Origin of the sequence: Blastococcus sp. TF02A-30 (assembly GCF_003319185.1) — a bacterium.
GTDB lineage: Bacteria > Actinomycetota > Actinomycetes > Mycobacteriales > Geodermatophilaceae > Blastococcus.
Map to the genome: position 1 here is coordinate 1 of NZ_QOHJ01000008.1, position 54,754 is coordinate 54,754.

Below are 54,754 nucleotides of genomic sequence, written 5' to 3' on the forward strand. Positions count from 1 at the left end.
GTTGAACTTCGGGAGCGCTGGTGCCAGGTTCCGGAGCAGGTTGGCGTGCATCTCTGCTGCCTGCGGGACGTTGAACTTCGGGAGCGCTGGTGCCAGGTTCCGGAGCAGGTTGGCGTGCATCTCTGCTGCCTGCGGGACGTTGAACTTCGGGAGCGCTGGTGCCAGGTTCCGGAGCAGGTTGGCGTGCATCTCTGCTACCTGCGGGACGTTGAACTTCAGGAGGGCAGGCGCCAGTGACGGCATGACGTCAAAGGCCGAGGGTGGCTTCGGAAGGGCGTTGAGCGCACGGTTGGCCGCCTTGACCTGGGACGAGGTGACGACGTGGCTCACGCCCCGCAGGTGAGCGGGTGGCTTCTCTTCAGACATGAAATCGCTCCGGTGTAGTAGGGCCGCTACCTACTAGCCGCGAGATCGAACCGAAACGACAAAAAATCTTCGAGCCGTCGTACGTGTCCCACGTCACCGGCTGATTGTCCCTCAGCGGTACGACAGTCCGGGGTCCCTGACGATGGGCGGCCTAGGTCGTGGGTACCGGTCACGGGGTTGCTGTGCTTGCCTGCCACAGTCGCCGTCAGGCTGCTCACGTCACGGAGCCTGAGGTGAGGGCGGGCGGCTCGGGGAGTAGCAGACGCTGGGGACTGCCCAGGGTTCGGTTGACTCCTCACCTGTGAGGCTGCGGCCTCGCTGGAAGGATCAGCATCGTGCCCAAGCCGTTCCCCAAGGAGTTCCGGCGGGACGTGATCGCAGTGGCCCGGCAGGGCGACCAGTCGATCGCGCAAGTAGCCCGGAGCTTCGGGGTCTCTGAGTCCTGCCTGCAACGCTGGCTGAAGATCGCCGACCGCGAGGACGGCCTTGCCACTGAGACGTCCTCGACGGCCGCTTCGAGCGCCGGCGTCGACTTGGAGGCGGAGAACCGCGAGCTGCGCAAGCGGGCCAAGCAGCTCGAGCAGGAGAACGAAATCCTGCGCCGGGCGACCGCGTACTTCGCCCGCGACGTGCTCCCAAAATGATGTACCCGCTGGTCCAAGACCTCGCCGCCGAGAAGATCCCCGTCGCGGTGACCTGCCGGGTGCTCGGGTTCTCCAAGCAAGCCTTCTTCAAGTGGCGGGCCAATCCGGTCAGCCAGCGCGACTGGGACGACGCGCACCTGATCAACGCCGCGATCGACATCCACCACGACGACCCGGAGTTCGGCTACCGGTTCATCGCCGACGAGCTCGCCGATCAGGGCCTGCGGGCCTCGCGCAACCGGGTCAACAGGCTGTGCTCGTCGCAGCGGCTGTGGTCGGTGCACTCGCGCAAGCGCGGCCTGAACCGCAAGCCCGGCCCGCCGGTGCACGACGACCTGGTCGAGCGCGACTTCACCGCCGAAGCGCCCAACGAGCTGTGGCTTACCGACATCACCGAGCACCCCACCGCCGAGGGCAAACTCTACCTCTGCGCGATCAAGGACGCCTGCTCCAAGCGGATCGTCGGCTACTCCATCGGCGCCCGGATGACCTCCGACCTGGCGGTCAACGCGCTGGCCAACGCCCTGGCGCTGCGCGGTGGCGTCGGCACGATCGTGCATTCCGACCGCGGCAGCCAGTTCCGCTCCCACGCCTACGTCCGGACCCTGCGCGACGCCCAGCTGCGCGGCTCCATGGGCCGGGTCGGTGCCTGCGCAGACAACGCCGCCATGGAGTCGTTCTTCAGCCTGCTGCAGAAGAACGTCCTCAACCGCCAGCGCTGGGCCACCCGCGAGCAGCTACGCCTAGCGATCGTCGTCTGGATCGAGAAGACCTACCACCGCCGCCGGCGCCAGGACGCCCTCGGCCGCATGACCCCCATCGAGTTCGAGACACTGACCCAGACCGCTCACGCGGCCTGACCGCCCCTACCGATCAGAGTCAACTGAAGTCTGGGCAGTCCCCTTCGTCGGGCAGCAGCGGGGTGCGGACGCGGTCGGCGAACTGTGCCATGTACTCGGGGGATCCCCAGTCCGCGTCGATGTCCGCCGTCTGGTGGTCGTTGCCCTGCTCGGTCATGGCGTCAGCATGCCGTCCAGGCCGGACCGGTGGGTCGGGTCGGCGTGGGGTCAGCGTTCGGCGTGGTGGCGAGCCTGTCCGGCCGTCAGAACAGGGTGTCCTGCGCTGACTGGACCTTGGGCTTGGTGCGGCGCGTGATCATCGGCGGCGGCGCCTTCGACGTGGCCCGCTTGGCGATGACCTTGTGGATGTCGCCGTCGCCGGAGCGGCGGATCAGTTTTCGGGACACGGTCCAGGTGCCGTTGCCGTCGTTGGCTGCCAACCCGGCTCGTTCCAGTAGTGCCATGGCGTCGCGGACGACGGAGAGGCGGCCGATGCCGTACTCGTTCTGGAGTTGGGTGGTGGTGGTCTTCTCGTCGATAGTGATGTCGGTGGTGCCGCCGCCGTACATGGTGCGCCAGGTCCTGGTCCACAGGTGGGTGGCGAGGTAGAGCGGCTGGATGGGGTCGTTGATGAAGCCGCGTGCGGACTTCGTGTCGGCGAAGAACCGGGCTTCGACTGGCAGTCCTTCGCGCAGTTTCGTGCCGATGTGCGGGTCGCGGTCGCCGCTGTACAGGTCGCCGTTGGACGGGTCGGGCAGCCGCTGGAACAGGTAGTAGGACTCGGTGCGGGCGAACTGCACGATGCACGGCGGCCGGGGTGGGCTGTACGGGTGGTCGGGGTTGGAGAGGCGGTCGGTGAGGATCCGCTGGACGGCCAGCAGGCCGATCTTCATCTGCACGAGCAGCATCACTTCGACGTGGTGCACGGGAGCGAGTCCGCCCTGCGCGTCGGGGACGTGGGCGAGGGTGGCGTAGCGGCCGATCTGGGTGCACAACTTGTCGACGCTGCCCTCGTGCTGGGCGAACTGAGCGATCTCGCCGACGATCGCGGTGCCGTCGGTGAACAACACAGTGAAGTCCGGCGTCCAGTAGTTCTTCTTCTGGCCGGGCACGGGGATGCGCGGGAACCGCTCGAAGTGGGCGACTGTGTCCTTCAGGCCCTTGACCGTGGTGAACAGCCACTCCAGCGCGGAGACGACATCGACGTGCTGGTCGTAGGTGGCGAACCCGTCGAGCAGGTGCTGTTCTTCGGCGGCGTTGCCGGATGCGGGTGGCGGCACGGGCTCAGAACGGGACGACCAGGTCGTCGAGGGACACCGACTCCGGCCGCTTCGCTTCGGTGATCTCCAGCGCCTCGAACCGCTCCCCGAGGTTCTGGGTCAGGCGGGTGAGCGCGCCCAGGCTGGAGCGGAATCCGGGGTGCACCTCGATGGCATCGGGGGTGGTCACGAACACGTCGAAGTTGGATCCGTCGGCGGAGTCGGTGACCACGACGTGTAGGTAGGGGTTGCGGTGCAGGACGGCGATCACGAGGCCGCGCTGGCGCTCCAGTTCGGCCAGCACCTCGCCGGTGGCCTCGGCGTCGATGAGGATCGGCGCGGGGAGACGGATGCTGATCGGCTCCGGCGGCGGAGCGTCCACGCGGCGCTCGCGCCCGGCCATGAGCGCCCGGCGGCGGAACGCGGCGGTCGCTAGCCGCCCGAGGACGACCCGGTCGAACAGGCGGAAGTCACCGTTGTAGAAGGTCGCGCCCGCGCGGCGACGCAGGTGCAGGCTGATCCGTTCGGCGATGTGCAGCGTGAGGGTGCGCACGGACGCGCCCTCGGCTTCGGCGTTGCCGATCGCCTCATGGTGCGAGGGGCGCAGCGAGCCGGATCGGGCGGCCCAGCCTCGGTTCAGCGAGGACAGGTCGGAGCGCTTGCGGGCGGTCAGGCGGCTGACCTCGACCTCGCCGAACTCGGACAGGGCGGTTCCGATGTCGGCGAAGTCGTCATGGTCGAGGAAGACCGGCACGATCTCGGGGGCGGCTTTGACCACCCACCGTTCGACCTTGCGCCAGCGCGGGTCGGTGGTGGGGACACTGCCCACGAGGTGGAAGACGCCATCGTGCGCGGTTGGCCAGGCGCCGAGGACGAACGGGCCGTGTTCGTCCTCCACCCGCAGCAGGGAGACCAGGCCGACGGTGCGCAAGTCACCGGCGACGAACTCGGCGATCACCGTTAGCGGGTTCGCGTCTCCGACGATGACCGTCTCCACGGCGATCTGCTCAGCGGGGGAACCGGAGGCGCGGCTCACGGCCTCAGCCAGTGAACCGAGGTCCTGCCCGAGGTCGGCGAACTGCCACAGCAGGGAGTCGAAGCGGGTCGTCTCCGCTTCGCGTCTCCGGCCAGCCATCGCTCCCCTCCCTGTTCGCCGTGTGACCTGCGAACTCACATCATTCACGTCGGCAGCCGGGCGGCGCACCTACAGGCCAGCGACAACCCGATCGGGTCAGCCCCGTTCGTCGCGGTGCGGCGGCCGGGGTGGGCTACTCGGACGTCGGTGGCGGCAGGGTGTCAGCAGGGTCAGACACGCAGCCTCGGCTCGGCGCACCTGAACGTCGCCCGCTCCCGCCCTGCCGGTGGCGGGGCGCGAGCGGGCGACGGGGCTCAGGCCGGGCGGCAGGCCGTCGGGGCGCAGCAGGCAGCGGCGGCCTGGCGGCTGCGGCTGAGGGCTGCGGTGAGGCGGCCGGTGGCGGCGGCGAGCCGGGTACCGAGGCTGACGCGGGCGATCAGATGGGCGCAGCAGTTGGCAAGCGCCTCGCGGCGGAGGTCGGCCATGCGGGCTTCAGCGAGTAGGGCGGCCTGGTAGGGGTGCATCGACAAGTTCCTCAGCAGCAGGCGGCGGCCTTGGCCGTCGTCTTGGTCTCGGCGGTGATGTCGGCGGGCACGTCGATGGGCATCTCGTCGGCGGCGGCGGTGGTGCAGCAAGTGCCGTCTCCGGCGACCTCGGACATTTCGAGCGCGGTCTTGCCCTCCAAGTCGGGGCGCGCGTCGCCCTTGACGGTGTAGACCTCCCACGGCTCGCCGCCCGGACCGGTCACCCAGACCTTGTCCTGCACCGCGTAGCAACAGGTCGTGTTGTCCTCGACGCGGGTGGCCAGGCCCGCGTCTGCCAGCCGGTTGACCGCAACCGCGACCTCATCGCTGGTGGGGACCTCGACGCCCAGGTGGTCCATCCGGGTGGCCTCGCCGGGCTCGCCCTCCAGGAGGACCAACTTCAGCGGCGGCTCAGCGATGGCGAAGTTGGCATAGCCGGGGCGGCGCTTGGCCGGGGTGGCGTTGAACAGCCGGGAGTAGAAGTCCACGGCGGCTTCGAGATCGGCGACGCGGAGAGCCAGTTGAACGCGGGACACGACGGTCACGTTCCTTCCAGACGGTCAGACACATCGACGGGCGTCGATGTCTGCTGCGTACTATCAACAGGAGTTCGATAGTTGTCAATACGATGACCGTCGTTACTATGGGCGTCGATTAACCGCACCGAGGGAGAACCCATGACTGACCCCGGCTTCGCCTGCTGCACCCCGCTCAGCGGCGCGTCGATGAGCACCGAGCAGGCCGAGCAGGTCGCCCCGCTGCTCAAGGCGCTGGCCGACCCGGTGCGGCTGCGGCTGGTCAGCCTGATCGCGTCCAGCCAGACCGGCGAGGCGTGCGTCTGCGACCTCAACGACGCCTTCGACCTGACCCAGGCCACGATCAGCCACCACCTGAAGGTGCTGCACTCGGCCGGGGTTCTGGACCGGGACAAGCGCGGCGTGTGGGTGTACTACGCGGTCAAGCCCGAGGCCCTCTCGGCGGTCGCGAACCTGTTCACCCCCGCTGCGCTGGCCGGGGCCACGGCGTGAGCGACGCGATCCGCGAGACCGCCGCGCCTGGCACCACGGGGGAGACGCCGGTCCTCCAGCGGCTGTCCACGCTGGACCGGTTCCTGCCGGTGTGGATCATCGCCGCAATGGCGGCCGGGCTGCTGCTCGGCCGGTTCGTGCCGGGCCTGGATGACGCTCTCTCGGCCGTGGAGATCGGCAACGTCAGCCTGCCGATCGCCATCGGCCTGCTGCTGATGATGTACCCGGTGCTGGCCAAGGTTCGGTACTCCGAACTGGACCGCGTCACTGGCGACCGGCGCCTGCTCGGCGCCTCCCTGGTGCTGAACTGGCTGGTCGGCCCGGCATTGATGTTCGCCCTGGCCTGGCTGCTGCTGCCCGACCTCCCCGAGTACCGGACCGGCCTAATCATCGTCGGGCTGGCCCGCTGTATCGCCATGGTGCTGATCTGGAACGACCTGTCCTGCGGCGATCGCGAGGCCGCCGCTGTGCTGGTCGCGATCAACTCGGTCTTCCAGATCGTGGCGTTCGCCGCGCTGGGCTGGTTCTACCTCCAGGTGCTGCCCGGCTGGCTGGGCCTGGCCACCACCTCGGCCGAGTTCAGCGTCTGGGCGATCCTCCTGTCCGTGCTGGTGTTCCTCGGCATCCCGCTGCTGGCGGGGTTTCTCACCCGCACGCTCGGCGAGCGCCGCAAGGGCCGTGATTGGTACGAGGGTCAGTTCCTGCCGCGCATCGGCCCGGTCGCGCTCTACGGGCTGCTGTTCACGATCGTGCTGCTGTTCGCCCTCCAGGGTGACGCGATCACCAGCCAGCCGTGGGACGTGGCCCGCATCGCCATCCCGCTGCTGGCCTACTTCGCGCTGATGTTCGGCGGCTCGTTCCTGCTCGGGATGCGGCTGCGCCTGGGCTACGCCAAGACCGCCACCCTGGCCTTCACCGCCGCAGGCAACAACTTCGAACTGGCCATCGCGGTGGCGATCGGCACCTTCGGCGTCACCTCCGGCCAGGCCCTCGCGGGCGTCGTCGGTCCGCTCATCGAGGTCCCCGCGCTCGTCGCGCTCGTCTACGCCGCGCTGTGGGCGCGGCGGCGGTTCTACCCATCCACCAGCGCCATGTAGGAGGCGTCATGGAGTCCCAGCAGTACCCGCCGATCGGACCCGATGACCTGCTGCACCGCATCGCCGAACGCCTCGCCGAGCGGTTCGTCGGTGTCTTCTCCCGCGAGACCGTCGACCAGTACGTCTGCGACTCCTACGCCCTCCTCGACCGCACCAGCCGGATCAAGGCGCACCTGCCCGCCCTGACCGAGAACTTCGCCCGAGAGCGGCTTACCGCCCTCGCCCACACCCAGGAGTTGATCGTGTCCGACAAGCCCACCGTGCTGTTCGTCTGCGTCCACAACGCGGGCCGCTCCCAGATGGCCGCCGCCCTGCTCGACCACCACGCCGCCGGGCGCGTTCAGGTGCTCTCCGCCGGATCCGCCCCCGCCGACTCGGTCAACCCGGCCGTCGTCGAGGCCATGGCCGAACTCGACCTGGACATCTCCAAGGAGTACCCCAAGCCGCTGACCACCGAGGCCGTCCAGGCATCCGACGTGGTCATCACCATGGGTTGCGGCGACGCCTGCCCGATCTTCCCCGGTAAGCGCTACCTCGACTGGCAGTTGGAAGACCCCGCAGGCAAGGGCGTCGAGGCCGTTCGCCCCATCCGCGACGACATCGACCGCCGCGTCCAGGGCCTGCTCGCCGAACTGCTGCCCGCCACCGCCTGATAACCCGTCAGCCTCGACCGCTATCATCGCCCTATGACGATGAAAGCGGTCGAGATCGCGGGCACTGCGCCGCCGGTCAGCGAGGCCACCGCGCTGTCCGCCGCTGCTTGCATGTTCCGCAGCCTCGGCGACCCCGCCCGCCTGGCGATCCTGCGCCACCTCGCCCTGGGCGAGCACAAGGTCGTCGACCTGACCAGCCACCTCGGGCTGGCCCAGTCCACCGTGTCGGCGCACCTGGCCTGCCTGCGCGACTGCGGCCTGGTCACCTCCAGGCCGCAGGGGCGGGCGTCGATGTGGTCGCTGAACCACGCCTCGGACCTCCTGAACCTGCTGGCCGCCGCCGAACGACTGCTGGCCGCCACCGGCGACGCCGTCGCGCTGTGCCCCACCTACGGCGAGGAGACCGCCCAATGAGCGCCCCCACGATCACCTCGCAGGCCCGCCGGGCGATCCGGCTGGAGCAGTTCACCATCGGCTACAACGTCATCGAGATGATCATCGCGGTGGCCGCCGGGCTGACCGCCGGACTCATCTCCCTGGTCGGATTCGGCATCGACTCCGGCATCGAGGTCGCCGCCGCCACCGTCGTGCTGATCCGGCTCTACGCCGAGGTCCGGGGCGGCGAGCCGGACGAGGTCAAGGAGCGGCGGGCGCTGAAGTTCATCGCCGTCACCTTCTTCGCGCTCGCCGCCTACGTCACCTACGAGGGCATCAGCCGCCTGTTCGGCGACGACAAGCCGGAGACCAGCCTGGTCGGCGTCCTCCTGGTCGCCGCCTCCGTGGTGATCATGCCGCTGCTGGCCCGTGCCAAGCGCCGCGCCGGGGAGGCGCTTGGCTCCCGGTTGGTCATCGCCGACGCCGCCGAGACCCGGCTGTGCGCCTGGCTGTCGGTCTCCACCCTGATCGGCCTGCTGGCCTTCACCGCGTTCGGCTGGACCTGGGTCGACGCCGTCGCCGGGTTCGTGATCGCCGGGTTCGCGATCATGGAGGGCAAGGAAGCCTGGGAAGGCGAGATCGCCTGCGACGACGATGACTGTGATGACGACTGAGCCCCGCGCCAGCCGGGGCCGCTCATGAGCGCCCTCGTCGTGTACGTCGTCGGCCGCGACGCCTCGGACCCGACCGAGGCAACCATCGGCTGATCGGATGCGCCCTGCGACGCCACGGATAGACCCAGGGCAGCCTCGTAGGCTCGGGGCGGCGTCATGCCCGACACACCCCCTGACTTGACGGGAGACCTCCTCCTTGCTCCGCCGGTGCGCCGCTCTCGCCCTTGCGGGCGGGCTGACGCTCACGCTGACCGCCTGTACGACCGAACCGTCGGACACCCACGCAGCCGACTCACACCCACGCCCGGCGGCGGATGTCGGGATGGAACACGTGCACGGGCTGGGCGTCGATCCGGCCGACGGGATGCTCTACGCCGCCAGCCACTACGGCCTGTTCCGCGTGCCCGAGGACGGCGACGCGGAACGGGTCGCGGACCGCTACCAGGACACCATGGGGTTCACCGTGGCCGGGCCGAACACCTTCGTCGGCTCGGGGCATCCGGATCTCCAGGAGCCGGACCTCCCGACTCACCTGGGCTTGATCCGCAGCACCGACGCCGGAGAGACCTGGGACATCGTCTCCCTCGGCGGTGAGGTGGACTTCCACGCCCTCCGGGTGGCGCACGGGCGCATCTACGGCTGGGACTCCACGACCGGCCGCCTGCTGGTCTCCGCCGATGAGGGCTGGACCTGGGACACCCGCAGCACCCTGGACCTGCGCGACCTGGCCGTGCACCCCGAGGACCCCGAGGTGCTTCTGGCGACCACCGAGCAGGGCCTGCTGCGCAGCGGCGACGGCGGCCGGACGTGGACGGCCGTTCCGACTGCTCCCGGCGTCACCGTGCTGGCCTGGCCCGCCACCTCGTCGCTGTACGGAGTCACGCCCGACGGCGCCGTTCACGAGTCCCCCGACGGCGGAACGACCTGGACCGAGCAGGGGTCGGTCCAGGCGGAGCCTGAAGCACTGCTCGTCGACAACCGAGACGGTGTCGAGAGCATCTACCTCGCGGTGTCTCCGGCGACCATCCTCGTCAGCACCGACGGCGGCGCTTCGTTCACCACCCGCTACGCGGGCTAACCGGCCTCGCACCTGGGTACTCGCCGTAGGCGACTGCCTGGACGGTGCGGCTCGACTGTTGGCTCCTCGCTTCGGGTCGGGGCCGTGTTCAGCCGTGCTGAGGGCCTAGCGGCCGATCCGATGACCCTCGCTGGAGAAGTCTTTGGCAAGGTGGAATACCCCCAGGGGGTACTAGCCTTGCAGGCGGCACAGCCCACCGACGAGAGGGAGCGGTCATGCCAACGCAGCAGCAGACCACCGTGCTGGAGGTCTCGGGCGTGCACTGGGCCTCGGAGAAGGCAGTCGCGGAGAGCGTGCTCGGAAGGCGCCCCGGCGTGCTCAGCGTCGAGGCGAACCCGGTCTCCCAGACGGCCACGGTCACCTACGACCCGTCGCGCACGTCGGTGGCGGAGTTGGCGGGCTGGGTCCGTGACTGCGGCTACCACTGCGCCGGACAGTCGGTTCCGCAGCACGTCTGCGACCCGGCCACCGAGCCGCGCGACCACGCGACGGCGCACGACGGTCACCGTCCCGCCGAGACCGCGAAGGCACCGCACGACCAAGCGGCGATGACGGCGCCCTCCGCCGAGTCCGAGGACGAGCACGCCGGGCATGGCGAGCACGCGGGGATGACGCCGCAGGACGCGATGGGACACGGCGGGCACCACGCCGGGATGTCGATGGACGACATGGCCCGCGACATGCGCGACCGCTTCCTGGTCGCGGCGCTGCTGTCGATTCCGATCCTGCTGTGGTCCCCGATCGGCCGGGAGGTCTTCGGCTTCCAGGCGGCGGCGCCGTTCGGGCTGCGCGACGACGTCTTCTCGCTGATCCTCTCGCTGCCGGTGATCTTCTACTCGGCCTGGATCTTCTTCGACGGCGCCTACCGCGCCCTGCGCGCCCGCACCCTGGACATGATGGTCCTGGTCGCGGTCGCAGTCGGCGCAGGCTGGCTGTACAGCCTGGTCATCACGCTCACCGGGGGCGGTGAGGTCTTCTACGAGGCCGCCACCGTGCTGACCGCGTTCGTGCTGCTCGGCCACTGGTTCGAGATGCGCGCCCGTGGCGGCGCGAACGACGCCATCCGTGCACTGCTGGAGTTGGCGCCACCCCGCGCGGTCGTGATCCGCGACGGCCAGCCCGTCGAGGTGCCCACCGCCGAGGTCGTCACCGGCGATCTGCTGCTGATCCGGCCCGGCTCGAAGATCCCCGTGGACGGCGTCGTGGAGGACGGCGAGTCCGAGGTCGACGAGTCCATGGTCACCGGCGAGAGCCTGCCGGTGCACAAGGCCACCGGCTCGGAGGTCATCGGCGCCTCGGTCAACAGCACCGGCACCCTGCGGGTGCGGGCCACGAAGGTGGGCGCCGACACCGCGCTGGCGCAGATCGTGGCGCTGGTGCAGCAGGCGCAGAACTCCAAGGCGCCGGGCCAGCGGCTGGCCGACCGCGCCGCCTTCTGGCTGGTGCTGGTGGCGCTGATCGGCGGCGGCCTGACCCTGGCCGTGTGGCTGCTGGCCGGGGCCTCGTTCGCCACGGCGATGCTGTTCGCGATCACCGTCGTGGTCATCACCTGCCCCGACGCGCTCGGACTCGCCACCCCTACCGCGATCATGGTCGGCACCGGCCTCGGTGCGCAGCGTGGCGTGCTGTTCAAGAACGCCACCGCGCTGGAGACCGCCGCCCGGATCGACACCGTGGTGATGGACAAGACCGGCACCCTGACCAAGGGCGAGCCGGAGGTCACCGACCTGGTGGTCGAGGGCATGGCGGAGGACGAGTTCCTCGCCCTCACCGCCGCCGTCGAGCGGGAGTCCGAGCACCCGCTGGCCGACGCCGTGGTGCGCGAGGCCGACGCCCGTGGCGTTCCGGTCCTGGCCGCCGAGCGGTTCCGCAACGTGCCCGGTCATGGCGCAAGCGCCGAGGTCCACGGACGTCGGGTGCTGGTCGGCAACGCCAAGTTGATGGCCGACGAGGGCGTCGACCTCGGCACGCTGGGCGCCCGGCGGGACGAGTTGGCGGGCAGCGGCCGGACGGCGGTGCTGGTCGCGGTCGATGGCCGTGCCGTCGGGGTGATCGCGCTGGCCGACGCGGTCCGGGAGACCTCGGTCGCGGCCGTGACCGCGCTGCACGAGGCCGGGGTGCAGGTCGTCATGCTCAGCGGCGACAACACCGCCACGGCCCGGCGGATCGCCGACCAGTTGGGCATCGACACCGTGATCGCCGAGGTCCTCCCCGGCGACAAGGCCGCCAAGATCACCGAGTTGCAGCAGGTGGGCAAGCGGGTGGCGATGGTCGGCGACGGCGTGAACGACGCCCCGGCGCTGGCGCAGGCCGACCTCGGCATCGCCATCGGTGCGGGCACCGACGTTGCGATCGAGACCGCCGACGTGGTCCTCATGCGCTCGGACCCGCTGGACGTGCCGATCGCGTTGCAGATCGGGCGGGGAACGCTGCGGAAGATGCGGCAGAACCTCGGGTGGGCGATCGGCTACAACGCGATCGCGCTGCCGATCGCCGCCGGGGTGTTCGAGCCCGCGTTCGGGCTGGTGCTGCGGCCGGAGATTGCGGCGCTGTCGATGTCCGGCTCGTCGTTCCTGGTCGCGGTCAACGCGCTGCTGCTCAAGCGGCTGCGGCTGCCGGAGGCCCCGGAGGCACCCGCTCCCGAACCGGCGGCGCCCCGAGCCCCGCAGCCGGTGTCGCGCTGACCCGACCTAGCCTGAGATCAACGACGCGAGGACGGAGGTGAGCAGCATGCGTGGGCGACGAGGGTGGGTCCTGCTGCTGCTGGCCGCCGTCTTCGCCATGCACGGTCTCCAGTGCGCCGCTGCGGACTCCGGGACCACCACCGCTGCGCATGGCACCGTCCACACCACCCCGGCCCAGCCCGACCCCGTGCTGCACGCGGTCGGGCCGGGCATGGTCATGGAGTCGGCCGCCGCCATGACCGCCGCAGCCCCTGCCGCCGTCGTCGCCGGGGCGGCGATCGGCGCGTCCCTTACGGAAGGCCACGACGGCGCGCCGCACCCGGCCGGACACCTGTGGGCGTTGTGCCTGGCCGTCCTTGCCGCCGGGCTCGCCGCGATTCTGCTGGTCCTGACCGGGCGCCTCGGCGAGTTCCGGCTGCCCCTCACGCGCCGCACCACCGGCGGCCCCTGGGCCTGGCTGCGCCCACCACGGCCACCGGACCTGTACTCCCTCTGCCTGATGCGGATCTAGGCCGAACGTCGCGTCCCCTCGTCCCCAGCCTCGACGGCTGCGGCGACGCCTTCGCACGTTCCCTCAGACCCGTATTCAGGAGATCGACATGACCCGCAAGACCACTCTGCTCGCCGGTGCCCTCCTCACTGGAGCACTCGCGCTCACCGGCTGCTCGGAGGACTCCGGCGCCTCGCACATGGACTCCATGGAGAGCGGCAGCGCCGACTCGACCAGCACGTCCGCCAGCGAGAACGCGGCGTTCAACGACGCCGACGTCACCTTCGCCCAGGGCATGATCCCGCATCACCAACAGGCCATCGAGATGGCGCAGATGGCGTCCGAGCGGGCGCAGGACCCGCGCGTGCTCGGCCTGGCCAGCCGCATCGAGGCCGCACAGCAGCCGGAGATTGAGACTCTGACCGGCTGGCTAAAGGAGTGGGGCGCCGAAGACGACGGCATGGGTGGCATGGAACACGGCGGCGGAATGATGTCCGAGGAGGACATGAACGCCCTGATGGCCGCCTCAGGTGCGGAGTTCGACCGGCTGTTCCTGGAGCAGATGATCGAGCACCACACCGGCGCGGTGGAGATGGCCACTACCGAGGCCGGTGAGGGCCAGAACACCGAGGCGCTCGCGATGGCCAACAACATCCGCGACACGCAGAACGCCGAGATCGCCGAGATGCGGCAGTTGCTGACCGAACTGGGCGGCTGAGTCTCCCGGCGGCGGCGCCGGAGTGCATCCCGCCGCCGCCGGGCAGTAGCCGGTGGTCAGCCGAGGCTGGCGATCAGGTCGCGGCACGCCTGCTCGCAGCGGCGGCACGACTCAGCACACACCCGGCAGTGCTCGTGCATCGAGGCGTGCTGCTCGCACTCGTCGCCACACGCCTTGCAGGCTGCGGCGCACGCTTCGAGGACCGCGCGGGTGAGGTTGGCGTCGTAGCCGGTGTGCCGGGACAGCACCCGCCCGGTGGCGTCGCAGATGTCAGCGCAGTCGAGGTTGGTGCGGATGCACTTGACCAGGTCCGCGACCATGTCCTCGCTGAGGCAGGCGTCGGCGCACGCGGTACACGCCTGGGCGCACTCGACGCACGCCTCGATACAGGCCCGCAACTTGTCCTTGTCGACCACGCCGAGGTCCTTCGGGTAGGTGTCGAGCATCTGCGCGGCGACAGTCATAAGCCCTCCTCAGGGCCAGCGCGCGACGGCCCGTATGCCGTCGGCGAGATCCACTGGCACTCCGAGCCCCTACCCGTGACGTTCGCGGGTAGGCAACTTGTCCCCGGTGGGGACTACGGTCCTGGCCGGTCGGAGCCGGATGACAGACGGCTCCGCCGCGATCCCAGGGTGGATGGCCGCGCCCTGGGCTCACGGGCCCTCTGGACCGCGTAGCGGTCGGCCCAGAAGGTTGTCCGAGTCAGATGACCGCGACTCGGGCACCCCGCTCCGGCCCCAGAGAACTGGGGTCGGAGCGGGGCCATCCGGCATGACGGTGACGTGGCCACGGTGACCGCTAGTCGGTACGCGGACCCCGCACTTCTCACGGACTGGAACAGGGCACGCTGTCAACGCCGCGCTGTACACGCCGGACAACTTGGTGCGGGCCATCAAAGTCGCGACGGTGTGGCCGCGCTGGCTGCCCGAGACGTGGACCGAGGAGAATCGTCGCGACGCGACGGGCGACGACTGAACTCGATGCTCGGCCGTCCACCGAGGTCCAAACCGGCAGGTCAGGACGCTGACGCGTCCCTTCTCTACTGCCCGCTCAGGCTCACCGCCGGGCGCATCCGCAGGTATGAATCCCTGCACTCCAGTGGAGAATCACACCTGGCGGCGGTGGAGGGTCGAGATGGCTACTCCTTGTGACCTCCGGTGACCTGGCCTTTTGCTCTTTCGCGTACCGCCCGCTCCTCCCGTCGCGCGGGGTGATCCCGGGTCCACCGGGGCCTCGCCGGCCCGGGAGACCCCGGTGGACCCGAGGTGGACGGCGAGCTCATCGGTGCGCCGGGTCGGCCACCCCGGCGTCGACGTCGTCGGGCACCCACTCGAGCAGGTCACCGGGCTGGCAGCCGAGCACCCGGCACATCGCCTCCAGGGTGCTGAACCGCACCGCCTTGGCCCGGCCGTTCTTCAGCACCGCCACGTTCGCCGGCGTGAGGCCCACTCGCTCGGCGAACTCGCCCACGCTCATCTTCCGCCTGGCCAGCTCGACGTCGATCCGCACGACGATGGGCATCAGATGACCGCCTCCATGTCGCTGCGCAGGTTCGTCGCCTGCCGGAGCAGCGCGCGCATGACGACCATGAGCAGCCCGAGGACGGCGCCGGCGAGCAACAGCAGGAACAGCAGCAGCGGGCCGCCCGGGTCGTCGGCGGCGAACCCGGCGACCAGGAAGACGCCGAGGAAGACCAGCCACGCCGCGGCGATGGCCCACACGATCGCGTCCACCCAGCGCAGCGCGCCCTCGGTGAAGATGCGGTCGGCCGCCACCAGGGACAGCAGCTGCCAGGTGGCGACGACGACGACCTGCACGCACAGCACGAGGAAGCCCGCGACCAGCGTCGCCGGCCAGCGCAACCAGGCGTCGTCCGGCTGCTCCTCGGCCATGTGCGCGAACTGGCCGGGAAGCGAGAAGAACTGCAGCAGCAGGAGCACCCCGAACAGCAGGACCAGGAAGATGCGCAGCAGCTGCACCGCGCGACGCTCGGCGATCATGCATCGACCATCGGTCAGCATCTATCGAAAGTCAATAGGCCATGCCGGACGGGTGTGCCGACGGTGTGCACCGGTGGCGCACGCCGGGCCGTGGAGTGCGTCGTGGCCGCACAGCGATGGCCACGACACGCGAGCGGAACCGGCCGGTCGGCGCGACCGACCGGTCGATGACCGTGTTTGCGCAGGTCAACGCGCCGCATGTCGACAAGGCGGTGCAACCGGGGACGGGTCACCGACCGCCCGGAGGGGGTGCTGCAACGGTTCGGGAACGGGCGGTCGGAGGCGGGTCGCGACCCGCCGATGACGAGCGCGGACCGCCCTAGCGTTCTGCCTGTCCGCGGTACTTCCCGCCGCGGCGAGGGTGCTGAGGAGTGTCCCCGCGTGACCATGGGCGCGACGATCGTGTGGCCGGCAGTGGCGGTGCTGGGCTTCCTGCTCTTCACCGGTCTGGTGGTGGCGCTGGGGGCCAGCTCGACGGCCCGGTACGAGTTCGAGCGCAACGGCGCCCGGGAACCGCAGCACGCCCCGGCGACGCGGGGCGCGCACCCCGCCGGCCGCCGCGCGCCGAGCGGCCCCGCCGGAGCGGGGGAGGCGCCCGAAACCCAGGCCGGCACGCAGGCGGTCGGGCTCGCCACCCGCTTCGCCCCCGCCCCGGTCACCGGCGGCCCCGCGTGGTGGCTGGTGGCCGAGACGGCGCTGGTGGTGGCCGGCCCGTTCGAGGACCAGGTGGACGCCGAGTGGGCGGCGCTGGGCGGCGGCATCGACGCGGTCACCGTCTACGGCGCCCGCCGCGCCGACGGCACGGTGGCGCCGCGCCCCTCGCCGCAGGAGCGGTCCTGGCTGGCCGAGCTCGGCGAGCAGCTCGACCGGCTGCCCGAGGACTGGGACGCGCTGCTCTCGGACACCGACCCGCTCACGACGCTCGTCGTCGAGATCGCCGCGGCGCTCGTCGAGGCCGGCCTGCCGCTGCACGACACAGCGGAGGGCCGCGCGTCCGGCGGGGTGTGCCTGGTGCCCGAGCCGGTCGCCGAGGGCGTCGTCGTCGGCTGGCGCGCGCACGACCGGATCGCCGTGCAGCAGGTGCGCGGCCCGGCGGCCGGAGATGCGGTGGCGCAGCTGATGAACGCCGCCGTCGCCGACCTGCTCGTGACGATGGGCTTCGTGGTCGAGCCCTTCGGCGAGTCCGGCTCCTGCCTGGTGACCGCGCTGCGCTGAGCCGGCGGGGGGAGGCCCCGCTCAGACCGGCTCGGCGGTCAACCGCGCCAGGTGCTGCACGACCAGCTCCCCGCCGTCCTCGGCGAAGTCGTCCCGGAGCGCCCGCAGGACGTCCAGACCGGAGGCGTCGGCGGCCCGGACGCCGCCGAGGTCGAGGACGACGCGGCTGTGCCCGCTGCCCCGCAGCGAGTCGGCCGTGCCGCGCAGCAGGTCCGCGCCCTGGGCGGTCAGGTGCCCCCGTGCCCGGATGACGCCGAACCGCAGGTCCACGGTCTCCGACAGCATCACGCCGCTCCCTTGCCCCGCGCGGACTCCAGGGTGAGCACCCGCCACAGCCCGGTGCGGTGCAGCAGGTCGAGGGTCCGGCGGTTCGCGCCGCGCAGGACGACCGTCCCGCCCCGGGCGCGGCAGATGCGGTGGGCCCACAGGAAGCTGGCCACCGCGCTGCTGGAGAGGTGCTGCACCCGGGTGAGGTCGACGACCAGCCGCCGGGCGCCGGCCAGCAGCGCGTCGTGCAGCAGCCAGCGGACGTCGGCCAGGCCGTCGGCCAGCAGGTCGTCGCTGAGCTGGATGGTCACCTCGTCGTCGACCTCGTCGAGCCGGCTGCGGGCAGCGGCCCGCACGAGCGCGGATGTCGGCATGCGCTTCTCCTCGGGGTCGGCAGCACCGGACCTGGCCCAGACTGGCCGCGGGACATTGCGATCCGCCGGGACGCAGCTTTGCGATTGCATGACGGCTCCCCCTCGTCCCGGAGATCCGCTGCGAGGCGGTGGCAGCATGGCGGCCGTGGTGCCGCGCCTGCTGGTCGTCGAGGACGACGACTCGATCCGCACCGCGCTGCGCTGGGCGCTGGAGGACGAGGGCTACGACGTGGCCGAGGCGGTCTCCGGCGAGGAGGCGGTCCGCGCGGTGGCGGTCGCGGCACCCGACGTCATGGTGGTCGACCTGATGCTGGGCTCGATGGACGGGTTCGCCGTCATCCGCGAGGTCCGCCGCGAGCACGACCTGCCGATCATCGTGGTGAGCGCGCGGGCCGACACCCACGACATCGTCGCGGCGCTCGAGGCCGGCGCCGACGACTACGTGACCAAGCCGTTCGAGGTCAAGGAGATCACCGCCCGGCTGCGTGCGCTGCGCCGTCGGGCGGGCAGCGGCGCGCCGGACCTGCCACCCGACGAGGTGGTGCTCGACAAGGACCCCGCCGCGCCGCTGGTGCTGCGGGAGGCCCGCGGCACGGTGCACCGGGGCGATCAGCAGCTGCCGCTCACGCTCACCGAGTTCCGGCTGCTGTGCGAGCTGGCCGGCTCGCCGGGGCGGGTGTTCAGCCGCCAGGCGCTGCTGGAGCGGGTGTGGGAGCACGGCTTCTTCGGTGACGAGCGGATCGTCGACGTGCACGTGCGGCGGCTGCGCACCAAGGTCGAGACCGATCCGAGCGCGCCCCGGCTGGTCGTGACGGTGCGGGGCCTGGGCTACCGGCTGGATCCGCAGTGAGGTTGGCGCTCGGGCCGCGCGGGCTCCGGGCGCGGATCGTGCTGGGGTTCGCCGCGGTCACCCTGCTGGTGTCGGTCGTGCTGGTGAGCACCACGTTCCTCGCCGCCCGCAGCTACCTGCTCGACCAGCGCGAGTCCTCGCTCACCCGCCAGGCGTTCGCCGACGCCAACGTGCTCAACAGCCGGCTGGCCACCGCCGGCGCCGACGTCGGCGACCTGCTGGCCGAGCTGGTGCCCTCCGGCGGCGCCGACGTGGTGCTCCGGAGCGGCGGTTCCTGGTACTCCTCGAGCCTCGACGTCGGCGCGCGGGACGTCCCGGAGGAGCTGCGCGGCATCGTCACCGACGGATCGGCCGGCACCGCGCGGATCGACACCGCCCACGGCCCCGCGCTGATGGTCGGCGTTCCGCTGCGCGCCGCCGGCGTCGAGTACTACGAGGTCGCGCCGCTGGTCGAGCTGCGCCAGGTGCTCGCCACCCTCTCGGCGGTGCTGGCAGCGGCTGCGCTCGCGGCCACGGCCGCGGGTGCCGGCTTCGGCGTGTGGGCCGGCCGGCGGGCCGTCCAGCCGCTCGAGCAGGTGGCCGGCGCCGCGACCCGGATCGCCGGCGGCGAGCTCACCACCCGGCTCCCGCCGACCGACGACCCCGACCTGGTCGCCATCGTCGGCGGGTTCAACAGCATGGTCGACGCGCTGGCCGCCCGGATCGAGCGTGACGCCCGTTTCGTCGGCGACGTGAGCCACGAGCTGCGCAGCCCGCTGACCACGCTGGTGACCAGCGTCGAGGTGCTCGGCGCCCGCCGCGACGAGCTGTCGCCCCGCGCCCAGCAGGCTCTGGCCCTCGTGGAGACCGAACTCGGCCGGTTCCGCCGCACGCTGGACGACCTGCTGCAGCTCGCCCGGCTGGACGACGCCGCGGCGCTGGACGAGGCCCGTCCCCTGCCCCTGGCCGCGCTGGTCCGCGAGCTGCTGGCCGCCACGGGCCGGCCTGCCGACCTGCTGACCGCCGATCCCGACGAGCGGACCACGGTGCGGGGGGACAAGACCAGCCTGGAGCGTGCCGTGCGCAACCTGCTCGACAACGCCGACCGGCACGCCGGCGGCCCGGTGCACGTCGGCGTGCAGCGCCGGGACGGCAGCGTCGTCGTGACCGTGGACGACGCCGGGCCGGGCGTCGCCCTGGAGGACCGGGAACGCGTCTTCGAGCGCTTCGCGCGGGGGCCGCGGGCCGCCCGCCGGTCGCTGCCCGGGGCCGGCCTCGGCCTGGCCATCGTGGCGGAGACGGCCGCGCGGCACGGGGGAGCGGCCTGGTGCGCCGACGCTCCCGGCGGCGGCGCGCGGTTCTCCCTCTCGGTCCCGGCGGTGGACGCGTGATGCGCCGGGCCGCCGCCGTCCTCGCCGCGGTGCTGTGCGCGGCCGGGTGTGGGGTGCCGACCGGCGGCGAGCCGAGCACGATCCCGGCGTCGGACGTCCCCTACGGCCTGGCCGAGCCCAGCGCGCCCCCGACCGCCACCGCGCCGCCGGAGGTGCTCGCCGACACCTCCGAGGTGTACCTCCTCGCCGCCGGGGACGTGCTGGTGCCGCGTGGCCGGGAGCTCGACGGCAGCAGCCGCCGGGAACGCCTCTCCGACCTGCTCGAGCAGCTGGCGGCCGGGCCGACCGCCGCCGAGCGCGACGAGCAGCTGTCCACGGCCCTGCCCCCGGAGGTGCGTCTGTCGGTGACCGCGCTGGACGACGGGACGGCGACGATCGAGATGGACGCCGCCGCCCAGGCGCCGTCGGGGATCGCGAGCCGCCGGGCCGTCGCGCAGATCGTGCTGTCCGCGACCACCGTGCCCGGCGTCCGCGCGGTGCTGCTCCACCTGGCGGGGGAGCCGATCGAGGCGCCGTTGCCGTCGGGGGAGCTGACCGGGCGGCCGCTCACCGCCGAGGACTACCGGCCCCTGACCACGCCGGCACCGTCGGCCGTGCCCGCGGGACCGCCGGCCCCCGAGGCGACCGCCGCGCCGCCGTCGTGACCCCGGTCAGCTGCCGAGCAACCGGGCTTTCTGGGCGCTGAACTCCTCCTCGGAGAGGATGCCCTCGTCCCGCAGGGTGGCCAGCTTGCGCAGCTGGTCGGCGAGGTCGGGCCGCGGCTCGGCCGGCGGCGGGGGAGCCGCCGGGGCCGCGGGCGCGCCGAGAGCCGCCCCGGCCATGCCCGGGTTGACGTGCAGGTACTGCGACTGCCGCTCCACCGTCTTCCTGGTGCGCGCCTCGCTGACCAGCGGGGCCAGCAGGTCGAGCACCGCGTACGGCCCCTCGACGTCGTCGAGCACCACCTGCCCGCTGGTCGTGCCGTCGATGCTGCCGGTGAGGGTGAACGCGTCCTGGTTGGTGCCGTAGGCGGGGTCCTCGAGGTCGAGGACGACGTCGCCGATGTCCTTGCCGCGCTGCCACACCGCCTGGCGGACGTCCATGTCGCGGATCGCCCACAGCGGCACGCTCTCGGTGCGGGTGCCCAGCAGCCCGCTCTCGACCCACACCCGGTCCTTGGTGATGCGGTACCGGGCCGTGGCGACGCCGGTCGCGCTGGTGGCCGCGTTCCTGCTCTCGCCGAACCACAGCGTGGCGGGGTCGTCGGCCCACTGCTCGGTGCGCTTCGCGTGCTGCTCGGCGAGCTTCTGCTTGCCCTGGTCGGCCAGCGCCCTGCCCTGGTCGGCGACCTGCTTGAGCCGGTCCTTCCAGCCCAGCTTCCCGGCGGGGGCGGCGGCCGGGACCGGCGGCGGGGGGACGACGGCGTCGAACGGCGGCGGCAGCTCGGCGGGGGGCGGGTCCTGCCCCTGGGTGCCCCGGTCGGAGACGTGCTCGGTCCAGCCCAGGCCGCTCCAGTAGCGCAGCTCGTGCGCACCGCTGGGATCAGGCAGCCAGCTCGCCTCCGGCATCGGTGCTCCTCCTCGTGACGTCCCGCTCGGGCCGCGCAAGGATGCCAGCGCCGACCAGGTCGCGGGGCTCTCCCGTGCGCGGCTCCACCGAGCGCACCGGGGCCAGCAGCCACACCTCCACCACCAGGTCGCGGAGCGCGGCGATGCTCCCCAGCCGGCGCGGCAGCCGGGCCAGGGGGCCGTCGGCCGTGCGGCAGGTGACGGTCACCGAGCAGAGCAGGTCGCCGTCGTCGTCGCGGGCGCCTCCGCCGCGGAACGGCAGGGACCGGTCGGCGACCGCGGCCCAGCCGCCGGTGGACCGGGGCACGGCCGTGAGGACGGCGAGGTCGCCCAGCCACCCGGCGTCGTGCGCGGTCAGCAGCCGGCCGCCGGTGCGGGGCCAGGGCACCGCCGGCTGGACGACGCGGACCCGCGCGCCCAGCGCGCTGAGCACGCGGGCCGCGGTGCAGACCTGCAGCCGCCGGCGCGTCCGGACGGCGCTGCGGGGCAGCAGCAGCCCGCGGACGGCGGCGACCGCGACGACGCCGGCCGCGCGCAGCAGCCGGCCGGTGCGGGGGGCGGGATCGAGGGGCACGCGGGCAGCCTCCCGAGGGCCGGTGTCCTCCGGGTGACGGGCGCGGGAACCCGCCTCGGGGATCCGGTGCACGGACGGCTTCCCCCGAAAGAGCGGAACGGCTTCGGCCGTTGTGCCGGGCTGCCGTTGAGGAGGGGGTGAGGACCCTGGCGTCGCTGCGTGCGCGCGAACCCCGGGCGGCCGCGCGCACCGCCGTCGCGGTGCTGGCCGTCTGCGCCGGGATGCTGGCCGTCGTCGGCGTGCTGGGCCCAGCGGACGCCGGGGACGCCAGCTCCTCGGTGGTCTGGGGCTGCGTGGCCGGGCTGGCGTCGGTCGCCTGGTTGTTCCACCGCGTGCCCGCCGAGGCCCTCGACCGGTGCGGTGCTTTCACCCTCCTCGCCGTCACGGGCGTCGCGGCCCTGGGCCTGACCGCGGCCGCCGCCGGGGGCACGTCCACGCGGGCGCAGGCCTTCCTCGCCTTCGCCGTCCTCTACGGCGGGTTCCACCTGCGCGCGGCGGGCGGGCTGCTGGTCACCGCCGCGGCCGTGGTCTGTGGGGGCTTCCTCCTCTTCGACGGCCGCTCGGGCCAGGGCGCGCTGACCGACTTCCTGTTCTTCGGGTCGATGCTCACGGTGATCGGCGTCCTGCTGGTCCGCTCGTCGGAGCGGCAGGAGCGCATGATGGCGGCGCTGCGGCGACAGGCCGACGTCGACGCGCTCACCGGCCTGGTCACCCGCCGTGTCCTGGACGCCGCGCTGACCGCGGCCCTCGCCGCCCCCGGCAGCCGCGACCGGGTCGCGCTGGCGGTCATGGACGTCGACGACTTCAAGGCGATCAACGACCGGCACGGCCACCCCGTGGGCGACGACGCGCTGGCGCACCTGGCGCGCGTGATCGGCGCGCAGACCCGCATGGGCGACGCCGTCGTGAGCCGGCTGGGCGGCGACGAGGTCGCGCTGCTGCTCACCGGGTGCACGCCCGAGGTGGCCGCGCGCCGCGCCGGGCAGATCCTCGAGGCCGTCCGGTCGACGCCGCTGGTCCTGCCCGACGGATCGCTCCTGGCGCTGTCGCTCAGCATCGGCCTGGCCTCCGCGCCGCGCACGGCCGCGACCTGCGCTCGCTCTACGCCGCGGCCGACGAGGCGCTCTACGCCGCGAAGCGGGCCGGCCGGGACCGGGTCGCGGTCGCCGCCTCCTGACTCACCGGATCCGCCGGGCCGCCGCCAGCAGCGTCGGCACGGTGAGCCGGCCGTCTGCCAGGCCGAGGTCGGTGACGTCGTCGAACACCCGCTGGTCGTGCGCCGCCGCGCGGAAGGTGGCGTCCATGAGGCGCGGCCAGCGGCTCAGCGCGGCGGCGGCCGAGGAGTGCCGGAGGTGCCGGCCCAGCCGGCGCCGCAACGCCGTCCGGTAGGACCGCCCGGCCTCCGCCCCGTGCGCCGCCGCCGCTCCCGCCAGGGCGCCGGAGAGGACGGCGTAGAAGATGCCCTCCCCGGTGAGCGGGTTGATCAGCGAGGCGGCGTCGCCGGCGAGCAGCACCCGCCCGTCGGGCTGGCGCGGCCGGCCGGTCGACAGCGGCAGCCGGTGCGCGCGCAGCTCGGCGGGCGCCACGCCGGGCAGCAGCCGGTGCAGGCCCTCCACCAGGGCGGCCCGGGTGGCCCCGCCCGACACCAGCTCCCCGTAGCCGACGTTGGCCCGGCCGTCGCCCAGCGGGAACGACCACGCGTACGCCGGCCAGCGCTGCTCGGTGGTGGCGATGACCTGCACGCCGCGGTGCTCCGGCAGCTCCGGCGCGTAGCCGCGGATGGCCACGGCCAGCCGGTCGGGCGGGTTCGGCGCGATGCCCAGTGCGCGCCGGACCACCGACTCCGCGCCGTCGGCGCCGACCAGCACGCCCGCGGTCAGGACGCCGTCGACCTCGACGCGCCCGTCCCCGGCGGTGATCCGCCGGACCCGGTGCCGCCGCAGCTCCGCACCGGCGCGCACGGCGGCGGCCAGGACCCGCTGGTCCAGCACCTTCCGGGGGACGTCGTGCGCCGGCCGGCGCAGCGGCCGCTCGACGCCGGCCCCGCCGGGGGAGCGGAGCCGCAGCCGCGGGACTGGTGGGAACCCCTCCGTCACGGTCGCGGGGTCGACGCCGAGCCGGGCCAGCTCGTCGAGCGCCTCGGCCGCGATGCCGTCGCCGCACACCTTGTCGCGCGGGAAGTCCTCGCGGTCCAGGACCAGCACCCGGGCCCCCGACCGGCGGGCGGCCAGCGCGGTGGCGGCGCCGGCCGGCCCACCTCCGACGACGACGACGTCCCAGTGCTCCACCCGCCGAACGCTAGGCAGGGCAGGGGCGTCCGGCGACCCCGGCGCGATGATCACGAAGAGGTCACGGGCCGGTGAGACCCTTGACACAGGTATGTAAGGACGGTGTCCTAACAAACATGACGGCCCTCGGGGAGAGCACGCGGCAGCGGCGACTGCTGCGCCCGACCGCCAAGGTGCTGCCCGAGCACGCCCGCGCGCACAACCGGTCCCTGGTCCTGCAGCAGCTCTTCCACGACGGCCCGCGGTCCCGGGCCGACCTCGCCCGCACCACCGGGCTGACCCGCGTGACCATCTCCGACCTGGTCGGCTCGCTGCTGTCCGAGGGGCTGGTCACCGAGCTGGGCACGAGCGCGGAGGGGCGGCCCGGCAAGCCCGGCACCCTCGTGGGGCTGCGCACCGACGGCTTCTCCGTCGTCGCCGTCGACCTCGCCGACGACGAGCGCATGCACGGCGCGGTCCTCGACCTGTCGGGCACCGTGCTGGAGCGGCGCTCGGCGGCCGTCGAGGGGCGCACCGGCGCCGCCGCCGTCGAGGCGCTGCTGGAGCTCTGCCGCGAGCTGGTCGCGGCCGCCCCCGAGCAGGTGCTCGGCGTCGGCGTCGGCTCGCCCGGCGTCGTCGACCCCGACGGCACCGTCCTGCAGGCGCCCAACCGCGACTGGTTCGACCTGCCGCTGGCCTCCCAGCTGGCCGGGGCCCTCGGCGTCCCGGTGCACGTCGCCAACGACGCCAACACCGCCGCGCTGGGCGAGTTCACCTACGGCGGCGCCTCGGGCGGCGGGCTGCTCGTGCTCACCGTCGGCGGCGGTGTGGGCGCCGGCATCGTGCTCGACGGCGTCCTGGTGCAGGGGCACGAGCACGCGGCCGGCGAGATCGGGCACGTCACCGCGGTGGACGAGCGGGACGACGTCGACGGCGCGCCCCTCGGCCGCCCGGCCCGCTGCGCCTGCGGCCGGTCCGGCTGCCTGGAGACCGTGCTGTCGGTGCCGGCGATGCGCCGCCGCGTCGAGGGTCTGGACGCCGAGGGCCGCGCCGCCGCGCTCGCCTCGGTGGGCCGCCGGCTGGGGATCGTGCTGGCGCCGGTCGTCAGCGCACTCAATCTCTCCGAGGTCGTGCTCAGCGGACCTCGGGAGCTCCTGGACGGGCCCCTGCGCGATGCCGCGCTGGGCGCTCTCCGCGAGCGCACCATGCCGGTCGTCAGCAGCTCCCTGCAGCTGCGGATGACCTCGCTCGGCGAGGACGGCGCCCTGTCCGGGGCCGCGGTGCTCGTGCTGTCCGGCCAGCTCGGGGTCTCGTGACGACCCCGAGCCGGCCAGTTGCAGGTCGGAGAACCACACCCCAGTGGCGGCGCTGTCCGGCACCGTCCGCGCTTCGGGAAGGAACCCCAACATGAAGAGGGTACGCAGAGGCGGCCTGGCCGCCCTGAGCGTCGGCATGCTCCTGGCCGTCGCCGCCTGCGGCGGCGGAGAGGACGACGCAGCGGCGAGCGGAGACGAGGAGATCACGCTCTGGCTGGCGGGCAGCGACACGCCGCAGGAGCTGCGCGACTACCTGGTCGAGACGTTCGAGGCGCAGAACGAGGGCGCCACGCTCGTCATCGAGGAGCAGGACTGGAACGGCCTCGTGCCGCGCCTGCAGACCGCCCTGGCCTCGGAGGACCAGACCCCCGACCTGGTGGAGATCGGCAACACCCAGAGCCCGACCTTCACCAACGCCGGCGCCTTCACCGACATCAGCGACATGGTCGGGGACCTGGGCGGCGATGACCTGCTCCAGGGCTTCGTCGAGGCCGGGTCGGTCGACAGCACCGTCTACGCGGTGCCGTACTACTCCGGCGCCCGGGCGGTCTTCTACCGCAAGGACCTGTTCCAGGCGGCCGGCATCCAGGTGCCCACCACGCTCGAGGAGTTCGGGGCCGCGGCGAAGGCGCTGCAGGCCGCGAACCCGGGCGGGGCGCCGAACTTCTCCGGCTTCTGGTTCCCCGGCCAGGACTGGTACAACGGCATCGCCTGGATCTACAGCGCCGGCGGCGACCTGGCGGAGAAGGACGGCGACCAGTGGGTCGGCGCCCTCTCCAGCCCCGAGTCGCAGGAGGGCCTGGCCGCCGTCCAGGACCTGTTCGCCAACGCGACCACGGCCCCGCGCGACGCCGACTCGGCCGAGCCGTGGATCCCGTTCAACAACGGCGAGGCGGCCATGTTCTCCGCGCCGACCTGGGCCCGCTGGAGCATCGACCTGCCCGAGTGCAACAAGGGCGTCGACCCCGAGGACGAGTCCGAGGCGGGGAAGGCGCTGCTCGCCGAGCAGCAGGCCTGCAACGAGGAGAAGACCGGCATCTTCCCGCTGCCGGGCAACGCCGCCGGCGAGCCGGCCACGGTCTTCGCGGGTGGCTCGAACATCGCCATCCCGGCGAAGTCGCAGAACCAGGACCTCGCCAAGAGCCTGCTGGAGATCATCTTCAGCGAGGAGTACCAGACGATGCTGGCCGAGAACGGCCTCATCCCCGGCAACAGCAGCTACGCGGACGCGCTCGGCGACGACGTCTACGCGCAGGCGGCCCTGGCCGCGGCGCTCGACGCCAAGCTGACCCCGCCCGCCGAGCGGTGGGCCGAGGTCGAGGGCGACCGCATCCTGGAGGACTTCTTCCAGGAGATCGCCGGCGGCGCCGACCTGGCCGAGGCGTCGGCGAGGGCGGACCAGCTGATCACCGAGACGCTCAACTGATCCGCTGACCCGGTTCCCGGGGGCGCGACCGCCTCGCGCCCCCGGGAGCCGCCTCTCCTCGGAGCCCGCCATGACCGCTCCCCGCACCACCCCGGCGCCGCCGGCCCCGCCGGTGTCGACGCCGGCGCCGGACGTCCCGGTCGAGCCGGCTCCGCGCCCCGTCGTCCGCGCCCGGCCCCGCCCGTTCCGCGCCCGGCTCTCCCCCTACCTGCTGCTCGTCCCGGCCCTCGTGCCGGTCGCGGTCGCGCTGGGCTGGCCGCTGCTGCGGCAGTTCGTCATCTCCTTCCAGGAGTACGGCCTGGCCCAGGAGTTCGGCCAGCCGGCCGAGTGGGTCGGGTTCGACAACTACACCGCCCTGCTCTCCGACCCGTACGTCTGGGGCGTCATCGGCCGCTCGATCGCGTTCTGCCTGGTCAACGCGGCGCTGACCATGGTCGTCGGCGTCGGGCTGGCGGTGCTGCTCACCCGGGTCGGGACGGCGGCCCGCACCGTCCTGCAGGTCGGCCTGCTGCTCGCGTGGGGGACGCCGGTGCTGGCCACCATGACCGTCTGGCAGTGGCTGTTCGACTCGCAGTACGGCGTCATCAACTGGCTGCTCGCCGGGCCGCTCGGCGCCGAGGGCATGCGCCAGCACTCCTGGATCATCGAGCCGGCGTCCTTCTACTTCGTCGCCACGGTGATCGTGGTCTGGATGTCGGTGCCGTTCGTGGTCTTCAGCGTCTACGCGGGCCTGCTGCAGGTGCCCGACGAGGTCATGGAGGCCGCCCAGCTGGACGGCGCCGGCCCCTGGCAGCGGCTGCGCCACCTGCAGCTGCCCATGGTGAAGCCGGTGCTGATGATCGTCGGCCTGCTCCAGGTCATCTGGGACCTGCGGGTGTTCACCCAGATCTACGTGCTGCAGCGGGCCGGCGCCCCCACCCGGGAGACGCACCTGCTGGGCACCTACATCTACTCCCTGTCGAAGGAGTTCTCGATGGCCGGCGCCATGGCCACGATCATGCTGGTGATCACCCTCGGGCTCACCGTCTTCTACATCCGCAGGATGCTGCGGGAGGACGTGTGAGCACCGCCGTCCCGACCCGGGCCCGCGGCCGGCGCACCGGGGGAGCGGGTCGCCGGGCGCTGGGCGCGCTCGCCGTCGTCCTCGCGCTGGTGTGGGTCTTCCCCATCTACTGGATGGTGAGCAGCGCATTCCTGCCGACCAATCGGCTGCGCACTTCGGAACCGTCGTTCTTCCCGGTCGACGGAACGCTCTCCAATTTCCGCCGGGTGTTCAGCGACGGGACGTTCTTCGACGCATTTCGCGTGTCCCTCGCGGTCACCGGGATCACGCTGGTCGCGGCAATCCTGTTCGCTTTCCTGGCGGCGCTCGCGGTGAGCCGGTTCCGTTTCCGGGGGCGCAAGTCCTTCATCGTCACGATCCTGGTCGTGCAGATGATCCCGGCCGAGGGGCTGTTCATCTCCCAGTACCGGCTGCTGGACGACTGGGGCCTGGTCAACGCCGTCCTCGGGCTGACCGTCGTCTACGTGGCGGCGATCCTGCCCTTCACCGTCTGGATGCTGCGCGGGTTCGTCAGCGGGGTGCCGATCGAGCTGGAGGAGGCGGCCATGTGCGACGGCCTGTCCCGCACCGGCGCCTTCTTCCGGATCACCTTCCCGCTGCTGGCGCCCGGGCTGGTCGCGGCCGGGGTCTACGGGTTCCTGCAGGCCTGGAACGAGTACACGCTGGCGCTGGTGGTCATGACCGACCCCGAGCAGCGGACCCTGCCGCTGTGGCTGCAGGGCATGGTGGAGGCCAACAAGGCCACCGACTGGGGCGTGATCATGGCCGGGGCGACGCTCATCTCGGTGCCGGTGATCGTCTTCTTCCTGCTCGTCCAGAAGCGCATGAGCGCGGGGCTGGTGGCCGGGGCGGTGAAGGGGTGACGGCGGACCGGCCTCCGCGGGGGACGTGGTCGGTCGGCCTGGACGTCGGGGGGACGAAGGTGCTGGGCGTCCTGCTCGACGAGCGGGCCGTCGTCCGGGACCGGCTGCGGGTCCCGACCCGGCGCGGGACCGCCGGTGTGGTGGCCGCCGCGGCCGACGTCGTCGAGCGGCTGTGCGCCGGGGCGGGGCTGGCGCCGGCGGACCTGGCCGGGGTGGGCGCCGGCGTGCCGGGGCTGGTCGACCCGGGGACCGGCCGGCTCTCCTACGCGGTGAACCTGGGCATCCACGAGCCGGACGTCGATCTGGCGCCGATGCTGTCCGCGCGCCTGGGCGGGGTGCCGGTCGTGGTCGAGAACGACCTCAACGCCGCGGCGGTCGGCGCGGCCGCGGCGCTCGGCCTGCGCGGCGACCTCGCCTACCTCGCGCTCGGCACGGGCGTCGCCGCCGGGCTGCTGCTGGGCGGCGAGCTGCGTCGCGGGGCCCGGGGCGCGGCCGGGGAGATCGGGCACGTGCCCTACGACCCGACCGGGCCGGCCTGCCCCTGCGGGCAGCGCGGCTGCCTGGAGCTGTACGCCTCCGGCTCGGCGATCGACGCCGCCTGGACCGCGCGCGACGGCCGGCCCGCCGCGACCGACCTGTTCGCCGCCGCCGCGGCCGGCGACGCCGGAGCGGTGCGGATCCGCGACGCGTTCGCCGACGCCGTCGCCGCGGCGGTGCGGCTGCTGGTGCTCACCTGCGACGTCGAGCACGTCGTCCTCGGCGGGGGAGTCGCCGAGGTGGGCCGGCCGCTGCTGGACGCCGTCGCCGCGCGGCTGCGCCGCCAGACCGCCGGCTCGCCGTTCCTGCGCAGCCTGCACATCGCCGAGCGGCTCCAGGTGACCCCGCGGGACGTGCCGGTGGCGCCGATGGGGGCCGCGCTGAGCGTCCGGCGGCCGTCGCTCGCCGTCCGAGAGGGAGCATCCTGACCCCGTGGAGGTGGTGATCCTTCCCGACGCCGACGCGGTGGCGCGGCTGGCGGCCGACCGGGTCGCCGCGGTGGTGCGCCGTCGTCCCGACGCGGTCCTCGGCCTGGCCACCGGCTCGTCGCCGACCGGCACCTACGCCCGGCTGGCCGCGGCCGTGGCCGCCGGCGAGCTCGACCTGTCCCGGGCGTCCGGGTTCGCGCTGGACGAGTACGTCGGCATCCCGCGGGAGCACCCGGAGAGCTACGCCTCGGTGATCCGCCGGACGGTCACCGAGCCGCTCGGCATGGACCCCGCGCGGGTGCACGTGCCCGACGGGCGGGCGGCCGACCTGGCGGCGGCCGCCGAGGAGTACGACCGGGCGATCGCCACCGCCGGCGGGGTGGACGTGCAGCTGCTCGGCATCGGCGCCAACGGGCACATCGGCTTCAACGAGCCGACGTCGTCGTTCGCGTCGCGGACCCGGATCAAGACGCTGGCCCCGCGCACGCGGGCGGACAACGCGCGCTTCTTCGACGACCCGGACGAGGTGCCCACGCACTGCCTGACCCAGGGGCTGGGCACGATCCTCGAGGCGCGCGAGCTGCTGCTGGTGGCGCAGGGCGAGGCGAAGGCCGAGGCGGTGGCCGCGGCCGTGGAGGGCCCGCTGAGCAGCATGTGCCCGGCGTCGGCGCTGCAGCTGCACCGCCGGGCCGCCGTCCTGGTCGACGAGGCAGCTGCCTCGCGGCTCCGGCTGGCGGACTACTACCGGTACACCTACGCGCACAAGCCGGGCTGGCAGGGCGCCTGACTCAGCCGGTCACCCGCCGGCCGCCGGCCCAGACCGCGCGCACCCGCCAGTCGCGGTCCAGGACGACGGCGTCGGCGGCCATGCCGGGGGCGAGCCGGCCGAACCGGTCGTCGAGCCCGAGCGCCCGCGCCGGGGTCGCGGTGAGGGCGGCGACCGCCTCGGCGGGGTCGAGGCCGAGGACCTCGACGGCGGTGCGCAGGGCCGCGTCCAGGGTGAGGGTGGAGCCGGCCAGCGTGCCGGTCCCGGCGAGCACGGCGACCCCGGCGGTGACCTGCACGTCCTGGTCGCCGAGCCGGTAGCCGCCGTCCGCCGCCCCGGCCGCCGCCATGGCGTCGGTGACCAGCGCGACCCGGCCGGGCGCGGCGGCGAACAGCACCCGCGCGGCGGCGGGGTGGACGTGCCGGCCGTCGAGCACCAGCTCGAGGGTGACCCGCGGGTCCTCGAGCGCCGCGCCGACCGGCCCGGGCGCGCGGTGGTGCAGGCCCGGCATCGCGTTGAACGCGTGCGTGAGCAGGCTCGCGCCGGCGTCGACCGCGCGGGCGGTGAGGTCGAGGTCGGCCTCGGTGTGCCCGACGGCGACGGTGACGCCGGCGGCCGCGAAGGCGCGCACGGCGTCCAGGCCGCCGGGCAGCTCGGGGGCGAGGGTGATCTGGCGGAGCACGCCCCGGCCGGCGTCCAGCAGCCGGTCGACGGCGGCCGGGTCCGGGGGCCGCAGGTGCCGGGTGTCGTGCGCCCCGTGCCGGGACGGCGCGAGGAACGGGCCCTCCAGGTGCGCGCCGAGCACCGCCGGCTCGTGCGCGGCGACCTCGGCGACGGCGGCCAGCCCGGCGGCCAGCCGGTCGAGCGGCCCGGACACCAGGCTGACCAGCGAGCGCGTCGTCCCGTGCGCCCGGTGCAGGGCCAGCGCACCCCGGATCGCGTCGGCGCCGTCCTCGGCGGAGTGCCCGCCGCCGCCGTGCACGTGCAGCTCGACGAAGCCGGGGGCGAGCCACGCGCCGTCGAGGCGCACCACCTCGTCGGCGGGCGGCGGGGCGCCGGTGCCGGTGCTCTCGACGACCGCGCCGGCGAACCGCACCCAGGCGTCGTCGACCACGCCGTCGGCGTCCACCTTCCGCGCCCCGGCCAGGACGGTGCTCGGCTCAGCCACGGAGCGCCTCCGCCGCCGCGTCGGTGCACGCGCGGGCGGCGCCGTGCGTGGCCAGCGCCGGGCCGGGCACCAGCCGCAGGTCGTCGGGCAGGCCGAGCGCGACGGTGACGGCGTCGGGTCGCTGCCCGGTGAGCGCGCGCAGCCACGTCTCCTGCCACGGGCTGCGGCAGGCGTCGCGGACGGCGACGACGAGCGGCCGGCCGGCGGCGCGGGCCAGCACGTCCTCGGCGGACGGGCCGGGTTCCCGGACGGTCACCGGCTCGGCCATCAGCCCGAGGGCGTCGAGCGGCTCGGCCAGGCTCCACTTGGCCTCCCCGACGGCCATGTTCGCCTCCGCCCGCAGCTCGACGACGACCGCGGGCGCCGGGAGCGGGACCAGGTCGCGGCTGCGCAGCGCCCGGCGGGCGGCTTCGGCACCGATCCCGTCGCCGTCCTCGGCGGGCGGCGCGGCGGCCGCCGCCAGCCGCTCCCGGAGCGCGGTCACCCGTCCGGCCGCCTCGCGCAGCCGTTCCTCGGTCAGCGTGCCCGCGCGGAGGTGGGCGGCCACGGCCGCCCGGATCGCCGCGCAGTGCTCCTCGCCGTCCTCCGCGCCCACCAGCAGCAGGTCCGCGCCGGCGGCGAGGGCGAGGGCACCGGCCTCCGGGATGCCGTGCGCGGCCCGGACACCGGCCATGTCCAGGGCGTCGGTGACGACCACCCCCGCGAAGCCCAGCTCGCCGCGGAGCAGGTCGACCAGGATCCGGCGGCTGAGGGTGGCCGGCCGGTCGTCGAGCGCCGGGAAGACGACGTGCGAGGTCATGACCAGGTCCGCCCCGGCCGCGACGGCGGCGGTGAACGGGGGGAGCTCCCGGCCGCGGAAGACCGCCTCGTCGACGTCGATGACCGGCAGCCCGAGGTGGCTGTCGACGGTGGTGGCGCCGTGCCCGGGGAAGTGCTTGGCGGTGGCGGCGACCCCGGCCGCGCGCAGCCCGCGGACCGCGGCAGCGCCGTGCCGCGCCACCAGCGCGGGATCGGCGCCGAAGGAGCGCACGCCGATCACCGGGTTGCGCGGATCGCTGTTGACGTCCACCGAAGGGGCGAAGTCGACGGCCACGCCGACCCGGCGCAGGTCGCGGCCGATGGATCGCGCCACCGCCTCGGTGAGCGCCTCGTCGTCGACCACGCCGAGAGCCAGGTTGCCGGGGTAGCGGCTGCCCGTGAGGTACTCCAGGCGCGTGACGTCGCCGCCCTCCTCGTCGAGGGCGACGAGCGCGTCGGGCCGGGCGGCGCGGACCGCCGCGGTCAGCTCGGCGACCCGGGCGGTCCCGTCGGCGGCGCCGGCGAGGTTCTGGCCGTAGAGGCACACCCCCGACAGCCCCTCGCCGAGCGCGTCCGGCACCCATTCCGGAACAGCCGTGCCGGCGAATCCGGGCATCAGGCAGCCATTCACCAGCGCGTCGATCTCGGACATGGCCCTCTGCTCGTCGTCGGGGAGGTGTCGCCATTTCCGGCGCGGCGGTGATCATCGCACGGAAAAGGTGTCCCGGGGAGAGCGGAAATGGCCGGCGCGCGCCATTCCGGGTCAGCGCGAGAGGAGGGCGCGCCAGCCGTCGCGGTCGTGGACGACGGGCTGCGTGGTGTCGATGAACTCCAGCAGCGCCCGGGCGAAGCGCTCGGGATCGGCCAGGTGCGGCCAGTGCCCCGCGTCGCGGAACACCTCGACCCGGGCCGACGGCACCAGCCGGCGCACGGTCTCGGCGTGCTCGGGCGGCACGATCGGGTCGCGGTCGCCCCACATGACCAGCATCGGGATGGCCTCGGCCAGGTAGAGCCGGTCGATCGCGGTGACCGACTGGCCGCGGGCGTCGACGACGCTGCGCAGCGTGCGCAGGAACGCCCGGCGGGCCTCGACGTCGTGCAGCGCGAGCATCGCGTCACCGGCCTCGGCGAGGTCCCGGGCCCGGTGCCAGCCGATCGCCCGGCCGAACGCGTCCAGCAGCCGCATCCCGGTGCGCAGCGGCAGGGGCAGGTGGGTGAGCGCCGTGAGCACGGCCTCGCTGCCCGGCAGCGTCGCCGCGCGCAGCGGCAGGCCCAGCTCCGGGCCGAGGCCGCCGCTGCTGACCAGCACGAGCCGCTGGCACCGCTCGGGGAACTGGTAGGCGAACTGCAGCGCGATGCCGCCGCCGAGGGAGTGCCCGACGACGGTCACCTGCTCGATGTCGAGCACCGAGAGCAGGTCGCGCATGCCGTTGGCGTAGCCGGCGACGGAGTAGTCACCGCGCGGCTTGTCCGAGGAGCCGTGCCCGAGCAGGTCGGGCGCGATGACGGTGTGCGAGGCGGCCAGCCGGTCGATGACGCCGGCCCAGGTCTGGGCGGTGTTGCCGATGCCGTGCAGGAGCAGCAGGGGTGGGCCGTCGCCGGCGCGCACGAAGGCGCGCCGGTGCCCGTGCACCACCCGGGACTCGCGCGGCAGCGGCGTCGACGGCACGGCCCCAGTGCACCACGGATCGTGTTGCCGAGGGGTTACACCTTCTGCCACTTGCGGCCGGGGTGCCGGTAGCCCTCGACGAAGCGCAGCAGCCCGGCGGCGTCCTCGACCACGCCGAGCGCGTCGAGCCGGGCCGCGTCGAGGTAGCCGTCGTCCACCATGCGGCGGAGCTGGGCCAGCAGCGGCTGCCAGAACCCGTCGACGTCGACCAGCGCCGTCGGCTTGGCGTGCAGGCCGAGCATCCCCCAGGTCCAGGCCTCGAACAGCTCCTCGAGGGTGCCGGCGGCGCCCGGCAGCGCGACGAAGACGTCGGCCAGGTCGGCCATCACCGCCTTGCGCTCGTGCATGGACTGCACGACCTCCAGCCGCGGCAGGCCGGGGTGGGCCACCTCGTCGTCGACCAGGTGCTGCGGGATGACGCCGACGACCTCGCCGCCGGCCGCCAGCGCGGCGTCGGCGACCACGCCCATCAGCCCGACCTTGCCGCCGCCGTAGACGATGCCGACCCCGGCGCGGGCCAGGTCGGTGGCGAAGGCGGCCGCGGCCGCGGCGTGCGCGGGCGGACCCGCGTGCGATCCGGTGAAGACGGCGACCCTCACGCCCCGCCGCCGTAGTACCGGTAGACCGGCTCGGCGATGCAGACCGGCTTGTCGCCGCCCTCGCGCTCGATGACGCAGCTGAAGGTGAGCTGCTTGCCGCCGGTGATCTCCTCCACCCTGGTGAGCGTCGCGGTGAGCCGGAGCTTCGCGCCGACCGGCACGGGGGAGGGGAACCGGACCTTGTTGAGGCCGTAGTTCACGCCCATGGTCGTGTCGGTGACCGTGAGCACCTGGGTGAACAGCACCGGCAGCATCGACAGGGTGAGGTAGCCGTGCGCGATCGGGCCGCCGAAGGGGCTCTCGGCGGTGGCGCGCGCGACGTCGACGTGGATCCACTGGTGGTCGCCCGTGGCGTCGGCGAACAGGTTGACGGCCTCCTGGGTGACCTCGACCCAGCCGCTGGTGCCCAGCTCGCTGCCCTCGAGCCCGGACAGCTCGGCCATCGTCGTCGTGGTGCTCATGCCTGGGGTTCCTCCGTCGGACGCGCGGGATGCCTCCTGCAACCTAGTGCTCCGGGTCGTCCGGGCTCCGGGAGCACCGGCGTCGCGGAGCCGGTTCACTGGAGGGCGTGGAGTCGACCGACGGCTGGACGTTCTGCGCCCAGGGGCACAAGCACTGGGGGCGCGCCGGCGCGGCCGGTCTGTTCCTGCACCGCGACGACGGCGACGGGGTGGAGGTCCTGCTCCAGCACCGCGCCTGGTGGTCGCACCACGGCGGCACCTGGGGGACGCCGGGTGGTGCGCTGCACGTGGGCGAGACGCCGGCCGACGGGGCGCTGCGCGAGGTGGAGGAGGAGCTCGGCCTGACCCGCGACGACGTCGTCCTCGGGGCGCGCTCGGTGGACGACCACGGCGGCTGGGCCTACACGACGGTGCTCGCCCGGCCGTCCCGGCCGATCGCCGCCGCCGAGCTCCGGCTGGACGGCGAGAGCGACGGCGTCGCCTGGTGGCCGCTGGCCGACCTGGACGCCGTCGCGCTGCACCCGGGCCTGGCGGCGTCGCTGGACCGGCTGCGGCCGCTGCTGGGCGGGGCGGGGTAGCGCGTCAGGTGTGATGCGGTACCGCCCGGGGCACTGGCACGGAGCACCCTGCACCACCCGAGCACCCCGAGGAGCCGGCCCTGTCCCGCCCTGCACGTCACCGAGCTCCCGACCGTCGGCGGGCGGCGCGCCTCCTGCTGGTGCTCGCCGCCGTGTGCGCGGCGCTGCTCGTCGCCGCGCCGCTGGCCGCCGTCCTGTCCGGCGGGTCGGGCGGCACGTCGACCAGCACGCCGGACGACGACGTCTTCACCGGCGGCACGGGCGAGGGCGGCGGTGCGGGCACGCCCGGCGGCGGCGGTGGTGGTGGCGGCCTGGCCACCGAGTCCGCGCAGCGGCCGGCGCCGGACGCCCCGGGCGCACCCGCCGGCGGCGGCACCGGTTCCCCTGACGTGGGCGGTGGCACGGCGGTGGGGGACGGCGGCTCCGGCGGTGGCACGACCGGCTGGACCGCCGGGAGCGGTGCGGGGACAAGTGCCGCGGTCCCACCGGCATCCGGCGGAGCGGCAGCCGCGGTGCCGGGCACGAGCGCCGGCCGGCCGGCGGCCGAGCCCGCACAGCAGCAGCCCGCCCAGCAGCAGCCCGCCCAGCAGCAGCCGACCCAGCAGCAGCCGCAGCAGCCCGCGCCGCAGCAGCCGGCGCCGCAGCAGCCCGCTCCCCAGCAACCGTCGCCGGCGCCCGAGGAGGACGCCGCCGGCGTCCCCTGCCCCTGCACCGTGATCAACGGTGTGCTGGTCAGCCTGTCGCGGCTGGTGAACGGCGTGCTGCCGCCGGTCGGTGGGCTGCTCGGCGGCTGAGCCCGCGGGCTAGGTTCGGGTCATGACCGCGCGCGACGACGTCTCCGAGATCTTCGACAGCTCCGCGTGGCGGCCGGTCGAGGGCTTCGACTTCAGCGACATCACCTACCACCGCGCCGTCGACGCCGGCGTCGTCCGGATCGCCTTCGATCGGCCCGAGGTGCGCAACGCCTTCCGGCCGCAGACCGTCGACCAGCTCATCACGGCGCTGGAGCACGCCCGGCTGTCCACCGACGTCGGCTGCGTGATCCTCACCGGCAACGGCCCCAGCCCCAAGGACGGCGGGTGGGCGTTCTGCTCCGGCGGCGACCAGCGGGTGCGGGGCAGGTACGGCTACGAGCACGCCGAGGGCTCCAGCGGCCGGCTGCACGTCCTGGAGGCGCAGCGGCTGATCCGGTTCATGCCCAAGGTCGTCCTCTGCGTCGTCCCCGGCTGGGCGGCCGGTGGCGGGCACAGCCTGCACGTCGTCGCCGACCTCACGCTGGCCAGCGCCGAGCACGCGCGCTTCAAGCAGACCGACGCCGACGTGGGCAGCTTCGACGGCGGGTTCGGATCGGCCTACCTCGCCCGCCAGGTGGGGCAGAAGTTCGCCCGCGAGATCTTCTTCCTGGGTGACGAGTACTCCGCGGCCGACGCGCACGCCATGGGCATGGTGAACCGGGTCGTCCCGCACGCCGAGCTGGAGGCGACCGCGCTGGAGTGGGGCCGGAAGATCGTGGCCAAGTCACCCACCGCCCAGCGGATGCTGAAGTACTCGTTCAACCTGATCGACGACGGCCTGGTCGGCCAGCAGCTGTTCGCCGGCGAGACGACCCGGCTGGCGTACATGGCCGAGGAGGCCGTCGAGGGCCGCGACGCGTTCCTCGAGAAGCGCGACCCCGATTTCAGCCGCTTCCCCTGGCACGTGTGACGAGTGGCCGATCAGCTTTCGGTACCGAAAGCTGAGGGGACGAACCAGCTCTCGGTACCGAGAGCTCGAGCAGGGGAGGCCGGAGTGATCGTCGAGGTGATCACGGGGGCGGACGAGCGCCCGGAGGCGCGGGTCGTCGACGTCGACGACCTCGGGCGGCTGCACCTGGCCCTCGGCCAGGTGACCGACACCGAGGCCGCCGAGGTGCTCGAGCGCTCCGGCCTGGGGCGCCTGGCCGATCCGCAGACCGCGTGGCTGGACGCCGCCGCGCTGCGGGCCGCCGCGGAGCCCCGGGCGACCGCCGGCGACTGGATCCAGCAGTGGGACGCGATGGTCGCCCAGGCGCGCAGCCAGGGCTGGCTGTCCGACGACGGCGCCAGCATCAAGGTGCACGTCGAGAGCGCCGCCGGCGCCTGACCTGCGGTGCCTGTCACGCAACCCTGCGTTGCATGACCTTTCATGCAGGTCAGCGACTCGGGGAAGAGTTCACGCCCGGTCATTGTGGTGACTCCACCTGACAGGCAAGTATGTCGCGGTGCAGATGACCCACCGGGACCTGGATCGGCCATGACCGGAACTCCGGGACGCCCGCTCAGCGCCGAGCTGTCCGAGCAGCTGCTGTCCGTCGCCGTCGACATCCTCGCCGACGAAGGCTGGGGGCGGCTGAACAGCGACCGCGTCGCCGCTCGCGCGCGGGCGGGCAAGGCCGGCATCTACCGCCGGTGGCCCACGATGGCCGCCCTCGCCCGCTCCGCCGTCTCGCGGTTCCAGCTGGTCCCGGTGCCGGAGGACACGGGCTCCCTGGGGTCGGACCTCCGGGCCCTCGTCGACCGGTGGGGCACCCCGCTGGACCGCGAGGAGCGCGCCGTCGCCAGCATCGTCGGCGCCGCGCGGCACGAGGAGGACCTGCGCGCCGGTCTCGACGCCGCGCTGGTCGCCCCGCTCGCCGCCGCGGTCGCCGAGATCGGTGCGCGCGCGACGGGCCGCGGTGAGGAGATCGCGCCGGCCCGCCTGGCGCTGCTCGGGTCGGTGCTCGAGGCCTTCTGGTGGCAGCGCTTCACCGCGGCCGGTGACGGCGCGATGCTCGCCGAGCAGGTCGACCGCGTCGTCGACGAGGTCCTCGTCCCGCTGGTGCGCCCCGCGGCGGAGTCCGTCGCCGCCTGACCGCGTCGCCGCCTGACCGCCGCCTCAGCCCGCGCGGCGCCCGGAGGCGGCGGGGAGCGCCCGCCCGTGCAGGCGGTGCGCCTCGTCGTGCAGGTGCCCGAGCACGCGGTCGGCGACGTGCTCGACCGCGGCGCTGACGGTCGCCGCGTCGGTCTCGCCGGTGACCACCCGGCCCCGGTTCTCGACGATGAGCACGCGCACGGCCGACAGCCACATGGCCGCGACGAGCGGCGCGGTGACCTCGGGCGGGAACGCCATCGGCCGGCCGGCTGCCTCCTCGTCCCGCCAGGCCTCCAGCAGAGCCGCGGCGAGCCGGCGCTCGGCCTCGGCGGCCAGCTCCCGCTCGCGGGCCCGGAGCGTCTCCGACGCCTCGACGGTCGCCACGTAGGACCGTCGCTCCGCGCAGGCCAGCGAGCCGAGCTGCCCGGCGACCAGGGCCAGCAGGTGATCGCGCAGCGCGGTGAGCGGCGAGGTCCCGGGCGTCCGCGTCCGGACGGCCTCGGCGGATCCGGCCACCCACGGGGTGCGGCCGTCGAAGAAGAGCTCCTCCTTCGTCGCGAAGTGGTTGAAGACGGTCTGGACGGCGACGTCGGCGTCGCGGGCCACGTCGGCGATGGTCATGGCGTCGAACCCCCGCTCGGCGAACAGCCGGTGGGCGGTGCTGCGGACCAGCTCCCGGGTCCGTGCCTTCTTCGCCGCGCGCCGGTCGCTGAGCTCACTCACGGTGTGGATCTTAGCGACGGAAAGTATCGGGTGCTCGTGCTGGAACCGGGCGTTATCGATATCTCTCGTCCCGTCGTGGTGCGCCCGCGTCCTCCAGCACCGTGCGCCGCCACGTGCCCACCAGCACCGCGAGGTCGATGACGTCCAGGTCGGCGGCGACGTCGGCGATCGTCGTCCGCCACGCGCGGGGCGCACCCGCCGGGGGTACCGGGTGCTGCAGGTCGTAGGTGGCGTCGGCCTCGCGCACGACGGCCGCGACGCCGGCATCGGCGGCCGCCTCCTCGCGCAGGCCGCGCAGCGTCACCTCGAACAGGCGGGTGCAGGACACCGAGGCGCCCGGGTGGGCGGGCCCGGCACCGGGTGCGGGCGCGAGGACGGCGCCGCAGCCGGGGCAGACCTCGGTCGGGGCGGCGTCGTCGTCGGGCACCCGCCCGATGGTGCCGCACCCGGAGCGGCCAGGCACGATGGCCGCCGGACGACCAGGACGACGACGTCGAGCGAGAGGGGCCGCGGGATGCGGACCAGGGCAGCGGTGCTGCGGGAGCCGGGCACGGACTACGAGATCGTCGAGCTCGAGGTCCGCGATCCCGGACCGGGCGAGGTCCTGGTCGAGATGGCCTACGCGGGGCTGTGCCACTCCGACGAGCACCTGCGGCACGCCAACCCGGGTGGCCGGTACCCGATCGTGGGCGGGCACGAGGGCTCCGGCGTCGTCACCGCCGTGGGGCCGGGCGTCACCGGCGTCGCCCCGGGCGACCACATCGTCACGAGCTTCCTGCCCGCCTGCGGGCACTGCCGGTTCTGCGCGTCCGGCCGGTCCAACCTGTGCGACAAGGGCGCCACGATCGCCACCGGGCTGCTGCCGGGCGGCCGGTACCCGTACACGCTCGACGGCGAGGAGCTGGGCGGCTTCTGCATGGTCGGGGCCTTCGCCCGGCACACCCTGCTCAGCGAGTTCTCCTGCGTGAAGATCGACCCCTGGCTGCCGCTGGACACCGCGGCGCTCACCGCCTGCAGCGTGCCCACCGGCTGGGGCTCGGCCGTCTACGCGGGCGGCACGCGCCCCGGCGACGTCGTCGTGGTCGTGGGCCTCGGCGGCGTCGGCGTCAACGCGGTGCAGGGCGCGGTGCACGCGGGCGCGATGCACGTCATCGGCGTGGACCCGGTGGCGATGAAGCGGGAGTTCGCCGAGACGGTGGGCGCGACCCGCACCGTGGCCTCGACCGACGAGGCGGTGGGCCTGGCCCGCGAGCTGTCCCGCGGCACCGGCGCCGACGTCGTCGTCGTCACCGTGGGGAAGATGTCCGCCGAGGTCCACGACGGCGCGGCGGCATGCCTGGGCAAGGGCGGCACGCTGGTGCTCACGGCGCTCGGCGACCGCCCCTCGGACGGGCGGGTGACCCTGAACGGGCAGGTCACCACGGTGTTCGAGCACCGGGTGCAGGGCACGATGTTCGGCTCGTGCAACCCGTTCACCGACATCCCGCGGCTGCTGCGGCTGCACGAGGAGGGCCGGCTGGAGCTCGACCGGCTGATCACCCGCCGGTACCCGCTCGACGAGGTCAACCAGGGCTACCGCGACCAGGCCGCCGGCGAGACCGTCCGCGGCCTCCTCGTCCACGCCGGCTGACGCAGCTTTCTGTACCGAAAGCTGCGTTTCCGGCGCAGCTTTCGGTACAGAAAGCTTCATTCGGGGCAGTGGCGGCGCATGAGCTCTCCGCGCATCGCCGTCCTCGATGTCGACGGCACCCTCGTCGACACCAACTACCAGCACGCGCTCGCCTGGTACCGGGCGTTCCGGTCGCTGGGCGAGACGTTCCCGGTCTGGCGGATCCACCGGCTGATCGGGATGGGCGGTGACCGGATGCCGGCCGCGCTGGGCGGGGACGAGCTCGAGGAGCGGATCGGTGACCGCGCCCGCGAGCGCTGGACCGAGGAGTTCGACGCGATGATCGACGAGGTCGCCCCGCTGCCGGGCGCGCGGGACCTCGTCGTGGCGCTGCGCGACCGGGGGCACCGCGTGGTGCTGGCCAGCTCGGGCCAGGCGGAGCACGTCGACCACTCCCTGGACCTGCTCGACCTGCGCGACCTCGCCGAGGCGTGGACCACCAGCGCCGATGTCGAGTCGAGCAAGCCCGCGCCGGACCTGCTGCAGGTGGCGCTGGAGAAGCTCGGTGAGCCGGTGGACGCCCCGAGCGTGATGATCGGCGACTCGGTGTTCGACGTGGAGGCCGCCGAGAAGGCCGGGATGCCCGCGCTGGTCGTCCGCTCCGGCGGCTTCGGGGACGACGAGCTGCGCGCGGCCGGCGCCGTCTCGATCCACGACACCCCCGGTGACCTCGCCGCCGCGCTGGACGACCTCGACCTGGGCTGAGCTCACGCCCGGCCGAGGAGGCGCAGCATCTCGGCCGGGTGGTCGGTGATGATCGCGTCCGGCCCGAGCTCGCGGGCCAGCTCCATGTCGGCCGGGCGGTTCACCGTCCACACGTGCAGCTGCTTGCCGGCGGCGTGCGCGTCGGCCACGAACCCGGGGTCGGCGCGCAGCACGGCGATCGAGGGGCCGAGCGCCGTCGCCGCGCCCGACAGCAGCTCCCGGCGCACCGGGCGCAGCCGCTTGCCGATCAGCTGGACGGTGGGGACGCCGGGGGCGAGGTCGTGCATCCGGCGCACGGCCAGCTGCGAGAAGCTCATCACCCGGACGGCGGGGCGGCCGGCCCACTCCACCGGCCCGGCCGAGCCGAGGAGGCCGAACCGGCGCAGGCAGGCGACCAGCTCCTCCTCGACCTTGCGGGTGTGCCGGGTCGGGTGCTTGGTCTCGATGGCCAGGCGCACGGTGCCGGGGGTGGCGGTCACGTAGTCGAGCAGCCGCTCCAGGGTCAGCACCCGGCCGTTCTCGACGTCGGGCTCGTCGGTGACCGAGGTGATCTCGTCGTCGGCCCACCGGCTGCGGCCGCGCGGCCGGCGGGCGCCGAAGTGGAACTGCTCCAGCTCGGCCAGGTGCATCGCCGAGACCACGCCGCGGCCGTTGGAGGTGCGCCGGATCTGCCGGTCGTGCACGCAGACCAGGACGCCGTCCCGGGTGAGCCGGACGTCGCACTCGACGGCGTCGGCGCCGAGCTCGGCGGCGAGGCGGTAGGCGGCGAGGGTGTGCTCGGGCGCGTCGCTGGTGGCGCCGCGGTGGGCGACGACCTCCGGGGACGTCACCGGGGGAGGGAGGCGATCGGCACCCGGGGATCCTCACCCGAGGGCCGGGCGTGGCGCGAGGCGACCCGCGGATCAGCCCGCCTGCAGCATCCGGTACTCGGGGATCGAGGCCATGGGCGGCCGCTCGTCGATGTCGACGGCGCTGCTGCGCGGGACGAAGCCGGTGCCGTCGTGCCGGAACTGGGTGAGCAGCCCGCTGGCGGCGGGGGCGCCGCTGCGGGCGAGCACGGTGGCCACCACCTGCGCGGCCATCGCGCCCAGCGCCTCCTGCGACTGCGAGGTGTGCCGGCGCTCGCCGAGGTCGACCTGGGCCAGCGAGCCCAGCCCGCCCTCCCGGAGCAGGTCGACCAGCAGGCCGACCTCCACGCCGTAGGAACCGACGAACGGCACCTGCTCGAGCGCCGAGCGGCGGCCGGCGTACTCGCCGCCCAGCGGCTGGACGAAGCCGGCCAGCTCGGGCCACAGCGCGTTGAGCAGCGGCCGGGCGGTGAGCTCGGTGACCCGGCCCCCGCCGGCCGGCACGCTCACGCCGTCGACCTCCAGCGGGCGGGTGTAGCAGCCCTTCACGTACTGGACCTGCGGCTCGGTGAGCAGCGGCCGCAGCAGGCCGGGCACGTAGTGGGCGACGTCGCCCTTGAGGTCGGCGTCGAGGAAGACCAGCAGGTCGCCGGAGGTGGCGGCCAGCGACTTCCACAGCGCCTCGCCCTTGCCGGGGCGGGTGCCGTGGCCGGGCAGCACCTCGGTGGTGGCGACGACGTCGGCGCCGGCGGCCCGCGCGACGGCGGCGGTGGCGTCGGTGGAGTCGGAGTCGACGACCAGCAGCTCGTCGACCAGCGGCACGCGGCGCACCCAGCGCTCGGCGAGGTCGGTGACCAGGCGGCCGACCGTCGCCTCCTCGTTCCGCGCCGGCAGGACCACGCTGACCCGGTGCCCGCCCCGGCGCTTGGCGTGCAGCAGCGCGGGCACGTCCAGCCCGGCCAGCGAGGTGGCGGACGACGTGCGGCTCCGGAACCAGGCGCGGGCGTCGGGTCTCATCGCCCCACTGTCGACGATGAGCGCCGTCCCCCGCCAGGACGGCGGGCCGTGTTCACGCGTTCGTCACGGGGATGTCGGCCACGCGGACGGGGCTACTCCAGGGTGCCGGTGTGGATGACGTCCTCGGCGACGTCGCGCAGCTTCTCGTTGCGCTGCATGCTCGCGTCGCGCAGCGCCTCGAAGGCGACGTCCTCGGCGATCTTGCGGGTGGCCATGAGGATGCCGATGGCCATGCCGATGCGCCGGTTGGTGGCCAGCGCCGCTTCCAGGTTGGTGGTGTGCTCGATGGCGGCGGCCAGCTCGCCGCGCAGCCGGGTGACCTCGGCGGGGAGGAAGACGTGCGGGGCCCCGTCGAGGACGGGGACGTCCTCGACCCCGGTCCGGGGGGTCGAGGAGGGGTCGCCGGAAGGCGGACGGATCAAAGCGGATGTCCCAGGCGCGAGATGCCGAAGAGGCGATGACTCCTTGCGCCGCCTCTTGGACGCCCGGTGCCCGCTCACGTTACCAGCGCTCAGGACCGAGCGGCCAGGTCAGGGGCGAGCGGCGCCGATCGGGTCGTCGGCCAGGGCGGTGCGGCTCTGCTCGCCGACGGCGGCGCCGTCCCCGGTCGGCTCGGGGTGGCCGAGGTCGGTCAGCCAGCCGCGCAGCACCCGGTGCAGGTGCTCGGCGCCGACGATCTCGCCGGGGTCGGCCCACGCGGCCGGGTGGGTGAGGAAGCCGTGCTGCTGCGGGCCGCCGAGTCCACCGTGCGAGCCGACGTGCGGCTCGAACGCCGAGGCCTCGTCGGTGGCCGGGTCGTACCGGCTGTTGATGACGACGTCGGCGCAGTGCGGGAAACCCGAGACGCGGGCGACCAGCGCGGGGGCGTGCGGGCCGTAGGGCAGCAGCGGATCGGTGCCGATCACCACGCCGGTGGCCAGCCGGTGCAGCCCCTCCCGGCCCAGGACGACGGGGCCGAACTCGTCGGAGTGCACGAGCACGAAGCCGACGCCGTCGTGGTCGACCAGCCCGGGCAGCAGGTCGGGCCAGTGCCGCTCGATCTCCTCCAGCGACGCCCGGCCGGGCAGGTCGGGGAAGGAGACGAGCGCGGTGTGGCCGGAGACGGCGCAGACGACGCCGGGTGCCACGCGGGGCACCTCGCCGGCGGCGGGCTCCAGCGGGTGGTCGTGCCCGGCGGCGCCTTCCACGCGCTGCCGCAGCCGGCGGGCGATCGGCCCGCTGCCCTCGGCCAGCGCCGCCCCCAGCTGCCAGTTCTCGGTGGTGCGCCGGCTGTCGCGCGGCCCGGTGAGGTGCCGGCGCAGCGGCTCGGCGGGGTTGCCGCACAGCGCGCCGACCAGCTCCTCGATCGAGTGGCCGAACCGGTCGGCGAACGCCCAGCCCTGGGTCTGGCCGTGGTCGGAGAGGCAGACCAGGTGGTACTCCCGCGGGGCCAGGGCGCTGGCCCGGTGCAGCCGGCCGATCTGCTGGTCGATGCTGCGCAGCACCTCGAGGGTGTCGAACCGCTCGACCCCGGAGTGGTGGCCGACCTCGTCGTAGCCCAGGAAGTCGGCGTAGACCACCGGCCGTCCGTCGAGCATGTCCTCCAGCAGCGCGGAGACGACGACGTCGCGGGAGATCACCGTCGTCCCGGCGCGGGCGAACGGGTACAGCCCGCCGCGCGGCACCCGTGGGCGGACGTCGGCGCGGCGCTGCTGGGCGGCGGCCCGCAGCTCGCGGTGCACGTCGACCAGGGAGACGCCGAGGGTGCGCAGCGCGTTCACCGGGTTGGCGAAGTAGGCGTAGTACCCGGCGCCGACGCGGTCGCGGCCCCGCCGGCGCCGCCGCGCACCGGCGGGGACGACGTGCGACAGCGAGCTCATGGTCAGGCTGACGAACCGCGCGTCGCCGGTGAACAGGTTGCCGCGGCCGGCGCCGTCACCGGCCAGCAGGCCCCGCCCGTCGGAGTGCCGGCGCTCGACCTCGGCGGCGTCCCGGGGACGGGACACCTGCACCAGCCGGTCGTGCTCCTTCTCGTACCAGCGGAAGCCGGGGATGTCGTGGTTGGAGCCGTGCAGGATGCCGCAGACGCTGGCGCCGGTCTGCGAGCTCCAGTCGGTGTGCCAGGGCCGCAGCACGTGGCTGCCCTCGCGCAGCCACGCGGCGAGGGTGGGCATCGTGCCGTCGCGGACGGCCCGTCGGGCGACGTCGTGCCCGAGGCCGTCGATCTGCAGGAAGAGGACGCCGGGCGGGAGCTCCTCGCGGGAGCGGCCGGCGGCCCGGCGGCGGGCCCGGCGGAAGAAGATCTCGTCCTCGTCGACCGCGAGCAGGCTGTTGACCACCCCGGAGACGGCGGCCATGGCCACGGCGACGACGACCGAGGTCGTGAAGCTGTGCACCTCGACGCCGGGGATCGCGGAGAAGATGCCGAGCACGCCGGCGCCGAGCAGCAGGAAGCCGCCGACCCCGAAGGTGAACAGGGCCAGGGGCAGCGCGATCCGCAGCACCAGGGGCCAGACGGCCGCGGTGAGCACGCCGAGCAGCAGCGCGGCCACCGGCGGCTGCCACCACGAGCGCATGGCGAAGCCGCTGAGCCAGCGGTCGAGGGCGATCAGCGCGCCGGTGGCCGCCGCCCAGGTGAGGACGACGCGGGCGAGCGCGCGGCCGGTTTGCAGCAGCCGGCCGGTGGGGGCGGGTGCGCTCATGCGGGCTCGCAGCGCGCCGGCTCGGGCTCGGGCTCGGGGACGGCGCGCCGGCGGCGGGCGCCCACGAGGTTGAGCACCGCGCCGACCAGCAGCACCAGCAGCGTGGCGGTGAGCACCGCGACCAGCGGGGAGTCGAAGATGCCGCCGCTGACCACGCCGAGCAGCGCGTAGGCGAGCGCCCACAGCAGGGCGGCGGCGGAGGAGGCGGGCAGCAGCCGGCGCCAGGGGTAGGCCAGCGCCCCGGCGGCGAGCAGCACGGGGATCCGCCCGGCGGGCAGCAGCCGGCCGACGACGATGATCTGCCAGCCGTGCCGGCGGAACTGGCCGCGGACCTCCTCGATCCGGTCGGCGTGCTGGCCGCGGGACACCCAGCGCACGGCGGCCGGCCCGCCGGAGCGGCAGACCGCGAAGGTGATCAGGTCGCCGATCAGGGCGCCGGCCGTGGCCAGCGCCAGCACGGTGGGCAGGCCGAGGTCGTTGCTGGTCGTCGCGAACGCGGCGGCGGAGCCCACGACGGCGCCGGTGGGCACGACCGGCACGACCGAGCCGACCAGCACGCCGAAGAAGACCAGCGGGTAGCCGACCGACGAGGCGGTCTCGGCGGCGGCGGTGAGCGCGCTCACGATTGCACCCCCGGCGAGAGCGTCACGGTGTCGCCCGGCTGCGCGACGACCACGGTGGTGTCCAGGCCGCGGGCGGCGACCTCGGCGGCGAAGGTGCGCGGCGGCTCGGTGAGCAGCCGGCGCATGCGGGTGCGCAGCGGGCTGGGCAGCCGGGTGGTGCCGCGGGGCGCGAGCGTGCCCCAGTGCACCGGGACGGCGTAGCGGGGCCGCAGCCGGGCGACCGCCTCGGCCGCCGCCACCGGGTCGAGGTGCCCGGGGCCCAGGTTGAGCCCCCAGCCCCACACCGGCAGCACGGCGACGTCGACCCCGCGCTCGCCGAGCAGGTGCATGCCGTCGTGCAGGCCGGTGTCGCCGCTGAGGAAGACCGACCAGCTGTCGCCCTCGACCAGGTGGCCCAGGGCGGGGGAGTCGGGTCCGGAGGTGAGCCGCGGGCCCCACCGGTGCCCGCTGTGCCGCGCGGCGACGGCGGTGACCTTGAGCCGGCCGTCGGTCAGCGACTCCCCGGGGGAGAGCTCCGCGACGTGCGCGAACCCGTGCCGGCGCAGCCACCGGCCGGCTCCGCGGGGGGCCACGAGCCGGACGTCCGACCCGAGCAGCCGCAGCGAGGGCAGGTGCAGGTGGTCGGCGTGCAGGTGGCTGAGTAGCACGAGGTCGACCCCGGCGCGCACGGCAGGCTCCGGGGCCGGCACCACCCGCCGCAGCGGGCCGACGCGGGAGGTGAGCAGGGGGTCGGTCAGCAGGCTGCGCCCGGCCAGCTCGACGCGCACCGTCGAGTGGCCGACGAACCGCAGCTCCGGACCTCCCACGCGGCCAGTATTCGCCGGAGGGGTGACGGAGCCCAGGGACCAGGCGCGGAACCGGGGGTGTCCCCGACCGGAACCAGGGATCACCCCGACCCGGCTCCCGCTACCGAGAGCTGGCGGGGACGCCGAGCTTTCGGTACCGAAAGCTGGGGACGCCGAGCTTTCGGTACCGAAAGCTGGGGGGCGAGCCGAGCTTTCGGTACCGAAAGCCGGCATGTCAGGGGGTGGGGACGGCGGACAGCAGCGCCGCGGCGTCGTCCACCGTCAGCCCGTGCGGCAGCGCGCGGCCGTGCAGCAGCTGCACCCCGGCGGCGACCGCGCCCTCGTGCGCCGCGGCGGTCGAGATCCCGCCGGCGATGACCCGCAGGTCGAAGCCCGACGTCGTCACGCAGATGGCGCGCAGCACCTGGAGCGCGCGGGCGAGGTCGTCGCGGGGGGCGAGCACGTTGAGGTCGATGCGGACCACGTCCAGCGGCAGCCGGGCCATGAGCGCGAAGAGGCTGTGGCCCATGCCGTAGTCGTCCAGGCACAGCTGCACGCCCTGGTCGCGGGCGGCCACCAGCTCGGGCACGAGTTCTGCGGAGCTGGTCAGCAGCGTCTCCTCGGTGAAGGAGAGCAGCAGCCGCGCGGGCGCCAGCCCGGTCTCGGCCAGGACGGCGGCGACGTCGGCGGCCAGGCCGTCGGGGGTGACGTGCCCGGCGGGCAGGCTGACCGCCACGCCCACCGAGGGGTCGGGGAGGGCGGCGATCGCGCCGGCCGCCTCGCGCAGCAGCCAGCGCTGCAGCTCGGCGCTGCGCCCCTGGCGCCCGGCGAAGCCCCACAGCTCCAGCCCGCCGACCTCGCCGTGCTCCGGGTGGCGCCACGTGGGCACCGCGTGCAGCAGCTCGATCCGGCCGTCCGGGGTGCAGGCGGCGTCCAGGCGCAGGGCGAACACGCCCTCGGCGACGACCTCCTGGAAGTCCGGCTCGGCCTCGACGCCCGCCGGCGGCGCGGTGGACCCGGCGACCCGCACGCAGCCCTTGCCGGCCCGCTTGGCCTCGCGCAGGGCGGCGTCGGCCTCGCGGAAGGCGACCTGGCCGCCGGCCGCGTCGAGCACGGCGACGCCGACGCTGGCGCCCAGGGCGAAGGTCCAGTGCTCCACGCGGTGCGGCATCGCCATGACGTGCACGACCCGCTGGGCGACCTCGACCGCCTCGTCCAGGCTGCCGGTGACGACGACGGCGAACTCGTCGCCGCCGAGGCGGGCCAGCACGTCGCCGTCGCGGACGACGGTCCCCAGCCGGCGGGCGACCTCGACCAGCAGCTGGTCGCCGGCCTCGTGCCCGGCGACGTCGTTGACCGCCTTGAAGCCGTCCATGTCCAGGACCAGCAGGGCGCGCGGCCCGGGAGCGGCCGTGCCCAGCTCCTGGAAGAGCATGGCGCGGTTGGCCAGCCGGGTGAGGTGGTCGGTGTAGGCCATGCGCTCGAGCTCGCGCTCGCGGCGGCGGCGGGTGGTCACGTCGCGCAGGTAGACGACGCGGCGGTCGCCGCCCCGCTCGGTGGAGCTCACCTCCAGCTCGCGGACGCCGTCGTCGCCGGCCGGCACGTGCACGTGCAGCGACTGCCCGTCCGCGGCGCCGCGCCCGGTGGCGGCGCGCAGCAGCGCCCGGTCCTCGGGGACGACGACGTCGAGCAGCGAGACCTCCGCGCCGGCGTCGGGGATGCCGAGCAGCCGGCGGGCGGCGGGCGAGGTGAACAGCAGGCGGTGCTCGCCGTCGGTGATGGCGACACCGTCGGAGCTGGCCTCGATCAGCTCGCGGAAGTCCTCCTCGGTGCGGACCAGCCACTCCGACACCTGGCCGTCCTCGCGGATCCGCAGGACCAGGCGCAGGGCCATGAGCGTGAAGACGACGGCGCAGCCGAACTCGGCGAGGTCGGACAGCGGCCGGTTCTGCAGCAGGCTGACGGTGATCGCGGCGGGCAGGCTGATCAGGGCGGTGACGACCAGGGCCAGCCCCAGCGGGGACACCACCGGGGCCGAGGCGCGGGCACCGCGCTCGTCGAGCCGCAGCGGCGCCCGGTACGCGGCCGCGGCGGCGGTGACCAGCGCGACGGCGACGGCGACGTCGGAGACCGCCACCCACAGCGGCGAGGGGGCGACGATGGCCGTGGCCTCCGCCGCCGCCGCGGTGGCCTGCAGCGCGACGGCGCCCATCAGCGTGCTCGCCGAGGAGCGCAGGGCGCGGGTGGAGACGGTGCACGCCGCACCGGCGCAGCCGAGCATCACGGCGGCGTAGGCGCCGTACAGCAGCACCAGCGAGCGCAGGTCCTCCGGCGCGTCGGCCGGGTTGACCACCGGGGTGCGCAGCACCTCGGTGAGGACGACGAGCGCCACGGTGACGACGAGCCCGTCGACGGCCAGGGCCGCCCAGCGGGTGCGGCTGACCCGGCGGGCCAGGAGGGCGCAGGTGACCAGCGGCGAGGTGGCGCCGAGCACGAGGACGACGTCGTCCACGCCGAACGCGTCGAACGCGGGGCCGGGGAACGCGCCGGCCAGCAGCTGGGCGACGGCGAACATCGCCGAGCCCACGACCAGCGGGTACCAGGTCCGGGCGGTGGAGCGGTCCATGGCGCGGACGCGGCGGTGCACGGTCCACGAGCAGGTGGCGGCGACGGCGAACAGGACCAGTTCGTCCCACTGCATGCCCGTGCCGTCGGGGGCGCTGAACGGCACCGCCGCGGCCAGGCCGAGCAGGCCGAGGAGGAAGGCCCGGCGGAGGGCGCCGGGGACGGCGCGGTAGCCGGTCACGACGGCACCCCCGGCAGGTCGGGTGCGCGCGGCACCGGGACGGCGGCGGCCGCCGGCTCGTCCGCGCGCCAGCCGCCGGCGGTGAGCTGCGCGGCCTCCAGCGGGCGGGAGAACACGTAGCCCTGCAGGTAGCGGTGGCCCATGTCGCGCAGCAGCGCCAGGGTCGCGGGGTTGGTGACGCCCTCGACGACGACCGGCAGGCCGAGGCTGGAACCCAGCTGCAGCACCGCGCGGCACATGGCCCGGCGGGCGGGGTCGTGCTCGACGTTGGCCAGGAAGTACTGGTCCATCTTCAGCACGTCGACGGGCATGCCGACGAGGTAGGCCAGCGACGACCAGCCGGTGCCGAAGTCGTCGACGGCGATCCGCACGCCGAGCCGGCGCAGCGCGGCGAGGTCCTCGATCACGTGCGCGTCGTCGAGCAGCACCGACTCGGTGATCTCGACGATCAGCCGCTTCGCGGGCAGGCCGCTGCTCTCCAGGGCCGCGAGCACGTCGGGCACGAGCTCCCCGCTGCGCACCTGGCGGGCGGAGACGTTCACGGCGACGCCGAGCTGGTCGTCGATCGCGGCGACCGCGGCGCAGGCCTCGCGCAGCACCCAGCGGCCGACGTCGACGATGAGCGGCGACTCCTCTGCAAGGGGCACGAACTCGGCGGGGGAGACCTCGCCGAACAGCGGGTGGTGCCAGCGCAGCAGCGCCTCGACCGAGACGGTGCGGTGCATGACGACGTCGACGACCGGCTGGAACACCAGGCGCAGCTCGCCGCGCTGCAGGGCGCCGTCGAGGTCGGTGCGCAGGGCGGTGCGGCGGTCCTGGGCGGTGCGCAGCGCGTCGTCGTAGCGGTGCACGGAGCCGGGCCCGGCCCGCCGGGCGCTGCGCAGGGCCAGGTCGCCGCGGCGCAGCGCCTCGCCCGGGTCCAGGTCGGCGGTCAGGGCGCTCAGCCCGGCGGCCGCGGTGAGGTGCAGGGTGCCGGTCTCGGTGGCCAGCGGGCCGACGGTGGCGATGAGGCGGGTGGCCACGGCCTCGGCGTCGGCGACCGAGCCGTCGACCAGCACGACGAAGTCGCCGTCGGTGCCGCGGGCCAGCCAGTCCTCGCCACGCAGCGCGCGGGTGAGCCGGGCGGTGAGCGCGCGCAGCGCCGTCGCCTCGGAGCCGGGGGTGAGCACGTCGGCGTCCCAGCCGTCGATGCTGATCAGCGCCAGGGAGGTGGGCCGGGGGCCGGCCGCCCGCTGCACCGCGCCGAGCCGGCGGACCAGCGCCGTGCGGTTCGGCAGCCCGGTCACCGGGTCGGTGAGCGAGAGCTCGAGCAGCTCGGAGTCGATCCCCGGCGACGGCGCCCGGGAGGTGACGTCGCGGCAGTACAGGACGAGCGCACCGACGTCGGGGTCGGTGCGCAGGTCGCGGACGGTGGCCTGGATCAGCCGCCAGCGGCTGTCGACGTGCCGCACGCGGGCGGTGCGGACGGCGGCCTGCTCGGTGCCGGCCAGGGCGGCGAAGAAGACCGACCGGTCGTCGGGGTGGACGGCGTCGGGCAGCGGCATGCCGGCGAGGTCGTCGGGGTCCAGGCCCAGCAGGCCGACGACCGCCTCGGAGGCGAAGGTGACCCGGAGCCGGTCGTCGACGATGACGACGGGGTCGACGCTGCTCTTCACCAGCGTGCGGAACGAGCTCTCGCTGCGCTGCAGGGCGCCGGTGAGAGCGGTCTGGCGCTGCCAGAGCAGGGCCTGGAAGCCGATCAGGACGGCGAGGCCGAGCAGGGCGGCCAGCAGCCCGAGCGTCGTCGGCCGGGCGAGCACCGCGGCGAGGACGGCGAGCACCGCGATCCCGACCGCGAGCACGAGGAACCGCCCGGGGCGCCCGCTGCGGGGCGCCGCCGGGATCGCAGCCACGGGCTGCGCCTCGGGGGCGGGGGTCACGGTCTGGTGATCGGGAGGGCGTCGGCGGGGCTGCAGTCGGGGCGGCGGCGGTGTCACCCGTCCGGGTGGTGGTGGTCGTGCGTGGCGCGACGGCCGCGATCACCTGCCGACTTCGAGCACTCAGCGCGACACTTAGGCTGCTCTCCGTGGCAGAGCTCAGCATCCGGACGGCGACGGCGGCGGACGCCGACGCCGTCGGCCGCATCTACGCCCACTACGTCGAGCACAGCGTGGCCACCTTCGACCTGGAGGTGCCCGGGCCCGGGTTCTGGCCGGCGAAGATGGCCGACCTGGTCGGCGCCGGGCTGCCGTTCCTGGTGGCCGAGGTCGATGGCGAGGTCGCCGGCTTCGCCTACGTGTCGCCGTGGCGGGCCAAGCGGGCCTACCGGCGCACGGTCGAGGACACGATCTACCTGGCGCCGGGTTACGAGGGCCGCGGCCTGGGCACGGCGCTGCTCTCGGCGCTGCTGGACCGCGCCCGCGAGGCCGGCTCGCGCGAGGTGATCGCGGTGGTCACCGACAGCGGCGACGCCTCGATCCGGCTGCACACCTCGCTCGGGTTCGCCGAGGTCGGCCGGCTGCGGGCCGTCGGGTTCAAGCACGACCGCTGGCTGGACACCGTGCTGCTGCAGGCCTCGCTGCACGGCTGAGGTCCCCGCGCCTTCTTGCGGTTCTCTTGCGCTTTCCGCGCGGGTCCCGTGCGGCTGGGCGCGCAGTGTCGTCCCCGAGACCGGAGCGGACCCTCCCTCCGGCGGCACCTCGGGGGAGAGAACACCGTGAGCGCGACCATGAGCAGCACCGCCCGCCGGTCCACCGTGGCCAAGGTCGTCGGCACGATCGGCGTCGTCGGCGCCGCGGCCGCCGTCGCCGGCCTGGGCACGTTCGGTGGCTTCACCGCCTCGACGTCGCCGGTGGACACGGCCGTGGACGCCGGCACGCTGTCGATCGACGTCTCGCAGGCGGGCAGCTCAGCGCCGATCCCGGCCACCGCCGGCCGGATCATGCCGGGGCAGACCTACTCCTTCCCGATGGACCTGCGCAACGGCGGCGACGTCGACCTGTCCCGCCTGGTCATCACCTCGCAGGCCAGCGCCTCCAGCAAGCTCGACAGCGACGCGGAGCACGGCCTGCAGCTGTCCGTGCGGTCGTGCGACGTCGACTGGGTCCGCAGCGGCGACGCGTGGAGCTGCGCCGGCGACGTCGTCGACCTGTACGCCGGGCCGGTCCTGGTCGACCAGGCGCTGACCGGCGCCCGCAGCCTGACCGCCGGCGGCGTGGACCACCTGCTCACCAGCGTCTCGCTGCCCACCACGGGCGGCAACGCGCTGCAGGGCGAGACCAGCACGCTGTCGGTCGTCTTCACCGGCACCCAGCGCGGCGGCACCGACCGCTGACGCCGCCTCCCGCGTGATCAGCCCGGGCCCGCCGGGCCCTCGCCGTTGAGCGAGGCCCCGGCGGGTCCGTCCTGATCACCGCGCCATCGCGGCGCGGATCCGCCGCACCAGCTCCTCAGGCCGGCGCAGCTCGGTGGCGGTGACGAAGAGGCCCCGCCACCCTGCCGCGGCCAGCCGGGTGAGCCGCCGCCGGTCCCGGGCGAACTGCCCCCGCTCGCCGTGCCAGGCGCCGTCGTACTCGATGGCGATCCGGAGCTCCGGGTAGGCGAAGTCCACCCGCGCCACGAACCCGTCGGCATCGAACACCCGGAACTGGGCGACGGGCGCCGGCAACCCCGCGGACCGCAGGACCAGCCGCAGCCGGGTCTCCTGCGGCGACTCGGCCAGCCCGTCGGCCAGCGCGACCACCTCCCGGGCCAGCAGGCTGCCGCGGCACCGGGGCAGCGCCGCCACGGCGTCCCGGACGTCGGTCAGCGAGGCCAGGCCCGCGTCGACCAGCCGGTCGAGCAGCACGACGCCGTCCTCGAGCGGCCCGCGGCGGGCGAGGTCGACGGCGGTGCGGACCCGGCCGGTGCGGGGGAGCCCCCGCTGCGGGTGGACGACGTCGCCGTCCAGCGATGCTGCCCGGACGACGACGCCGCGACCAGGGTCCCAGCGAACCCCGGGCGGGAGCACCACCTCGACCGGGTCGTCGTCCGTGGCGAACTGCTCGCCCGCCCACAGCACGGCCGCGGTGAGCCCGCCGAAGACGGCGCCGGGCGGTGCGGCCACCCGGACGCCGCGGGCGCGGAGCACGTGCGTGAGCGGCAGGGCCGCGTCGGCGTAGACGTCACGGCGCAACCGGCGCCAGGCGGTGCTGCGCAGCTGATCGGCGGTGAGAAGCCCGGCCGCCACCGCCCGGGTGCCCCGGAACACGCGGCCGCGCAGGGCCGGTGGTCGGGCGGGCGGGACGGGCACCGACGGAGGGTGCCGGAACCGGGGGCCGGTGCGCGGACGTCGTCCACAGCCCGGTGATCACCGCGGACCCGCCGGGGCCTCGCAGCGGGACGAGACCCCGCTGCACCCGTGGTGATCAC

59 protein-coding genes and 1 pseudogene are annotated in these 54,754 nt (G+C 74.3%); 30 read left to right on the forward strand and 30 right to left on the reverse strand.

Features of this window, described 5'->3' with window-relative positions; all coding sequences use genetic code 11:
* The coding region (locus DQ241_RS20430) for a hypothetical protein (RefSeq protein WP_199584700.1) at positions 1-330 on the reverse strand (330 nt) is incomplete at its 3' end.
* A gap of 371 nt (positions 331-701) precedes the next feature.
* On the opposite strand from DQ241_RS20430, the gene DQ241_RS17280 reads away from it, so the two are divergent.
* Positions 702-1,870, forward strand: a protein-coding gene (locus DQ241_RS17280; protein ID WP_113831465.1) for an IS3 family transposase whose coding sequence is annotated in 2 segments (ribosomal slippage) — positions 702-999 and positions 999-1,870 — 1,170 coding nt in all. Because the reading frame shifts where the segments join, the coding sequence is not laid out codon by codon here.
* A gap of 19 nt (positions 1,871-1,889) precedes the next feature.
* Here the strand turns inward: DQ241_RS17280 and DQ241_RS20665 are convergent.
* From DQ241_RS20665 to DQ241_RS17300, 5 genes are all read right to left on the reverse strand, one after another.
* On the reverse strand, positions 1,890-2,027 hold the full coding sequence (locus tag DQ241_RS20665; protein ID WP_158545957.1) for a hypothetical protein: 138 nt from the start codon (positions 2,025-2,027) through the stop codon (positions 1,890-1,892).
* 85 nt (positions 2,028-2,112) lie between these two features.
* A complete protein-coding gene (locus DQ241_RS17285; protein ID WP_113831466.1) occupies positions 2,113-3,129 on the reverse strand; it encodes a hypothetical protein in 1,017 nt (338 codons plus the stop codon).
* Positions 3,130-3,133: 4 nt separating this feature from the next.
* Positions 3,134-4,243, reverse strand: a complete 1,110-nt coding sequence (locus tag DQ241_RS17290; RefSeq protein WP_113831467.1) for a hypothetical protein — start codon at positions 4,241-4,243, stop codon at positions 3,134-3,136.
* 254 nt (positions 4,244-4,497) lie between these two features.
* On the reverse strand, positions 4,498-4,668 hold the full coding sequence (locus DQ241_RS17295) for a hypothetical protein (protein WP_158545958.1): 171 nt from the start codon (positions 4,666-4,668) through the stop codon (positions 4,498-4,500).
* Positions 4,669-4,718: 50 nt separating this feature from the next.
* Entirely contained in the window at positions 4,719-5,252 is a 534-nt protein-coding gene (locus DQ241_RS17300) for an ArsI/CadI family heavy metal resistance metalloenzyme (RefSeq protein WP_233492524.1), read from the reverse strand.
* A gap of 132 nt (positions 5,253-5,384) precedes the next feature.
* Between DQ241_RS17300 and DQ241_RS17305 the strand changes: the two genes are divergently transcribed.
* The 9 genes from DQ241_RS17305 to DQ241_RS17345 all read left to right on the forward strand — a co-directional run bounded on the left by DQ241_RS17305 (position 5,385) and on the right by DQ241_RS17345 (position 13,504).
* A complete protein-coding gene (locus DQ241_RS17305; RefSeq protein ID WP_113831469.1) occupies positions 5,385-5,735 on the forward strand; it encodes a metalloregulator ArsR/SmtB family transcription factor in 351 nt (116 codons plus the stop codon).
* On the forward strand, positions 5,732-6,832 hold the full coding sequence (gene arsB, locus DQ241_RS17310; protein WP_113831470.1) for an ACR3 family arsenite efflux transporter: 1,101 nt from the start codon (positions 5,732-5,734) through the stop codon (positions 6,830-6,832). Before DQ241_RS17305 ends, arsB begins: the two co-directional genes overlap by 4 nt.
* An 8-nt stretch (positions 6,833-6,840) precedes the next feature.
* A complete protein-coding gene (locus DQ241_RS17315) occupies positions 6,841-7,485 on the forward strand; it encodes an arsenate reductase ArsC (RefSeq protein WP_113831471.1) in 645 nt (214 codons plus the stop codon).
* Between the two features lie 33 nt (positions 7,486-7,518).
* Entirely contained in the window at positions 7,519-7,899 is a 381-nt protein-coding gene (locus DQ241_RS17320) for a metalloregulator ArsR/SmtB family transcription factor (RefSeq protein WP_233492525.1), read from the forward strand.
* Positions 7,896-8,534: a cation transporter gene (locus DQ241_RS17325; protein WP_113831472.1), complete on the forward strand. Its 639-nt coding sequence runs from the start codon at positions 7,896-7,898 to the stop codon at positions 8,532-8,534. The genes DQ241_RS17320 and DQ241_RS17325 overlap by 4 nt, the downstream gene beginning before the upstream one ends.
* 322 nt (positions 8,535-8,856) lie before the next feature.
* The gene (locus DQ241_RS17330; RefSeq protein WP_113831473.1) at positions 8,857-9,612 is read left to right on the forward strand and encodes a F510_1955 family glycosylhydrolase; all 756 of its coding nucleotides are present in this window, start codon (positions 8,857-8,859) and stop codon (positions 9,610-9,612) included.
* Between the two features lie 215 nt (positions 9,613-9,827).
* Positions 9,828-12,296, forward strand: a complete 2,469-nt coding sequence (locus DQ241_RS17335) for a cation-translocating P-type ATPase (RefSeq protein ID WP_113831474.1) — start codon at positions 9,828-9,830, stop codon at positions 12,294-12,296.
* Between the two features lie 46 nt (positions 12,297-12,342).
* Positions 12,343-12,807 (forward strand): DUF6153 family protein, encoded by a 465-nt coding sequence (locus tag DQ241_RS17340; RefSeq protein ID WP_147252394.1) that lies wholly within the window; start codon positions 12,343-12,345, stop codon positions 12,805-12,807.
* 88 nt (positions 12,808-12,895) lie between these two features.
* On the forward strand, positions 12,896-13,504 hold the full coding sequence (locus tag DQ241_RS17345) for a DUF305 domain-containing protein (protein ID WP_113831476.1): 609 nt from the start codon (positions 12,896-12,898) through the stop codon (positions 13,502-13,504).
* Between the two features lie 56 nt (positions 13,505-13,560).
* On the opposite strand, the gene DQ241_RS17350 is transcribed toward DQ241_RS17345, so the two are convergent.
* From DQ241_RS17350 to DQ241_RS17360, 3 genes are all read right to left on the reverse strand, one after another.
* Complete coding sequence (locus DQ241_RS17350) at positions 13,561-13,968, reverse strand: four-helix bundle copper-binding protein (RefSeq protein WP_113831477.1); 408 nt, start codon at positions 13,966-13,968, stop codon at positions 13,561-13,563.
* Positions 13,969-14,782: 814 nt separating this feature from the next.
* Positions 14,783-15,025 carry a helix-turn-helix transcriptional regulator gene (locus DQ241_RS17355; protein ID WP_113831478.1) on the reverse strand — a complete coding sequence of 81 codons (243 nt, stop codon included), beginning with the start codon at positions 15,023-15,025 and terminating at the stop codon, positions 14,783-14,785.
* A complete protein-coding gene (locus tag DQ241_RS17360) occupies positions 15,025-15,504 on the reverse strand; it encodes a DUF2975 domain-containing protein (RefSeq protein ID WP_113831479.1) in 480 nt (159 codons plus the stop codon). Before DQ241_RS17360 ends, DQ241_RS17355 begins: the two co-directional genes overlap by 1 nt.
* Positions 15,505-15,891: 387 nt before the next feature.
* Between DQ241_RS17360 and DQ241_RS17365 the strand changes: the two genes are divergently transcribed.
* Positions 15,892-16,719 carry a hypothetical protein gene (locus DQ241_RS17365; protein ID WP_113831650.1) on the forward strand — a complete coding sequence of 276 codons (828 nt, stop codon included), beginning with the start codon at positions 15,892-15,894 and terminating at the stop codon, positions 16,717-16,719.
* A gap of 21 nt (positions 16,720-16,740) precedes the next feature.
* On the opposite strand, the gene DQ241_RS17370 is transcribed toward DQ241_RS17365, so the two are convergent.
* Positions 16,741-17,004, reverse strand: a complete 264-nt coding sequence (locus DQ241_RS17370; RefSeq protein WP_233492548.1) for an STAS domain-containing protein — start codon at positions 17,002-17,004, stop codon at positions 16,741-16,743.
* The gene (locus tag DQ241_RS17375; RefSeq protein ID WP_113831481.1) at positions 17,004-17,360 is read right to left on the reverse strand and encodes an STAS domain-containing protein; all 357 of its coding nucleotides are present in this window, start codon (positions 17,358-17,360) and stop codon (positions 17,004-17,006) included. The genes DQ241_RS17370 and DQ241_RS17375 overlap by 1 nt, the downstream gene beginning before the upstream one ends.
* A gap of 136 nt (positions 17,361-17,496) precedes the next feature.
* Between DQ241_RS17375 and DQ241_RS17380 the strand changes: the two genes are divergently transcribed.
* Genes DQ241_RS17380 through DQ241_RS17390 form a run of 3 tightly spaced genes read left to right on the forward strand, consistent with a single transcriptional unit; the run spans position 17,497 to position 20,224 of the window.
* Positions 17,497-18,210 carry a response regulator transcription factor gene (locus tag DQ241_RS17380; RefSeq protein WP_113831482.1) on the forward strand — a complete coding sequence of 238 codons (714 nt, stop codon included), beginning with the start codon at positions 17,497-17,499 and terminating at the stop codon, positions 18,208-18,210.
* Positions 18,207-19,580, forward strand: a complete 1,374-nt coding sequence (locus DQ241_RS17385; RefSeq protein WP_113831483.1) for a cell wall metabolism sensor histidine kinase WalK — start codon at positions 18,207-18,209, stop codon at positions 19,578-19,580. Before DQ241_RS17380 ends, DQ241_RS17385 begins: the two co-directional genes overlap by 4 nt.
* Positions 19,580-20,224 (forward strand): GerMN domain-containing protein, encoded by a 645-nt coding sequence (locus DQ241_RS17390; protein ID WP_113831484.1) that lies wholly within the window; start codon positions 19,580-19,582, stop codon positions 20,222-20,224. Before DQ241_RS17385 ends, DQ241_RS17390 begins: the two co-directional genes overlap by 1 nt.
* Positions 20,225-20,230: 6 nt before the next feature.
* Here DQ241_RS17390 and DQ241_RS20905 read toward each other — a convergent pair whose 3' ends face one another.
* Positions 20,231-21,127: a PH domain-containing protein gene (locus tag DQ241_RS20905; RefSeq protein ID WP_199584702.1), complete on the reverse strand. Its 897-nt coding sequence runs from the start codon at positions 21,125-21,127 to the stop codon at positions 20,231-20,233.
* A complete protein-coding gene (locus tag DQ241_RS17405; protein WP_113831485.1) occupies positions 21,102-21,701 on the reverse strand; it encodes a hypothetical protein in 600 nt (199 codons plus the stop codon). Before DQ241_RS17405 ends, DQ241_RS20905 begins: the two co-directional genes overlap by 26 nt.
* A gap of 659 nt (positions 21,702-22,360) precedes the next feature.
* On the opposite strand from DQ241_RS17405, the pseudogene DQ241_RS21480 reads away from it, so the two are divergent.
* Positions 22,361-22,732, forward strand: a pseudogene (locus DQ241_RS21480) (GGDEF domain-containing protein); the annotation flags it as partial.
* 147 nt (positions 22,733-22,879) lie between these two features.
* Here DQ241_RS21480 and DQ241_RS17415 read toward each other — a convergent pair.
* Entirely contained in the window at positions 22,880-23,989 is a 1,110-nt protein-coding gene (locus tag DQ241_RS17415) for an NAD(P)/FAD-dependent oxidoreductase (RefSeq protein ID WP_113831486.1), read from the reverse strand.
* Between the two features lie 116 nt (positions 23,990-24,105).
* Between DQ241_RS17415 and DQ241_RS17420 the strand changes: the two genes are divergently transcribed.
* The 6 genes from DQ241_RS17420 (at position 24,106) to nagB (ending at position 30,388) form a co-directional block, all read left to right on the forward strand.
* Positions 24,106-25,284, forward strand: coding sequence for an ROK family protein (locus DQ241_RS17420; RefSeq protein WP_113831487.1), 1,179 nt, complete (start codon positions 24,106-24,108; stop codon positions 25,282-25,284).
* A 91-nt stretch (positions 25,285-25,375) separates the two neighbouring features.
* Positions 25,376-26,710, forward strand: coding sequence for an extracellular solute-binding protein (locus DQ241_RS17425; RefSeq protein WP_113831488.1), 1,335 nt, complete (start codon positions 25,376-25,378; stop codon positions 26,708-26,710).
* Positions 26,711-26,780: 70 nt separating this feature from the next.
* The gene (locus tag DQ241_RS17430) at positions 26,781-27,773 is read left to right on the forward strand and encodes a carbohydrate ABC transporter permease (RefSeq protein ID WP_113831489.1); all 993 of its coding nucleotides are present in this window, start codon (positions 26,781-26,783) and stop codon (positions 27,771-27,773) included.
* Positions 27,770-28,636, forward strand: coding sequence for a carbohydrate ABC transporter permease (locus DQ241_RS17435; RefSeq protein WP_199584704.1), 867 nt, complete (start codon positions 27,770-27,772; stop codon positions 28,634-28,636). The genes DQ241_RS17430 and DQ241_RS17435 overlap by 4 nt, the downstream gene beginning before the upstream one ends.
* A complete protein-coding gene (locus tag DQ241_RS17440; RefSeq protein WP_113831490.1) occupies positions 28,633-29,601 on the forward strand; it encodes an ROK family protein in 969 nt (322 codons plus the stop codon). Before DQ241_RS17435 ends, DQ241_RS17440 begins: the two co-directional genes overlap by 4 nt.
* A gap of 4 nt (positions 29,602-29,605) precedes the next feature.
* Entirely contained in the window at positions 29,606-30,388 is a 783-nt protein-coding gene (nagB, locus tag DQ241_RS17445; protein ID WP_113831491.1) for a glucosamine-6-phosphate deaminase, read from the forward strand.
* Between the two features lies 1 nt (position 30,389).
* Here nagB and nagA read toward each other — a convergent pair whose 3' ends face one another.
* The 5 genes from nagA to DQ241_RS17470 all read right to left on the reverse strand — a co-directional run bounded on the left by nagA (position 30,390) and on the right by DQ241_RS17470 (position 35,062).
* A complete protein-coding gene (gene nagA / locus DQ241_RS17450) occupies positions 30,390-31,535 on the reverse strand; it encodes an N-acetylglucosamine-6-phosphate deacetylase (RefSeq protein ID WP_113831492.1) in 1,146 nt (381 codons plus the stop codon).
* On the reverse strand, positions 31,528-32,985 hold the full coding sequence (locus DQ241_RS17455) for a glycoside hydrolase family 3 protein (RefSeq protein WP_113831493.1): 1,458 nt from the start codon (positions 32,983-32,985) through the stop codon (positions 31,528-31,530). The genes nagA and DQ241_RS17455 overlap by 8 nt, the downstream gene beginning before the upstream one ends.
* A gap of 111 nt (positions 32,986-33,096) precedes the next feature.
* Positions 33,097-34,002: an alpha/beta fold hydrolase gene (locus DQ241_RS17460; RefSeq protein ID WP_113831494.1), complete on the reverse strand. Its 906-nt coding sequence runs from the start codon at positions 34,000-34,002 to the stop codon at positions 33,097-33,099.
* Between the two features lie 35 nt (positions 34,003-34,037).
* Entirely contained in the window at positions 34,038-34,601 is a 564-nt protein-coding gene (locus DQ241_RS17465) for a TIGR00730 family Rossman fold protein (RefSeq protein WP_113831495.1), read from the reverse strand.
* On the reverse strand, positions 34,598-35,062 hold the full coding sequence (locus DQ241_RS17470) for a MaoC family dehydratase (RefSeq protein ID WP_113831496.1): 465 nt from the start codon (positions 35,060-35,062) through the stop codon (positions 34,598-34,600). The genes DQ241_RS17465 and DQ241_RS17470 overlap by 4 nt, the downstream gene beginning before the upstream one ends.
* 107 nt (positions 35,063-35,169) lie before the next feature.
* Here DQ241_RS17470 and DQ241_RS17475 point away from each other — a divergent pair, with 107 nt between their 5' ends.
* The 5 genes from DQ241_RS17475 to DQ241_RS17495 all read left to right on the forward strand — a co-directional run bounded on the left by DQ241_RS17475 (position 35,170) and on the right by DQ241_RS17495 (position 38,508).
* Positions 35,170-35,640, forward strand: coding sequence for an NUDIX domain-containing protein (locus tag DQ241_RS17475; protein WP_113831497.1), 471 nt, complete (start codon positions 35,170-35,172; stop codon positions 35,638-35,640).
* A 140-nt stretch (positions 35,641-35,780) separates the two neighbouring features.
* Positions 35,781-36,434 carry a hypothetical protein gene (locus DQ241_RS17480; protein WP_113831498.1) on the forward strand — a complete coding sequence of 218 codons (654 nt, stop codon included), beginning with the start codon at positions 35,781-35,783 and terminating at the stop codon, positions 36,432-36,434.
* A gap of 22 nt (positions 36,435-36,456) precedes the next feature.
* Positions 36,457-37,344 (forward strand): 1,4-dihydroxy-2-naphthoyl-CoA synthase, encoded by an 888-nt coding sequence (locus DQ241_RS17485; RefSeq protein ID WP_113831499.1) that lies wholly within the window; start codon positions 36,457-36,459, stop codon positions 37,342-37,344.
* A gap of 84 nt (positions 37,345-37,428) precedes the next feature.
* Positions 37,429-37,761 (forward strand): hypothetical protein, encoded by a 333-nt coding sequence (locus tag DQ241_RS17490; RefSeq protein WP_113831500.1) that lies wholly within the window; start codon positions 37,429-37,431, stop codon positions 37,759-37,761.
* 150 nt (positions 37,762-37,911) lie between these two features.
* On the forward strand, positions 37,912-38,508 hold the full coding sequence (locus DQ241_RS17495; protein ID WP_113831501.1) for a TetR-like C-terminal domain-containing protein: 597 nt from the start codon (positions 37,912-37,914) through the stop codon (positions 38,506-38,508).
* 24 nt (positions 38,509-38,532) lie between these two features.
* On the opposite strand, the gene DQ241_RS17500 is transcribed toward DQ241_RS17495, so the two are convergent.
* Positions 38,533-39,231, reverse strand: coding sequence for a TetR/AcrR family transcriptional regulator (locus tag DQ241_RS17500; RefSeq protein ID WP_158545959.1), 699 nt, complete (start codon positions 39,229-39,231; stop codon positions 38,533-38,535).
* Between the two features lie 52 nt (positions 39,232-39,283).
* Positions 39,284-39,658 (reverse strand): hypothetical protein, encoded by a 375-nt coding sequence (locus tag DQ241_RS21165; protein WP_158545960.1) that lies wholly within the window; start codon positions 39,656-39,658, stop codon positions 39,284-39,286.
* Positions 39,659-39,745: 87 nt separating this feature from the next.
* Between DQ241_RS21165 and DQ241_RS17505 the strand changes: the two genes are divergently transcribed.
* Both DQ241_RS17505 and DQ241_RS17510 read left to right on the forward strand, forming a co-directional pair.
* Positions 39,746-40,861: an NDMA-dependent alcohol dehydrogenase gene (locus DQ241_RS17505; protein WP_113831503.1), complete on the forward strand. Its 1,116-nt coding sequence runs from the start codon at positions 39,746-39,748 to the stop codon at positions 40,859-40,861.
* Positions 40,862-40,939: 78 nt separating this feature from the next.
* Entirely contained in the window at positions 40,940-41,605 is a 666-nt protein-coding gene (locus DQ241_RS17510; protein WP_113831504.1) for an HAD family hydrolase, read from the forward strand.
* Between the two features lie 2 nt (positions 41,606-41,607).
* Here the strand turns inward: DQ241_RS17510 and DQ241_RS17515 are convergent, their stop codons facing one another.
* The 8 genes from DQ241_RS17515 to DQ241_RS17550 all read right to left on the reverse strand — a co-directional run bounded on the left by DQ241_RS17515 (position 41,608) and on the right by DQ241_RS17550 (position 52,284).
* Positions 41,608-42,435: a glycerophosphodiester phosphodiesterase family protein gene (locus DQ241_RS17515; RefSeq protein WP_113831505.1), complete on the reverse strand. Its 828-nt coding sequence runs from the start codon at positions 42,433-42,435 to the stop codon at positions 41,608-41,610.
* Positions 42,436-42,507: 72 nt separating this feature from the next.
* On the reverse strand, positions 42,508-43,470 hold the full coding sequence (locus tag DQ241_RS17520) for a glucosyl-3-phosphoglycerate synthase (protein WP_113831506.1): 963 nt from the start codon (positions 43,468-43,470) through the stop codon (positions 42,508-42,510).
* A gap of 92 nt (positions 43,471-43,562) precedes the next feature.
* Positions 43,563-43,892, reverse strand: coding sequence for an ANTAR domain-containing protein (locus DQ241_RS17525; protein ID WP_113831507.1), 330 nt, complete (start codon positions 43,890-43,892; stop codon positions 43,563-43,565).
* Positions 43,893-44,000: 108 nt separating this feature from the next.
* Complete coding sequence (locus DQ241_RS17530) at positions 44,001-46,151, reverse strand: phage holin family protein (RefSeq protein ID WP_113831508.1); 2,151 nt, start codon at positions 46,149-46,151, stop codon at positions 44,001-44,003.
* Positions 46,148-46,774, reverse strand: a complete 627-nt coding sequence (locus DQ241_RS17535) for a DedA family protein (protein ID WP_233492526.1) — start codon at positions 46,772-46,774, stop codon at positions 46,148-46,150. The genes DQ241_RS17530 and DQ241_RS17535 overlap by 4 nt, the downstream gene beginning before the upstream one ends.
* Entirely contained in the window at positions 46,771-47,580 is an 810-nt protein-coding gene (locus DQ241_RS17540; protein WP_113831509.1) for an MBL fold metallo-hydrolase, read from the reverse strand. Before DQ241_RS17540 ends, DQ241_RS17535 begins: the two co-directional genes overlap by 4 nt.
* Before the next feature lie 214 nt (positions 47,581-47,794).
* On the reverse strand, positions 47,795-50,365 hold the full coding sequence (locus tag DQ241_RS17545) for a diguanylate cyclase domain-containing protein (protein ID WP_113831510.1): 2,571 nt from the start codon (positions 50,363-50,365) through the stop codon (positions 47,795-47,797).
* Positions 50,362-52,284, reverse strand: a complete 1,923-nt coding sequence (locus DQ241_RS17550) for a bifunctional diguanylate cyclase/phosphodiesterase (protein ID WP_158545961.1) — start codon at positions 52,282-52,284, stop codon at positions 50,362-50,364. The genes DQ241_RS17545 and DQ241_RS17550 overlap by 4 nt, the downstream gene beginning before the upstream one ends.
* A 146-nt stretch (positions 52,285-52,430) precedes the next feature.
* On the opposite strand from DQ241_RS17550, the gene DQ241_RS17555 reads away from it, so the two are divergent.
* Both DQ241_RS17555 and DQ241_RS17560 read left to right on the forward strand, forming a co-directional pair.
* The gene (locus tag DQ241_RS17555; RefSeq protein ID WP_113831512.1) at positions 52,431-52,934 is read left to right on the forward strand and encodes a GNAT family N-acetyltransferase; all 504 of its coding nucleotides are present in this window, start codon (positions 52,431-52,433) and stop codon (positions 52,932-52,934) included.
* A 126-nt stretch (positions 52,935-53,060) separates the two neighbouring features.
* Positions 53,061-53,678 (forward strand): hypothetical protein, encoded by a 618-nt coding sequence (locus DQ241_RS17560; protein ID WP_113831513.1) that lies wholly within the window; start codon positions 53,061-53,063, stop codon positions 53,676-53,678.
* A 75-nt stretch (positions 53,679-53,753) separates the two neighbouring features.
* Here the strand turns inward: DQ241_RS17560 and DQ241_RS17565 are convergent, their stop codons facing one another.
* Positions 53,754-54,635 carry an endonuclease domain-containing protein gene (locus DQ241_RS17565; protein ID WP_113831514.1) on the reverse strand — a complete coding sequence of 294 codons (882 nt, stop codon included), beginning with the start codon at positions 54,633-54,635 and terminating at the stop codon, positions 53,754-53,756.
* Between the last annotated feature and the right edge of the window lie 119 nt (positions 54,636-54,754).

Excerpts from the sequence above, each read along its gene's own strand:
- DQ241_RS20665 (WP_158545957.1), bottom strand. The coding sequence starts at position 2,027 with ATGACCGAGCAGGGCAACGACCACCAGACGGCGGACATCGACGCGGAC.
- DQ241_RS17290 (WP_113831467.1), bottom strand. The coding sequence starts at position 4,243 with ATGGCTGGCCGGAGACGCGAAGCGGAGACGACCCGCTTCGACTCCCTG.
- DQ241_RS17295 (WP_158545958.1), bottom strand. The coding sequence starts at position 4,668 with ATGGCCGACCTCCGCCGCGAGGCGCTTGCCAACTGCTGCGCCCATCTG.
- DQ241_RS17305 (WP_113831469.1), top strand. The coding sequence starts at position 5,385 with ATGACTGACCCCGGCTTCGCCTGCTGCACCCCGCTCAGCGGCGCGTCG.
- DQ241_RS17315 (WP_113831471.1), top strand. The coding sequence starts at position 6,841 with ATGGAGTCCCAGCAGTACCCGCCGATCGGACCCGATGACCTGCTGCAC.
- DQ241_RS17320 (WP_233492525.1), top strand. The coding sequence starts at position 7,519 with ATGACGATGAAAGCGGTCGAGATCGCGGGCACTGCGCCGCCGGTCAGC.
- DQ241_RS17325 (WP_113831472.1), top strand. The coding sequence starts at position 7,896 with ATGAGCGCCCCCACGATCACCTCGCAGGCCCGCCGGGCGATCCGGCTG.
- DQ241_RS17330 (WP_113831473.1), top strand. The coding sequence starts at position 8,857 with ATGGAACACGTGCACGGGCTGGGCGTCGATCCGGCCGACGGGATGCTC.
- DQ241_RS17335 (WP_113831474.1), top strand. The coding sequence starts at position 9,828 with ATGCCAACGCAGCAGCAGACCACCGTGCTGGAGGTCTCGGGCGTGCAC.
- DQ241_RS17340 (WP_147252394.1), top strand. The coding sequence starts at position 12,343 with ATGCGTGGGCGACGAGGGTGGGTCCTGCTGCTGCTGGCCGCCGTCTTC.
- DQ241_RS17345 (WP_113831476.1), top strand. The coding sequence starts at position 12,896 with ATGACCCGCAAGACCACTCTGCTCGCCGGTGCCCTCCTCACTGGAGCA.
- DQ241_RS17350 (WP_113831477.1), bottom strand. The coding sequence starts at position 13,968 with ATGACTGTCGCCGCGCAGATGCTCGACACCTACCCGAAGGACCTCGGC.
- DQ241_RS17355 (WP_113831478.1), bottom strand. The coding sequence starts at position 15,025 with ATGCCCATCGTCGTGCGGATCGACGTCGAGCTGGCCAGGCGGAAGATG.
- DQ241_RS17360 (WP_113831479.1), bottom strand. The coding sequence starts at position 15,504 with ATGATCGCCGAGCGTCGCGCGGTGCAGCTGCTGCGCATCTTCCTGGTC.
- DQ241_RS17365 (WP_113831650.1), top strand. The coding sequence starts at position 15,892 with ATGGGCGCGACGATCGTGTGGCCGGCAGTGGCGGTGCTGGGCTTCCTG.
- DQ241_RS17370 (WP_233492548.1), bottom strand. The coding sequence starts at position 17,004 with ATGCTGTCGGAGACCGTGGACCTGCGGTTCGGCGTCATCCGGGCACGG.
- DQ241_RS17375 (WP_113831481.1), bottom strand. The coding sequence starts at position 17,360 with ATGCCGACATCCGCGCTCGTGCGGGCCGCTGCCCGCAGCCGGCTCGAC.
- DQ241_RS17380 (WP_113831482.1), top strand. The coding sequence starts at position 17,497 with ATGGCGGCCGTGGTGCCGCGCCTGCTGGTCGTCGAGGACGACGACTCG.
- DQ241_RS17390 (WP_113831484.1), top strand. The coding sequence starts at position 19,580 with ATGCGCCGGGCCGCCGCCGTCCTCGCCGCGGTGCTGTGCGCGGCCGGG.
- DQ241_RS20905 (WP_199584702.1), bottom strand. The coding sequence starts at position 21,127 with ATGCCGGAGGCGAGCTGGCTGCCTGATCCCAGCGGTGCGCACGAGCTG.
- DQ241_RS17420 (WP_113831487.1), top strand. The coding sequence starts at position 24,106 with ATGACGGCCCTCGGGGAGAGCACGCGGCAGCGGCGACTGCTGCGCCCG.
- DQ241_RS17425 (WP_113831488.1), top strand. The coding sequence starts at position 25,376 with ATGAAGAGGGTACGCAGAGGCGGCCTGGCCGCCCTGAGCGTCGGCATG.
- DQ241_RS17430 (WP_113831489.1), top strand. The coding sequence starts at position 26,781 with ATGACCGCTCCCCGCACCACCCCGGCGCCGCCGGCCCCGCCGGTGTCG.
- DQ241_RS17455 (WP_113831493.1), bottom strand. The coding sequence starts at position 32,985 with ATGTCCGAGATCGACGCGCTGGTGAATGGCTGCCTGATGCCCGGATTC.
- DQ241_RS17470 (WP_113831496.1), bottom strand. The coding sequence starts at position 35,062 with ATGAGCACCACGACGACGATGGCCGAGCTGTCCGGGCTCGAGGGCAGC.
- DQ241_RS17485 (WP_113831499.1), top strand. The coding sequence starts at position 36,457 with ATGACCGCGCGCGACGACGTCTCCGAGATCTTCGACAGCTCCGCGTGG.
- DQ241_RS17495 (WP_113831501.1), top strand. The coding sequence starts at position 37,912 with ATGACCGGAACTCCGGGACGCCCGCTCAGCGCCGAGCTGTCCGAGCAG.
- DQ241_RS17505 (WP_113831503.1), top strand. The coding sequence starts at position 39,746 with ATGCGGACCAGGGCAGCGGTGCTGCGGGAGCCGGGCACGGACTACGAG.
- DQ241_RS17510 (WP_113831504.1), top strand. The coding sequence starts at position 40,940 with ATGAGCTCTCCGCGCATCGCCGTCCTCGATGTCGACGGCACCCTCGTC.
- DQ241_RS17520 (WP_113831506.1), bottom strand. The coding sequence starts at position 43,470 with ATGAGACCCGACGCCCGCGCCTGGTTCCGGAGCCGCACGTCGTCCGCC.
- DQ241_RS17530 (WP_113831508.1), bottom strand. The coding sequence starts at position 46,151 with ATGAGCGCACCCGCCCCCACCGGCCGGCTGCTGCAAACCGGCCGCGCG.